The organism is Streptomyces sp. NPDC052107, from assembly GCF_040680215.1.
GTDB lineage: Bacteria > Actinomycetota > Actinomycetes > Streptomycetales > Streptomycetaceae > Streptomyces.
This window is the reverse complement of record NZ_JBFAWG010000002.1, coordinates 335,014-387,665: the sequence shown is the minus strand read 5'-3', so window position 1 is coordinate 387,665 and position 52,652 is coordinate 335,014. Positions and strand designations below refer to the sequence as shown.

Sequence of the window (52,652 nt, the reverse complement as noted above, 5' to 3'; positions counted from 1 at the left end):
GTGGACAGACCACCCTCGGTACCACCGGCCCGCCCGGAGACACGCCTGATACCCCCGGGCGTGCCGACGATCTCGTCGTGCGCCTTCGAACCGGGCACCCGGGCCAGCCCGAAGCCGTCACCGATCTCGACACCCTTGATCGCCTGGATCCCCATCAGCGCACCGGCCAGACGGGCGTCCAGCTTGCGGTCCCAGTGCACATGCGAGCCCAGACCCACCGGCACGCCATAGGCCAGCACCTCGACCACACCACCGAGCGTGTCACCGTCCCTGTGCGCCTGATCCACCTCCGCGACCATCGCCTTCGAGGCATCCGCGTCCAGACAGCGCAACGGGTCGGCATCCAGCCGCTCCACATCGGCCGGCGTCGGGTACACACCCAGCGGAGCCCTCACGGAGCACAGCTCCACGACATGCGAGACGATCTCGACACCGACCGTCTCCTTCAGATACGACCGCGCCACCGCGCCCAGGGCCACCCGGGCGGCCGTCTCCCGCGCCGAGGCACGCTCCAGAATCGGACGGGCCTCGTCGAAACCGTACTTCTGCATCCCCGCCAGGTCGGCGTGACCGGGACGCGGCCGGGTCAGCGGCGCGTTACGGGCCAGACCGGCAAGGATCTCCGGATCGACCGGGTCGGCCGCCATCACCTGCTCCCACTTCGGCCACTCGGTGTTCCCCACCATGATCGCGACCGGGGAACCCAGGGTCAGCCCGTGCCGGACACCGCCCAGGAACGTGACCTCGTCCCGCTCGAACTTCATACGCGCACCACGGCCATAACCGAGCCGCCGCCGCGCCAGATGGTCCGCCACCATCTCCGTGGTGATCGGCACACCGGCGGGAAGCCCCTCCAGCGTCGCGACAAGTGCCGGACCGTGCGACTCCCCCGCGGTCAGCCAACGCAGCCTGCTCAACGGTGCTCCTCAGTGTTCGCGCCCGGTACTGCCCGGCGTACACGCGTCTTCGCGTACGGCGACAGCGCGACCGGGTGCGCGACCCCGGCCCGCCACCTCCGATCCTCCCACGTCCGGGGCCGGAATCCGGTCGCCGGTCCACAAGGCGGACGTGGCGAAGCGATCAGCGGGCGGCGAGGGCCTTCTCGCCGGCGCGGCGCATGGCGTCCAGGGGTGCCGGGGAGCGGCCGGTCATCTGCTCGACCTGCAGCACGGCCTGGTGGACCAGCAGGTCGAGGCCGCTGACCACGGCGCCGCCGAACATGGACCAGCGGGCCGCCAGCTCGGTGGGCCAGGGCTCGTACAGCACGTCGAAGAGGGTGGCGGGGCGCTCGGGTACGGCGGTGGCGAGGGCGTCGGTGGTGCCGGCGGGCGTGGTGGCGATGATCAGTGGGGCGCGCAGCGCCTGCTCGGCGTCCGCCCAGTCCGCCGTACGCACCTCCACGTCGAGCCGCTCGCCCCACTGCCGCATCTCGGCGGCGCGGGCCTCGCTGCGGACGTAGGCGACGACCTCGCCGGTGCAGATCCGGGCGAGGGCGGCGAGCGCGGAGGAGGCCGTGGCGCCGGCGCCGAGGATCGCGGCGGAGTCGACCTGCTCGATGCCGTGCTCGCGCAGGGCGGCCATCATGCCCGGGATGTCCGTGTTGTCGCCGATCCGACGGCCGTCCTCGGCGAAGACGACCGTGTTGACCGCGTCGACGGAGGCGGCCGTCTCGCTGATCTCGTCCACCAACGGGATGACCGCCCGCTTCAGCGGCATGGTCAGCGACAGCCCCGCCCACTCCGGCCCGAGCTTCTCGACGAAGCCGGGCAGTCCGGCCTCGTCCACCTCGAAGCGCTCGTACGACCAGTCGGTGAGCCCGAGTTCGTCGTACGCGGCCCGGTGCAGAACCGGAGAGAGGGAGTGGGCGATGGGCTTACCGAGCACGGCGGCCCGGCGGGCGTCAGTTGCCCGAGCTGGCATCGAACTTGTCCTTGAGTCGCTGGAATTCGGCGAGGGTCTTGGCGAATTCGGTGTTGTTCACTCCGTCGGTCGCCACGAAATACATCCAGCCGTCGTGGGTCGGATTCAGTGCCGCCTTCAGCGCGTCCTCGCCGGGGTTGCCGATCGGACCGGGCGGGAGTCCCTTGTGCCGGTAAGTGTTGTACGGGCTGGTGTTGCTGTTGATCTCCTTGAGGGAGATATGGATGTTGCTGGTGCCCTTGAGGTAGTTGTAGGTCGAGTCGAACTGCAGCAGCTGGTTCGTCTCGGTGTTGGTGGGCTTCAGACGGTTGTAGACCACTTCCGCCATCTTGCGGAAGTCGTCGTGCGTCTTGCCCTCCGCCTGCACCAGGCTCGCTACGGTGACGAGCTCGAACGCGTTCTTCAGGCCCAGGGCCTGGGCCTTCGACGTGAGACCGTAGGCGTCGTACCTGGACTTGGCCTGGGCGACCATCTGCTTCAGGATCGCGTCCGGCTTCATGCCCTTGGCAGCCGGATAGGTGCCCGGGAAGAGGAAGCCTTCCAGCGGGTCCTTGACCTCGCCGCTCTTCTGCGCCCAGGCGGGCATGCCGAGGTTCTTGTATTCCGTCTCGGCGACCTTCTTGGCGGTGCCGTCGGAGAGTTCGAGTTTCTTGTCGATCGCCTCGTAGACGCCCGCGTTGCGCTCGCCCGGCGTCACGATGACATAACTCTGGCTCTTCGGGTCGAGCATCAGTTTCACAGCGCTGGCGGCGGACATCTCCTTTTTCAGGACATATGCGCCGGCCTGGATTCCACCGGCGCCCGGAATGCCGTTCTGCGCATGCACGAAGGCCTCGGCGCTCTTGACGACCCCGGCCTCCTTCAGACGGTTGCCGATGTCCCAGCCGCCCGCGCCCTTGGGAATCTCGACCGTCACGGTCTGGTCGATGCCGTCCCCCGTGTAGTCGGGCGCCGGGGCGAAACGATTTTGGTAGAACTGGTAGCCGTAGTAACCCGCCGTGACGACGCCGCCACCGAGGACCAGGACGACGACCATGCAGGCACAGCCGTTGCGTCGCTTCTGACCCTTCTTGCCGTCTTTCTTCCCTTTGCCGCGCCGGTCGCCGCGGTTCTGGAGCTCGTGCTCCTCGTCGTCATCGTCATCGCCGCTGCCCGTGAAGAAGGGGTGATTCTCCTCCTCGGGCACGTCCTCGGGTTCGGGTTCCGGCTCGGGGCGCCTGCGGCCGGGCGGCACCGGCGGCGGGTAGGCGTCCTCGGTGCCGTAGAAGTCGGGCTGCTGCCCGCCGTAGGCCATGGGCTGCTGGCCGTACGGGTCATTGGGGTCGGCGGCGTACGGCACCTGACCGTGGCCGCCCGCCGCGTCCCAGCCGCCCTGGTGCCGGTACTGCTGCTGGGGGTGGCCGACGTACTGCTGATGGCCCTGTTCGTCGTAGTACGGGTACTGCTCGTGGCCGTACCCGGGGTGCTGCTGCTGGTTCCAGTCGCCGTACTGCGGCTGCTGCGGGTACTGCTGCTGCGGGTACTGCTGCTGCGGCTGGCCGCCGTGGGCAGACTGCTGGCCCATGTTGGCCTGCTGCCCTTCCCATCCGCCGTCCCCGTACAACGGGTCCTGCGGATGCCACGGTTCGGAGCCCGGGCCCCGGCCATACTCAGTCATCGATCCCCTAGAGCCGCGAGGCCGACCGGTCACACGGCCGGTGGGCCCGCTTCCGTTCCGCCTCTTGCTGTGCGCCGACTGTTCGAACACCGACACATCGCGCGGAACGTTACCGTATCGCGATCAGATGACCACTTCGACGCCCTCGCCGGGTGCTTTACCTGACGCTCGTTCGGATTCCAGGGCCTGTTGCAGGATGATGACGGCGGCGGCCTGGTCGATGACCGAGCGGCCCTTCTTCGACTTGACCCCCGAGGCGCGCAGTCCCTGACTGGCCGTCACGGTCGTCATCCGCTCGTCCACCAGGCGCACCGGCACCGGCTTGATGCCCTTGGCCAGCTCCTGGGCGAAGGCGCGGACCTTGACGGCGGCCGGGCCCTCGCCCCCCTTGAGGGAGCGCGGGAGTCCGACGACGACCTCGATCGGCTCGTACTCCTCCACCAGTTGCCTGAGCCGGCGGTGGGCGGCGGGGATGTCCCGGCCGGGGACGGTCTCCACCGGGGTGGCGAGGATCCCGTCGGGGTCGCACGACGCGACCCCGATCCGGGCGTCCCCGACGTCGATCGCGAGTCGACGTCCTCTGCGCATTTCCGACCGTTTCCTTACGTGCCCGTTACTTGGCGGTCTCGGCGACCAGGCGCTCGACGGCGTCCACGGCGTCACCGACAGCGGCGGGGTTCTGACCGCCGCCCTGGGCCACGTCCGGCTTGCCGCCACCGCCGCCGCCGAGGGTCTTGGCGGCCGTGCGGACCAGGTCACCGGCCTTGAGGCCACGCTCGCGGGCGGCCTCGTTGGTGGCGATGACCGTCAGCGGCTTGCCGTTGTTGACGGTGAAGAGGGCGACCACGGCGGCACGTCCGCCCTGGATGCGGCCGCGCACGTCGAGGACCAGCTTGCGCAGGTCGTCGGGGGTCGTACCGTCCGGGACCTGGCCGGTGACGACGGCGACGCCGCGGACGTCCTTGGCGGACTCGGCGAGGCCGGCGGCGGCCTGGAGCACCTTCTCGGCGCGGAACTTCTCGATCTCCTTCTCGGCGTCCTTCAGCTTGCCGAGCATCGAGGAGACCTTCTCCGGCAGCTCCTCCGGGCGACCCTTGAGCAGTTCGGTCAGCTGGTTGACGACCGTGTGCTCACGGGCGAGGAAGTTGTAGGCGTCCACGCCGACCAGGGCCTCGATACGGCGGACACCCGAGCCGATGGAGGACTCGCCGAGCAGCTTCACCAGGCCCAGCTGGGCGGTGTTGTGCACGTGCGTGCCGCCGCACAGCTCCTTGGAGAAGTCGCCGATGGTCACGACGCGGACCCGCTCGCCGTACTTCTCGCCGAACTCGGCGATGGCACCCTGCTTCTTGGCCTCGTCGATGCCCATGATCTCGGCGTGCACGTCGAGGTCGCGGGCGAGCACCTCGTTGATCTTCTGCTCGACGTCGGTCATCACGGCCGTCGGCACGGCGGACGGGGAGCCGAAGTCGAAGCGGAAGCGGCCGGGCTGGTTCTCGGAACCGGCCTGGGCGGCCGTCGGGCCGAGGGCGTCGCGCAGCGCCTGGTGGGTCAGGTGCGTGGCCGAGTGGGCGCGGGCGATGGCCTTGCGACGGCGGTTGTCGATGGAGGCGTGGGCCTTGGCGCCCACGGTGACCTCGCCGACCTGGACGACGCCCTTGTGGACGTACACGCCCGGGACCGGCTTCTGGCAGTCGCGGACCTCGATGACGGCACCGGAGTCGACCTTGATGCGGCCGGTGTCGCCGATCTGGCCGCCGCCCTCGGCGTAGAACGGGGTGCGGTCGAGGACGACCTCGACCTCGTCGCCCTCGGTGGCGGCCGGGGAGGACACGCCGTCCACGAGGATGCCGACGATCGTGGTCTCGCCCTCAGTGTCGGAGTAGCCGATGAAGTCGGTCTCGCCGGCGGCGTCGGCGATCTCGCGGTAGGCGCCCATGTCGGCGTGGCCGGTCTTCTTGGCCTGGGCGTCGGCCTTGGCGCGCTCCCGCTGCTCCTTCATCAGGCGGCGGAAGCCCTCCTCGTCCACGGAGAGGCCCTGCTCGGCGGCCATCTCCAGGGTGAGGTCGATCGGGAAGCCCCAGGTGTCGTGGAGCAGGAAGGCCTTGTCGCCGGCGAGGACCGTGCCACCGGCCTGCTTGGTCTCGGTGACGGCGGTGTCGAGGATGTTGGTGCCGGCCTTCAGCGTCTTGAGGAAGGCGTTCTCCTCGGCGACGGCGACCTTCTCGATGCGCTCGCGGTCGGTGACCAGCTCGGGGTACTGCCGGCCCATCATCCGGATCACGGTGTCCAGGAGGTCCTTGACGACCGGACCGGTGGCGCCCAGCAGCCGCATGTTGCGGATGGCGCGGCGCATGATGCGGCGCAGGACGTAGCCGCGGCCCTCGTTGCCGGGGGTGACGCCGTCGCCGATGAGCATGGTGGCGGTGCGCATGTGGTCGGTGACCACGCGGAGGGACACGTCGGAGTGGTGGGCGTCGCCGTAGCGGACGCCGGTCAGCTCGGTGGCCTTGTTGATGACGGCCATGGAGGTGTCGATCTCGTACATGTTCTGCACGCCCTGCAGAATCATGGCGAGGCGCTCCAGGCCGAGGCCCGTGTCGATGTTCTTGCTCGGCAGCTCACCGAGGATCTCGAAGTTGTCCTTGCCGGTGCCCTCGCCGCGCTCGTACTGCATGAAGACGAGGTTCCAGATCTCCACGTACCGCTCGTCGTTGACGGCGGGGCCGCCCTCGACGCCGAACTCGGGGCCGCGGTCGTAGTTGATCTCGGAGCACGGGCCGCAGGGTCCGGGGACGCCCATGGACCAGTAGTTGTCCTTCATACCCAGGCGCTGGATGCGCTCCTTGGGCACGCCGACGACCTCGTGCCAGATGCGCTCGGCCTCGTCGTCGTCCTTGTAGACGGTGATCCACAGACGCTCGGGGTCGAGGCCGTAACCGCCCTCGTCCTGGGATGAGGTGAGCAGCTCCCAGGCGAGCTTGATGGCGCCTTCCTTGAAGTAGTCGCCGAAGGAGAAGTTGCCGCACATCTGGAAGAACGTGCCGTGCCGCGTGGTCTTGCCGACCTCTTCGATGTCGGGCGTGCGCACGCACTTCTGCACGCTGGTGGCGCGCGGGTACGGCGGCTTGACCTCACCCAGGAAGTAGGGCTTGAAGGGAACCATGCCGGCGGGGACGAGGAGCAGAGTCGGGTCGTCCGCGATGAGCGACGCCGAAGGGACGACGGTGTGCCCGCGCTCCTCGAAGAAGCTCAGCCAGCGGCGGCGAATCTCGGCCGACTCCATCAGTGGTCCTCATTCCGGTTGTACGAGTACATCGGGGCTTCGATGTACTTCGGTGTGCTGCGGTTGCTGCTGCGGTCGTTCTCGATGGCGGTGTGGCGCCGGGGGGCGGGGAGTTCGGGGTTCTCGTGGATCCCGAGGGCCTCCTCCAGCTCGGACTCCCGCTGGGCCATGTTGTCGCGGACGTCGAGCGCGAAGCCCACCGCGCGGTCCTTCAGGCGCTGACCGGTCTCCAGGGCCTTGTTCGCCGCCGTAGCGGCGAGGCTCTCCGGGGTCAGCTGCTTGAGCTTGCGGTTGACCTTGGTGGTCGCCCACACACCGGCGGCGACACCGGTGGTGAACCAGAACGTACGGCGGAACATCGCTCGGTCTCAGTCCTTACTTCCGCTTGCGTCGTGCGGCAGGGACCGTGCGGCCCACGATCACGGTACGCCGGGGCGCCTTAGCGGGCACGTCCTCCTTGCGGCCGCCCAGCGCCCTGCGGACGCCGTAGCCGAACGCCGCGACCTTGACCAGCGGGCCGCCGAAGGTGGAGGCGACCGTGGTGGACAGCGCGGAGGCGTTCGACGTGACCTCCTGGACGTCGGAGGCGATCGCGTCGACGCGGTCGATCTGGGTCTGCGCGGACCGCACCGCCTGGGAGGCGTCGGCGAGCAGCGGGACAGCCTGGTCGGTCACGTCCGCCACCAGCTTGGTGGTCGCCTTGAGCGTCTGGGCCAGCCTCGCGAGAGCCACCGCGAGGAAGGAGACCAGGATCGCCCAGAAGACGGCCACCAGGATCCCGGCCACCTCTCCACCGGACACTGTGCGCACCCGCTCCCTGAAACGTGCCTCACCATCGAAAAAGTCGTGTCCGAGCCTATCGCGCCGTGGCCAGGGCTCCGTACCGGATTACCGGGCGGCGGGGACGGAGTCGCGGGAAGCGATTGTACGCACTGAACACGGTTCAGTACGCTCCGTGTCCCATGCGAGGTCCTCAGCGCCCAGATCCCCTCTCCGCCGGCGATCCGCCCCTGGAACTGACCACGTTCGTCGGGCGCCAGGCGGAACTCGAGGAGTTGGCGGACCTGCTCGGCGTGGCGCGGCTGGTGACCGTGACCGGGGTCGGCGGTGTCGGCAAGTCCCGGCTGGCCGCGCGGCTCGTCGCCGGATGGGCCGACGGGTCCGGGCGCGTCGAGCTGGCGCCGGTGCGCGCTGCGCAGTTCGTGGAGTACGCGGTGGCGGAGGCGCTGGGGTTGACCGACCACACCGCCGACGCGGGCCGGCTGCGCAGGCGGCACCGGGACTGGTACCTGGGCCTGGCGACCTGATGCGAGCTGGACTGGTTCTCGCCCCGTCAGGGCGAGGTCGCCGCGCGGGTCGAGGCGGAGCTGCCCAATCTGCGGGCTGCGCTGGAGTTCTGTCTGACCGAGCCGGAGGAGGCCCATCTCGGCCAGTACCTCGCGGGGTCGCTGTGGTTCTGCTGGGTCGGCTGCGGGCGGCTCGCGGAGGGCCGCCGCTGGCTGGCGCGCAGCGTGGAGCTGGAGTCGGAGTACGACCAGTCGCGGCTGAAGGCGCTGTGGGTCCTCGGTTATGTGGCGATCCTCCAGGGCGACACCGTGCCGGCGCTTGCGGCGCTGCGGGAGTGCCGGGAGCAGGCCGAGCGGGTCGCGGATCCGGCGACGGCGGCGTACGCCGAGCACCGCACCGGCTGTCTGGCGCTGGTCACCGATGACATGGCCCGTGCAGAAACGCTGCTGCGGTCGGCGCTGGACCGCTATCAGGAGATCGGCGAACTCAGCAGCAACGTGCTGATGGGCCAGGTGGAGCTGGCGATGGCACGCGCCTTCCAGGGGGACCTGCCGGACGCGGTACGGCTGTGCGAGGACGTGCGCCGGGTGTGCGAGGACCACGGGGAGCGCTGGGCCCGCTCCTATGCGCTCTATGTGCTGGCGTACGCGGCCTGGCGGGAAGGCGTCCAGGACACGGCGCGCGAGCTGCTCTCGGACTGTCTGCGTAACGCCCACGCCTTCCACGACCTGCTCGGTTCGGTGCTGTCGATGGAGCTGCTGGCACTGGTGACGGCGGCCCAGGGCGATCCGGCCGAGGCGGCGCTGCTGCAGGGGGCGGCGGCCCGGATGTGGCCCTCCGTGGGGCTGCCCCTGTTCGGCTCGGCGTACTACAACGCCCCGCACGAGCAGTGCGAGGCCATCGCGCGGCAGGCACTGGGGGATGCCCGGTACGAGCAGTGTGTGGGGGAAGGGGCCCGGCTGGACCGCGCGACGGCGGTGGACCGAGCGCTGGGGCGAGGCGCGATACAGCCGCTGGACGGGCTGCCGACTCCACGGGGACCGGTGCCCCAGGGCGGCGGGGGCGCGAGCCGCCCCGAAGCCACTGAGCGCGCCGCCGACTCCACGCGGGGCTCACGCGCCCCCTAGGGCGCCCGCACCGTCCGAACCACCGGACCTGCCTGCAACGTGACGGAGCCGGGAAGCACAAACCCGCCGCCTCGCCCGCCCGACAGGACCGGGCGGGGAGACGGCGGGCTGAAGTATTACGCCGTGGCTGGGGTCAGCGGGCGTAGTACTCGACGACGAGCTGCTCGTCGCAGATGACCGGAACTTCCTTGCGGTTCGGCTCGCGGTCCAGGCGGAACGCCAGGGCCTTGAGGTTCACCTGCAGGTAGCGCGGGGTCTCACCCTCGGGGGCGAAGCCACCCTCACGGGCGATCTGGAAGAGCGTCTTGTCCTTGGAGCGGTCGCGGACCTGCACGACGTCGTCCGGACGGACACGGAAGGACGGCTTGTCGACCTTCTGGCCGTTGACCTGGATGTGGCCGTGGACGACCATCTGACGGGCCTGGTAGATGGTGCGGGCGATGCCCGAACGCAGGACCAGGGCGTCGAGACGGCGCTCGAGCTCCACGATCAGGGCCTCGCCGGTCTTGCCCTGAACCTTGGACGCGCGCTCGTAGGCGCGGACCAGCTGGCGCTCGGAGATGTCGTACTGCGCGCGCAGACGCTGCTTCTCCAGCAGACGGACCTTGTAGTCCGAGTTCTGCTTGCGGCCGCGGCCGTGCTCACCCGGCGGGTAGGGGCGGGCCTCGAAGTACTTGACGGCCTTCGGGGTCAGCGCGATGCCGAGGGCACGCGACTTCTTGACCTTGGGGCGGGACTGGTTCGCCACTGTCTCAATCTCTTTCGTAGTTTTCGGCTCGTCAGGGTTAGGGAGGTCGCATCCGCAGCCGGGAAAACCCGCCGGGTCCTTGCGGGACCTGCCGGGCAGCCGCTTCCCTGGTCTGGGCACATACATGCAGCACGCGAGTGGCCCACCGACCGTCCCGGAGCTCCGGGTGGTGGTGGGCTGCCCGCGACACCGTTCGACGGTGCGCGACGCTCCTGGAACATCACGACCTCGCGGCCGTGGGTTCCGGCTGGGTGTCCCGCTCTGACTGCACGGGACTCAGCACTTCGGGCAAGTCTACAGGGCGCTCACGACCGCCTGCGACCGAGGTGCTTCCGGGTCCACTCCACCGCGTCCGCGTACCGCGCCTCGGCGCCGTGCCGGCCCGGGGTGTAGTACTCGCGGTCCTTCAGCGCGTCCGGGGCGTACTGCTGCTGGGCGATGCCCTCGGGCAGGTCGTGCGGGTACACATAGCCCTGCGCGTGGCCCAGCTTGGCGGCGCCCTTGTAGTGCCCGTCGCGCAGGTGCGGCGGGACCGGGCCGGCCAGGCCCTTGCGGACGTCCTCCATGGCTGCGCCGATGGCGGTGGTCGCCGAGTTGGACTTGGGGGCGAGCGCGAGGGCGATGGTGGCGTGGCTGAGGGTGAGGGCGGCCTCCGGGAAGCCGATCATCGCGACGGCCTGGGCCGCGGCGACGGCGATGGGCAGGGCGCCCGGGTCGGCCAGGCCGATGTCCTCGCTGGCGGAGATCATCAGGCGGCGGGCGATGAAGCGGGGGTCCTCGCCGGCCTCGATCATGCGGGCCAGGTAGTGCAGGGCCGCGTCGACGTCGGAGCCGCGGATGGACTTGATAAGGGCGCTGGCGACGTCGTAGTGCTGGTCGCCGTCGCGGTCGTACTTCACCGCCGCCCGGTCGACCGTCTGCTCCAGCGTCTCCAGGCCGATCTCGCTCTCGCCCTTGTCCAGGGCGGCTCCGGCGGCGGCCTCCAGGGCGGTGAGGGCCCGGCGGGCGTCGCCGCCGGCGATGCGCACCAGGTGCTCCTGAGTGTCCTCGGGGAGGCCGACGGAGTCCTTCAGGCCGCGCTCGTCGGTCAGGGCGCGCCCCAGCAGGCCGCGGATGTCGTCGTCGGTGAGCGGTTCGAGCGTCAGCAGCAGCGAACGGGACAGCAGGGGCGAGATCACCGAGAAGTACGGGTTCTCCGTGGTGGCCGCGATCAGGGTCACCCAGCGGTTCTCGACCGCCGGGAGCAGGGAGTCCTGCTGGGCCTTGCTGAAGCGGTGGATCTCGTCCAGGAAGAGGACGGTCTCCTTGCCGAAGCCGCCGGTGGCGCGGCGGGCGCCGTCGATGACCGCGCGGACCTCCTTGACGCCCGCGGTGATCGCGGACAGCTCCACGAACCGCTTGTTCGTCGCCTTGGAGACGACGTACGCCAGGGTGGTCTTGCCGGTGCCGGGCGGGCCCCAGAGGATCACCGAGGACGGTCCGGCCGGGCCCCCGGAGCCCTCGCCGACCAGCCGGCGCAGCGGGGAGCCGGGCCCCAGCAGATGCTGCTGGCCCACGACCTCGTCGAGACTGCGCGGGCGCATCCGCACGGCCAGGGGGCTGGCTGCCGGGTCCTTCTCCTGGCGTTCTTCCGCTGCGGCGGTGAAGAGGTCGGGTTCCACGTCCGAAACCCTAAATCACCGCACCGACAACGCGGCCGGGCCCGGGGTCAGGCCCAGAGCTGGCTGCCCCAGCGGGTCAGGATCAGCATGGCGATGATGCCGCAGTGCGTGACCGGCACCACCCAGGTGAACTCGCCGAAGAAGGACTTCAGCCAGCGCGGGGCCGGCAGGAAGTCGTTGCGGACGTTGAACGAGGTCACGTACCAGAACATGGTGATCGTGGCGACCCAGGCCAGTGAGCACCACAGGCACAGCGCGTTGATCCGGTACAGGGACTGGAACTGCAGCCAGGTGACGAAACAGACACCGAAGAGCGTGCCGAAGTTGAAGGTCAGCCAGTACCAGCGCGGGAAGCGGGCGCGGGCCAGCAGGCTCATGCCGACGCAGATCACGATGCCGTAGCAGACCAGGCCGAGCATGGGGTTCGGGAAGCCGAAGACGGCCGCCTGCTTGCTCTCCATGACGCTGCCGCAGGAGACGACCGGGTTCACGCTGCAGCCGGGCGTGAAGGTCTTGCCCGCGACCTTGGCCTCGAGGATCTTGAACTTGTCGATCGTGATGACCCAGGCGGCCAGCAGTCCGGCCGCCCCGGTGATCACGAGCAGCAGGGCGAAGGCACGGCTGCCGCCCACCGCGCGCGGGGCGTCGGCGGCACGCTCGGGACCCGACTCCGTGGAGACGTTGACTGTCGTCTTGCTCATCACGCCGATTCCGTCACTTGAGAGCTGGACCATCTTCGGGCACGGTTCATTGTGCCGCACGTACGTGTGTGTCCACCGTTCGGTGGACACAAGGAGGTACGCACGGTGGTCACGGATCGTTCGGTTCCGGCCGATGCTCGGGGGCATGACAACACACGCGATCGAACTCGCGGTGGACGTCCGGGGGCTGCGCAAGCGGTACGGGGACGTGACCGCGGTGGACGGGCTCGACCTCGGCATCCGGCGCGGTGAGGTGTTCGGCCTGCTCGGGCCCAACGGCGCCGGCAAGAGCACCACGGTGGAGATCCTCCAGGGCAACCGGGAACGGGACGGGGGCGAGGTGTCCGTCCTCGGCTCCGACCCGGCGAGGGGCACGCGGGCGTGGAGATCACGTGTGGGAATCGTCTGGCAGGACGAACCGGCGCCCGCGGAGTTGACGGTCCGCGAGACCGTACGGCACTTCGCCCGCTACTACCCGCGCCCACGCCACCCCGAGGAGGTCATCCGCCTGGTCGGCCTGGAGGCGAGGGCGAACAGCCGGATCAAGGCCCTCTCCGGCGGCCAGCGGCGCCGCCTCGACGTGGCGCTCGGCGTGATCGGCGATCCCGAGCTGCTGCTCCTGGACGAGCCGACCACCGGCTTCGACCCGGCCGCCCGGCGGCAGTTCTGGGACCTGATCCGGCTGCTCGCCGACGAGGGCACGACGATCCTGCTCACCACGCACTACCTGGAGGAGGCCGAGGCCCTAGCGGACCGGCTCGCCGTGGTCGCGAGGGGCCGGGTGGTCGCCGTGGGCCGGCCCGGTGAGCTGCGCGAACGGTACGGCACCGAGGCCACCGTCAGGTGGGCGGAACGCGACGGCTCCCCGCGCACGGAACTCACCGACACACCGACGAGGACGATCGCGGGTCTGTTGAACCGCTTCGACGGCGAGATACCGGGACTGACCGTTACCCGCCCCACCCTGGAGGACGTCTACCTCCGGCTGACCGGCCAGGAGGCCGCCCGATGACCACGACCGCCGTGCGGGCCACCGCCCGCGAGTCCGCCGGGCCGGTCCCCGGCGGCTGGACGATCGGGCTGCTGCGCGGCGCCCTGGAGATCAAACAGTTCTTCCGGCTGCGCGACCAGGTGGTGTTCACCTTCTCCTTCCCCGTGGTGTTCCTGTTCCTGTTCGCGTCGATCTTCCGCGACCACGTCGGGCACACCGGCGTCACCGCCTCCCAGCTGTATGTTCCCGCGATGATGGCCTCCGGGATCATGTCGACGAGCTTCCAGTCGCTCGGCATCTCCATCGCCGTGGAACGGGACGAGAAGGTGCTGCGGCGGCTGCGGGGCACGCCGATGCCGCCCGCGGCCTATTTCCTGGGCAAGATCTGGCTGGTTCTGTTCACCGGTGTCCTGGAGACCGCGGTCCTGCTGGCCGTCGGCACGGTGTTCTACGGCGTCCACCTGCCGTCCGACCCCGGCCGCTGGTTCGACTTCGCCTGGATCTTCGCGCTGGGCCTGACCGCGTGCGCGCTGCTCGGTATCGCCGTCAGCTCGGTGCCGAAGTCGGCGAAGAGCGCCAGCTCCGTCGTCGTACTCCCCTTCCTGGTCCTGCAGTTCGTCTCCGGGGTCTACATCGCCGTCGGCACCATCCCCGGCTGGATGCTCGACTTCGGCGCCCTCTTCCCGCTGAAGTGGATGTGCCAGGGGCTGCGGGGTGTGTTCCTGCCGGACTCGGCGAAGGTCCTGGAGCAGGCGCACGCCTGGGAGTTCGGGCGGATCGCGCTGGTGCTGGCCGCCTGGTGCGTCGGAGGATTGGTGCTGTGCTTGCTGACCTTCCGGTGGAAGAACCGGCGCGACGGGTGAAGGGTGACAGGGCCCGCGGAGTCCACGCCTGGGACCGTTCGTTCCTGCTCTGGGACGTGTACTTCGCTGTGGCCTGGCTGGCCACGCAGACCATGCTGCTGGGCGCCGAGCATCCGGAGTGGTGGGTCCGGGCCGTCGCGGCCGGGCTTCTCGTGCCGCTGGTGCCCTGGTACGCGGTCGTGGGGCGCCGGCTCCTCGGCGAGGACCCGCCGGACGAGCGCCGCGCCCGGTACTACCTGGCCGGGGCGCTGGCCCTGTTCCTGCCGTCCGCGGTGCTGGCCGGTGAGACCCGGATCCTGGCCTTCACCCTGATCCCCCAGTGCTTCATGACTCTGCGCATGCGCGACGCGCTGATCGCGGTGACCGTGACCAACGTGGTCCCGGTCGCGGGCTGGGCCCTGCTGTGGCGGCCGGGCGGCGAGGATCTGCTGGTCAACACGCTGTCCGCCCTGGTGACCCTGGTGTTCTCGGCGGTCGTCGGTGGCTGGATCATCCGGATCATCGAGCAGAGCCTGGAACGGGCCGAGCTGATCGCCGAGTTGGACGCCAGTCGGCACGAGATCTCCCGGCTGTCGGCCGCGCACGGCGCCCTCGCCGAACGCGAGCGGCTGGCCCGGGAGATCCACGACACCCTCGCGCAGGGCTTCACCAGCCTGCTGATGCTGGTCCAGGCCGTGGACGCCGAGTTGGACGCCGCCCCCGCGCAGGCCCGTCGCCACCTCGCCCTGATGGACGAGACGGCCCGCCGTAACCTCGCCGAGGCCCGTGCCCTGGTCGCCGGGGGCGCGCCCGCCGACCTGGCGGGAGCCTCGCTGCCGGACGCGCTGGACCGCCTGGCCGCGCGGCACGAGGCGACGCTGGAGGTGACCGGCCCGGTGCGCATGCTGCCCGCGGGCGTGGAGGTGGTGGCCCTGCGCGCCTGCCAGGAGGCCCTGACCAACTCCCGGAAGCACGCCGGGAGTTCGACACGGGCCGAGGTACGGCTCGGCTACGCCGGCGAGACGCTGACCGTCTCCGTCCGCGACGACGGCTGCGGTTTCCACCCGGCCGCCGTGTCGAGCGGATACGGTCTGGCGGGGCTGCGCGCCCGCGCCGCCGAGGTGGGCGGCACGGCGTCGGTGCGCAGCGCACCCGGCGACGGTACGACGGTGACCGTACGCCTGCCCGTCCCCGCCGCCGTGGCTTCCGCCGTGAGGAGTCGGACCCCGTGATCCGGATCGTCCTGGCCGACGACCACCCCGTCGTACGGGAGGGACTGCGCGCCATGCTGAGCGCCGAGCCGGACCTCGAGGTGGTCGGCGACGCGGCGAGCGGGCCGCAGGCGGAGGCGCTGGCGGCCGAGCTGCGGCCCGACATCGTGCTGATGGACCTGCGGATGCCGGGCGGCGGAGGTGTGGACTCGATCGTGCGGATGACCGCGGCCGGGCTGCCGTCCCGGGTGATCGTGCTGACGACCTACGAGACGGACCGGGACATCCTGCGCGCCGTGGAGGCGGGCGCCGCGGGCTATCTGCTCAAGGACCTGCCCCGGCGGGAACTGGCGGACGCGGTACGGGCCGCTGCGCGGGGCGAGACCGTGCTGGCCCCGTCGGTCGCGGCGCGCCTGGTGGACCAGCTCCGCACCAAGCCGGAGCGGCCCCGGCTGTCCGACCGCGAGACGGCGGTCCTCCGCCTGGTGGCCGACGGCTGCACCAACGCCGAGATCGGGCGCCGGTTGTTCATCGGCGAGTCGACCGTGAAGACCCATCTGCTGCGGATCTTCGGCAAGTTGGGAGTCGCCGACCGCACCGCGGCGGTCACCAGCGCGATGCGGTACGGCTTGCTGGAACAGTGAGAGGGCGCCGGGAGTGCCCGGCGCCCTCGTGTCGTCGCGCGACTCAGCCGAGCCGGGACTCCAGTTCCGCCACGATCTCGTTGACACCGATCGCCGTCTGCTCGCCGGAGTCCATGTCCTTGAGCTGGACGACGCCCTCGGCGAGGTCGCGTTCGCCGGCCACGAGCGTGTAGCGGGCGCCGCTGCGGTTGGCGTTCTTCATGGCGCCCTTCAGGCCCTTGCCGCCGTACGCGAAGTCCGCCGAGATGCCGACCTTGCGCAGTTCGGTGACCTTCGCGAACAGCACCCGGCGGGCCTCCTCGCCGAGCGGGACGGCGTACACCGACGTCGTGGACGGCAGGTCCAGCTCCACGCCCTCCGCCTCCAGGGCGAGGACCGTGCGGTCGACACCGAGGGCCCAGCCGACCGACGGCAGCGCGGGGCCGCCGATCATCTCGGACAGTCCGTCGTAGCGGCCGCCGCCGCCCACCGCGGACTGCGAGCCCAGGCCGTCGTGCACGAACTCGAAGGTGGTACGGGTGTAGTAGTCCAGGCCGCGCACCAGCTTCGGGTCGTCCTCGAAGGAGACGCCCGCCGCGGTGATCAGCTCACGGACCTCCTCGTGGTACGCCTTGCAGGCGTCGCACAGGTAGTCGCGGAGGAGCGGCGCGCCGGTCAGCTGCTTCTGGACCGACTCGCGCTTGTCGTCGAGGACCCGGAGCGGGTTGATGTCGACACGGCTGCGGGTGTCCTCGTCCAGGTCCAGGCCGCGCAGGAAGTCCTGCAGCGCGGCCCGGTACACCGGGCGGCACTCCTTGTCGCCCAGGCTGTTCAGCAGGATCCGGAAGTCGCGCAGGCCCAGCGAGCGGTACGCCTGGTCCGCGAGGATGATCAGCTCCGCGTCCAGCGCCGGATCCTCCGCGCCGATCGCCTCGGCGCCGACCTGGGAGAAGTGCCGGTAGCGGCCCTTCTGCGGGCGCTCGTAGCGGTACTGCGAGCCCGAGTACCAGACCTTCACCGGGAGATTGCCCGTCTTGTACAGGTTGGCCTCGAGGACCGCGCGCAGCACGGGTGCGGTCGTCTCCGGGCGCAGGGCCAGCCTGTCACCGCCCTTCGTCTCGAAGACGTACATCTCCTTCGTCACGATGTCGGTGGACTCACCGACGCCACGCGCGAACAGCTCCACGTTCTCGAAACCGGGCGTCTCGATGTAGCCGTAGCCGGAGCTCCTGAGCGGCGCGGCGATCGCCTCGCGCACGGCGAGGAACTTCGCGCTGTCCGGCGGGATCAGGTCGTACGTGCCCTTGGGGGCCTTGAAAGTGCTCACGGAATTCTCTCGTCACATTCCTCGTCGGGGAGCCGCGGAGGCTCCCTGGCCGGCCGCCAACTGCCGCAGATAGGGGTTGGTGGCGCGCTCCTGGCCGATGGTCGTCTGGGGGCCGTGACCGGACAGCACCACGGTGGAGTCGTCGAGCGGCAGGCACACACGGGCCAGCGACTCGAGCATGTCCGCCATGGATCCGCCCGGCAGGTCGGTGCGTCCGATGGAGCCGGCGAACAGCAGATCCCCGGAGAAGAACACCGACGGGATGTCGGCGGTCTCGGGCATCCGGAAGGTCACCGACCCCTTGGTATGGCCCGGCGCGTGCGCGACGGAGAACTCCAGACCGGCCAGTTCGAGGGTGGTGCCGTTCGCGAGCTCGCGGACGTCGTCCGGCTCCCCCACGGTCAGCTCGCCCATCAGGGGCATTCCGATGGACCGGCCGAGCGACTTCTCGGGGTCGGTCATCATGTACCGGTCCTCGGGGTGGATCCAGGCCGGCACGTCGTGCGCGCCGCAGACCGGGACGACCGAGGCCACGTGATCGATGTGCCCGTGGGTGAGGACGACGGCGACGGGCTTGAGCCGATGCTTCTTCAGTGCTTCCTCGACGCCTTCGGCGGCCTGGTGGCCAGGGTCGATGATCACGCACTCCTCACCGGCGGCGGGGGCGACGAGATAACAGTTCGTCCCCCAGGCCCCGGCGGGGAACCCGGCAATGAGCACGATCGTCCTTCGTTGTGTCGATACGGGTGACCACAAGCTGTGGTCCAGAGCCTACCGGCGCTGCCGTTTCCTCAGCGAACCCATATACGGTACGGGGCTACACACAGCGGTCGGCTCACGAGCACGCACGCGTACCGGTCGGCACACGACACTCATCGACACCCATGAGGAGAGAACCCGGTGGTCAGCCAGGAGCAGCGGCGGCGTCAGCTCGCCCGGGAGAAGTTCTTGCGGCAGCAGCAGCGGCGTACCCAGGCACGCCGCAAGGCCAATGTGCGCAACTCCGTCATCGCGTCCGTACTGGGCGTCATCGTGATCGGCAGTGTCACGCTCTACACGACCGGAGTGCTGAAGGGCGACGACAAGAAGGCCAACGCCGCCGCGGACGTCACGCCCAGCGCCACACCGACCAGCAAGGCCCCGGACCCCTGCGCGAAGCCGGCGGCCGGCTCGGTCGAGAAGATGAGCTGGAAGAAGGAGCCGGCGATGACGATCGACACGTCGGCGAAGTACTCGATGAAGCTCGCCACGACGTGCGGTGACATCGACGTCGCGCTGAAGACGGCGGCGGCCCCGCACACCGTGAACTCGTTCAACTTCCTGGCGGGCAAGGGCTACTTCGACCACACCAAGTGCCACCGCCTGACCACGACCGGCATCTACGTGCTCCAGTGCGGCGACCCGCAGGGCACCGGCATGGGCGGACCGGGCTACACGCTTCCGGACGAGAACCTGAAGGACAAGAGCCTGAAGGCCAACACGTACCCGGCGGGCACGGTGGCGATGGCCAACACCGGTCAGAAGCACACCGGCGGCAGCCAGTTCTTCCTGGTCTACAAGGACAGCCCGTTGCCGCCCAGCTACACACCGTTCGGCACGGTGTCGGACGCGGGCATGAAGGTGCTGCAGAAGATCGCCGCCGCGGGTGCCCAGGCGGCCGATCCGACCTCCGGCAACACCGCTCCCAACGCGACCGTGGTGATCAACAAGGCGACGGTGACGAAGTCCTGACGCCGACCTGGAGACCAAGACGGCCAACAGCGGAATTTCGGTCGCGCTGGATGCGGACAGGCAACCCGCTGGTCGCCTATGTTGGCCGTGACGAAACTGTGGACGATGCCCGGGGGTGCTGAGGCCCCCCGCAGGCATCATGTGGAGGAGGCGCTGTGAGCAGCGACCCGTGGGGCCGCGTCGACGAGACGGGGACCGTGTACGTGCGTACGGCCGACGGCGAGCAGGTCGTCGGCTCCTGGGCGGCCGGCTCCCCCGAGGAGGCGCTGTCCTACTTCGAGCGCAAGTACGAGGGCCTGGTTGTCGAGATCGGCCTCCTCGAGAAGCGAGTACAGACCACCGACCTGTCGGCGAAGGACGCCCAGGCCGCGATCGCGCACCTGCGCGAGCAGGTGGACGCCCACCACGCGGTCGGTGACCTGGACACGCTGCGGAAGCGGCTGGACAAGCTGGTGGCGACCGTCGAGGCCCGCCGCGAGGAGCGCAAGCAGCAGCGGGCCAAGCAGTCCGACGAGGCCCGCAAGGCCAAGGAGGACCTGGTCACCGAGGCGGAGCAGCTGGCGCAGTCCGACCAGTGGCGGGCCGCCGGCGAGCGGCTGCGGGCGCTGGTGGACACCTGGAAGGGTCTGCCGCGTCTGGACCGCAAGTCCGACGACGAGCTGTGGCATCGCTTCTCGCACGCCCGGTCGGCGTTCTCCAAGCGGCGCAAGGCGCACTTCGCGCAGCTGGACGCCCAGCGCGAGGAGGCCCGCCGGACCAAGGAACGGCTGGTCGCCGAGGCCGAGGCGCTGTCGGGTTCGACGGACTGGGGTCCGACGGCGGCCCGTTACCGCGAGCTGATGGCGGAGTGGAAGGCCGCGGGCCGCGCCCAGCGCGAGCACGAGGACGACCTGTGGAACCGCTTCCGGGGCGCCCAGGACGTGTTCTTCGCCGCCCGCAGCTCGGTGTTCGCCGAGCGGGACGCGGAACAGGCGGAGAACCTGAAGCTGAAGGAGGAGCTGGCCGAGGAGGCCGAGAAGCTCCTGCCGATCGGCGACCTGAAGTCCGCGCGGGCCGCCTTCCGCTCGATCAACGAGCGCTGGGAGGCCATCGGCCATGTCCCGCGGGACGCGCGTCCGAAGATCGAGGGCCGGATGCACGCGGTCGAGCGGGCGATCCAGGACGCCGAGGAGGCCGAGTGGCGCCGGACGAACCCGGAGGCACGCGCGCGTGCCGAGGGTCTGACCGGTCAGCTGCAGGCCGCCGTCGACAAGCTGAGGGCGCAGATCGACCAGGCGCGTGCCCAGGGCAACAACTCCAAGGCCGACAAGCTGGAGCGCGAGCTGGAGGGCCGCCAGGCGCTCCTGGACCAGGCTCTGAAGGGCCTGCAGGAGTTCGGCGGCTGATCCCCTGGCTCACGTGATGAAAGGCCCCGTACGGCGCGTACGGGGCCTTTCACATGGCTGCTTACGACCGGGAGCGTCCCGAGGTCACGCGGTACACGTCGTACACGCCCTCCACGCCCCGTACGGCCTTCAGGACGTGACCGAGGTGCTTGGGGTCGCCCATCTCGAAGGTGAACCGGGAGGTGGCCACGCGGTCGCGGGAGGTCTGGACGGCCGCCGAGAGGATGTTGACGTGCTGGTCGGACAGGACGCGGGTGACGTCCGACAGCAGGCGGGAGCGGTCCAGCGCCTCGACCTGGATGGCGACCAGGAAGACCGAGGACTGGGTGGGCGCCCACTCGACGTCGAGGATGCGCTCGGGCTCGCGGGAGAGCGACTCGACGTTGACGCAGTCGCTGCGGTGAACCGATACGCCGCTGCCCCGCGTGACGAAGCCGATGATCGGGTCGCCGGGGACGGGCGTGCAGCAGCGGGCCAGCTTGACCCACACGTCGTCGACGCCCTTCACCACGACGCCGGGGTCGGCGCTGGAGCGGCGCTTGCGGCCACGGCTGCGGGACGGCGGGACCGCCTCGTCGATCTCCTCGGTGGCGGCCTCCTCGCCGCCGAGGGCCTGCACGAGCTTCTGCACGATGTGCTGTGCGGAGACATGGCCCTCGCCGATCGCGGCGTACAGCGCGGAGATGTCCGAATAGCGCATCTCGTGCGCGAGCGTGACGAGGGAGTCGCCGGTGAGGATGCGCTGGATGGGCAGGTTCTGCTTGCGCATCGCCCGTACGATCGCGTCCTTGCCCTGCTCGATCGCCTCGTCCCGGCGCTCCTTGGAGAACCAGGCCCGGATCTTGTTGCGCGCCCGGGGCGACTTGACGAAGCCGAGCCAGTCGCGGGACGGTCCGGCGCCGGGCGCCTTGGAGGTGAAGACCTCCACCAAGTCGCCGTTGTCCAGGGTCGATTCGAGCGGTACGAGCCTGCCGTTTACCCGCGCCCCTATGGTGCGGTGGCCGACCTCGGTGTGGACGGCGTAGGCGAAGTCGACGGGTGTGGCGCCCGCGGGCAGGGCGATGACATCGCCCTTGGGGGTGAAGACGAAGACCTCGTTGCGGGACAGATCGAAGCGCAGGGACTCCAGGAACTCGCCCGGGTCCTCGGTCTCCTTCTGCCAGTCCAGCAGCTGCCGCAGCCACGCCATGTCGTTGATGGCGTCCTTGTCCTTCGCGGACGTCCGGGGCGCGTCCGTACGAACCTTGGAGGCGCCGGCGACGGCCTCCTGCTTGTACTTCCAGTGCGCGGCGATGCCGTACTCGGCGCGGCGGTGCATGTCGAAGGTGCGGATCTGCAGCTCGACCGGCTTGCCGTTGGGCCCGATGACCGTCGTGTGCAGCGACTGGTACATGTTGAACTTGGGCATCGCGATGTAGTCCTTGAACCGGCCGGGGACCGGGTTCCATCGCGCGTGCACGGTGCCGAGGGCGGCGTAGCAGTCGCGGACCGTGTCGACAAGTACACGAATGCCGACCAGGTCGTAGATCTCGGCGAAGTCGCGACCCCGCACGATCATCTTCTGGTAGACGCTGTAGTAGTGCTTCGGGCGGCCGGTGACGGTCGCCTTGATGCGAGCGGCGCGCAGGTCGGCCTGGACCTCGTCGGTCACTATGGCCAGGTATTCGTCACGCTTCGGTGCCCTTTCGGCCACCAGCCGGACGATCTCGTCGTACATCTTGGGGTAGAGGATCGCGAACGCGAGGTCCTCCAGCTCCCACTTGATGGTGTTCATGCCCAGCCGGTGGGCGAGCGGCGCGTAGATCTCCAGCGTCTCCCGCGCCTTCTTCTCCTGCTTCTCACGCTTCAAGTAGCGCATGGTGCGCATGTTGTGCAGGCGGTCGGCGAGCTTGATGACCAGGACGCGCGGGTCCTTGGCCATCGCCACGACCATCTTGCGCACCGTCTCGGCCTGGGCGGCCTCGCCGAACTTGACCTTGTCCAGCTTGGTGACGCCGTCGACGAGCAGGGCGACGGTGTCGCCGAAGTCGCGGCGCAGCTGGTCCAGGCCGTACTCGGTGTCCTCGACGGTGTCGTGCAGCAGCCCCGCCATGAGCGTGGCGGGGTCCATGCCCAGCTCGGCGAGGATGGTGGTCACGGCGAGCGGATGCGTGATGTACGGGTCGCCGCTCTTGCGCTTCTGCCCGCGGTGCCAGCGCTCGGCGACCTGATAGGCGCGCTCGATCTGCCGCAGAGTCGAGTTCTCGATCTTCGGATCATTGCTGCGCACTATCCGCAGCAGCGGTTCGAGAACCGGGTTGTAGGGGTTCGCGCGCTGCACCCCGAGGCGGGCCAGGCGGGCGCGGACGCGGTTGGAGGAGCCGGTGCGGCCGGGCTGGACGACGGGCGGGCGCACCACGGGCGGCTGGGCCGGACGCTCGGGCGGGGCGGGCTTGGGACGCGAGGCCTCGGCAGCCTTCTCGACGGGCGCGGACTGGGCGTGCTCGATCGGCCCGCGGGTGTCGTTCTTCGCGTGGGACACGTGCGGCGCGGGCTTCGCCGCGGCGGCCGAGGCGGACTCGGGCTTTGCGGCGGTCAGGTGCTGGGCCTCGTCTGGCAAGAGGACTCCTCGTGCGCGATCCGGGTCCCCCGGTCAGGCTCCGGAGACCCCATGGTAGCGATCCTGCGGCTGGTCATCGCCTTCAGGCGGAAGTGAGGACCGTCCACCTGTGCAACGCGGGGGACTTCCGCCGGATTCCGTGAGGTGGATTCCGGGTGATTCGGGGGCGTGCGGGAGCTGTCATGGGGGTGGCCTCGGGCCGCAGGTGGCTCCGGCCGGTGGCCGACCATGTACCTGCGGCCGCCGACGGCGAGCACCACCCACCGGGGCCACCCGCACCCGACGACGAGAGCCGCACCGGTGGTGCGCGTGGGAAACACGAAGCGGCCTACGGCGAAGCCGAGGCCGCTTGTGCAACAACCCGCTCAGACCTGAAGCAGCGCCTCCAGCGGCGCCCCGTCCAGCGCCGGCTCCAGCCGGGCACGGCCGCCCAGGAAGCCCAGCTCCATCAGCACCGCGAGGCCGGAGACGTCCGCACCGGCGCGCTGGATCAGCTGGATCGCCGCCTCGGCCGTACCGCCCGTGGCGAGGACGTCGTCCACGATCAGCACCCGGTCACCGGAGGCCAGGTCCTCCGCGTGCACCTCGATCTCGGCCGAGCCGTACTCCAGGTCGTACGCCTGGCGCAGCGTCGCTCCGGGCAGCTTGCCCGCCTTGCGGACCGGAATGAAGCCGAGGCCCGCGCGGACGGCGACCGGGGCGCCCAGGATGAAGCCCCGGGCCTCCAGACCGACGATCTTGGTCGCGCCGGTGTTCGTGGCGATCTCGGCCAGCGTGTCGGTCAGCGCCGTGAACGCGGCCGGGTCCGCCAGGAGCGGGGTGATGTCCTTGAACATCACGCCCGGCTCGGGGTAGTCGGCGACGTCACGGATGCGGCTGAGGAGCAACTCCTGGATGTCGGTCATCGGCGCTTCCCGGAGGGTCGGCCGCGGCCCCGGCCGCGGGACGCGGGCTGGTTGCGGGGGCCCACGACGGCGGGGGCCGCATCGGCGGAGTCGTCGTCGGCGCGGTCCGCGGCGAGGTCCTCCTCGGCGGCGGCCTGGGCACGTTTGGCCAGGACCCGCTTGGTGAGGGCCTTCATCGCCGGCTCGCGCTCCTTGAGGTCGGCGACGAGCGGCGTGGCGATGAAGATCGACGAGTAGGCACCGGCCGCGAGGCCGACGAACAGCGACAGCGAGATGTCGTTCAGCGTGCCGGCGCCGAGGAAGCCACCGCCGATGAACAGCAGGCCCGCGACCGGCAGCAGGGCGACGACCGTGGTGTTGATGGAACGGACCAGGGTGCCGTTGATCGACCGGTTGGCGATATCGCTGTACGTCCAGCGGCTCTGCTTGGTGATGTCCTTCGTCTGCTCCTTGAGGCTGTCGAAGACGACGACCGTGTCGTAGAGCGAGTAACCGAGGATCGTCAGCAGACCGATGACCGTACCGGGCGTGACCTCGAAACCGACGAGGGCGTAGATACCGGTCGTGATCGTGATGTCGTGGATCAGCGCGACCAGGGCCGCGACGGCCATGCGCCACTCGAAGGCGATGGCCAGGTAGATCACGACGAGCACCATGAAGATGCCCAGGCCCTCCCAGGCCTTGTTGGCGATCTGCTGGCCCCAGCTCGGGCCGACCAGGTCGGCGGCGAGCTTCTCGGGGTTGAGGTTCAGGTCCTTGGCCAGCTCCTGCTTGATCTTGTCGGACTGGCCGGTGTCGATACCGGCGATCTGGATGCGCAGGCTGCCGTTGCCGAGCTTCTGCACGATCGCCTCGTGGCCGGAGGCGTCCTTGGCGTAGTTCTCCGCCTGGGTCACCGAGGTGCTCATGTGGGTCGGCGTGGTGAAGACCGCGCCGCCCTTGAACTCGATGCCCATGTTCAGCCCGCGCACCGCCAGGCCGACGATGGCCGTGATGGTGATCAGGATGGAGACGCCGTACCAGATCTTGCGCTTGCCGACGAAGTCGTACGAGATCTCGCCGCGGTGCAGTCGAGCGCCGAGGTTGCCCAGTTTCGACATCGCTCAGGCCTCCTTCGGGTCGACAGAGCCGGCGGCGGGGCCGGCGGGACGGCGGGTGCGGCGCAGCGGCGGCTTGGCACCCAGGCTCTTCGGGTCGAGGCCGGACCACTTGTGGCCGCTCGCGAAGAACTTGCGGCGGGCGAGGAGCGTCATCAGCGGCTTGGTGAACAGGAAGACGACGACCACGTCGAGCACGGTGGTCAGGCCGAGCGTGAACGCGAAGCCCTGGACCTTGCCGACGGTCACGATGAACAGGACGGCGGCGGCGAGGAACGACACGAAGTCGGAGACCAGGATGGTGCGCCGGGCGCGCGGCCAGGCCCGCTCGACGGCGGGGCGCAGCGAGCGGCCCTCGCGGATCTCGTCCCGGATGCGTTCGAAGTAGACGATGAACGAGTCCGCGGTGATACCGATGGCGACGATGGCACCGCAGACGGCCGGCAGGTTCAGCGCGAAGCCGATGGCCGGGCCGAGCAGCGACATGATCACGTAGGTGAGGATCGCGGACACCAGCAGCGAGGCCATGGCGACGACCGACAGGCCCCGGTAGTAGACGACCAGGTAGATCACGACCAGGGCCAGGCCGATCGCGCCGGCGAGCAGGCCGGCGTGCAGCTGCTCACCGCCGAGCGCGGCGGTGACGGTGGTGACGGACTGCTCCTGGAAGGACAGCGGCAGGGCGCCGTACGACAGCATGTTGGCGAGGCTCTGGGCGTCCTGCTGCGTGAAGCTGCCGGAGATCTCCGCCTGGCCGCCGGTGATGGCCCCCTGCACGAACGGGCTGGAGACGACCTCGCCGTCCAGGACGATGCCGAACTCGTTCTGCGGGGACTGGTTCTTCGCCAGCTGGCCCGTGATGTCGGCGAACTTCTTGGCGCCGCTGCTGCTGAAGGTCATCTGGACCTGCCAGCCGGAGGCGCCCTGGGTGTCGAAGACGGCCTGCGCCTTCTTCACCTCGGTGCCGTCGACGGCGGCCGGGCCGAGCACGTACTTGTACCAGACCTTGTGGATCTGGCCGCAGGCCACCGTGGGCTCACCGGGCTTCGAGGCGCCTCCCACCTTGGCCCGCTCGGCGGGCTTGGAGCAGTCCAGGGCGGCGTACTGGGCCTGGAGCTTGGCAGCGGTGGTACCGGCGCTGGAGGAGGCCGAGGGGGTCGCCGACGGGGTGGACGACGGCTTGGTGCTGCCGGAGGCGGACGCGCTCGGCGTGGGGGTGGAGCCGGCCTTCAGCGCGTCGGTGACGGCGCGGCCCTGGGATGTCGCCGAGGCCGTGGGGGACGCGGTGGAGGTGGAGGACGAGGACGCCTTCTCCTTGGAGGAGGAAGAGGCGGAGGGACTCGTGCTCGGCTTCGTCGAGGAGCTGCCGCTGGGGGACGCGCTCGGCGACGGGCTCTGCGCGGCGCCACCGCTGGGCTCGGTGGCCAGGACCGGGCGGAAGTACAGCTTGGCGGTGGTGCCGACCTGCTGCTGGGCCTCCTTGGAATTGGTGCCCTTGGGGATGTTGACGATGATGTTGTCGGTCCCCTGGGTCTGCACCTCCGCCTCGGAGACGCCGAGGCCGTTGACACGGCGGTTCATGATGTCGACCGCGGTGTCCATGTTGGCCTTGTTGACCACAGACCCCTGGTCGGCCTTCGCCTTGAGCGTGATGCTCGTGCCACCGGCGAGGTCGATGCCGAGACGCGGAGTTTTGTTCCCGGACAGGAACATGCCTCCGGTGAGCGCCACGATGGCGATCAGGATGAGGGCCAGCGAGCGCCCTGGCTTGCTCTGGGCGCTCGCGCTCCGGCCCCTCTTAGGTGCTGCCACCTTCTCGTACTCCCTCTCGGGCCGCCCCACGCGGTCGGCGCGGTCGGCCATGACATGGTGTCGGGCTGTTCCGTGCGGGAAACAGACGCCCGGTGGTGCGCGGGGCGCGATCATTCCGCGCAGCGCACCACCGGGGCGTGACTACTTCGCGTCGGTGTCGCCGTCGGTCTTCTTCGGCTCGTCCTCCGCCTTGGCCTCGGCGGCCACGGCCGGGTCGGTGCCGTCCTCGTCGGCGTCCTTCTTACCGAGATCGACGGCCTTGTCGTCGGAGGCGGCGGCAGCGGGCGAGTCGGACTCGTCGGTCTCGGTGAGGGAGGAGGCGTCGTCCGGGACGATGTCGGCGTCGGACTTCAGGTCGTGCTCGATGCCGTGAACGATGCGGTTGTACTCGTCGTCGGTGAGGACGGCGCCGATCGCGTTCTTGGCGAAGAGGAGCTCGACGCCCGGGCCGGCGTCGAGGAGGACGGTGTCCTCGTTGACCTCCTTGACCGTCGCGTACATTCCCCCGATCGTGCGGACACCGGAGCCGGGCTGCATCTCGTTCCGCATAGTGGCGGCCTGCTGCTGCTTCTTCTTGGCCGAGCGCGTCATCAGGAACATGGCCGCGATGAGCACGATGAAGGGGAGAAGGGTAAAGGCATTCACGGGACGGGGTTTCCTTCGCGCGACCGCGACGGAGAGCGGCCTGTTGATGGGGGTGTGGGTCGGCGCCGCCCACAAAGGCGGCATCGGCGGAGTCTAAGCGAGTCCGCGTGCATGGAACAACGCTCAGCATGGCACCTGAGTTCCTGACCGGGCCAATGTCCTCGCCGCCACCAGGACATCATCGCGCCGTCAGGTCCCGAACAAGTCCTGTTGTCCGTTTCCGCGGGTCGCTCCCCCGCTCGCCGAGCGGGGCGGGGTCAGACCGAGGTGCTCCCAGGCGGCCGGGGTGGCGACCCGGCCGCGCGGGGTGCGGGCGAGCAGGCCCTCCCGGACGAGGAACGGTTCGGCGACCTCCTCGACGGTCTCCCGCTCCTCCCCCACCGCGACGGCGAGCGTGGACAGGCCGACCGGGCCGCCGCCGAAGAGTTTCAGCAGGGCCTCCAGGACGGCGCGGTCGAGTCGGTCGAGGCCGCGCGGGTCGACCTCGTAGACGGCGAGGGCGGCCGCGGCGATCTCGCGGGTGATCAGGCCGTCCGCCTTGACCTGCGCATAGTCGCGGACGCGGCGCAGCAGGCGGTTGGCGATGCGGGGGGTGCCGCGGGAGCGGCCGGCGATCTCGGCGGCGCCGTCCGGCTCGATCTCGACGTCCAGCAGGTTCGCCGAGCGGTGCACGACCCGCTCGAGTTCGTGGGGCTCGTAGAACTCCATGTGCGCGGTGAAGCCGAAGCGGTCGCGCAGCGGGGGCGGCAGCAGGCCAGCGCGGGTGGTGGCGCCGACCAGGGTGAACGGGGGCAGTTCGAGCGGGATCGCGGTGGCGCCGGGGCCCTTGCCGACGATGACGTCGACGCGGAAGTCCTCCATCGCCATGTACAGCATCTCCTCGGCGGGCCGGGACATGCGGTGGATCTCGTCCAGGAAGAGGACCTCGCCCTCCTGGAGGGAGGAGAGGATCGCGGCGAGGTCGCCGGCGTGCTGGATGGCGGGGCCGGAGGTGATACGGATGGGGGCGCCCATCTCGGCGGCGATGATCATCGACAGCGTGGTCTTGCCGAGGCCGGGCGCGCCGGAGAGCAGCACATGGTCGGCGGTGGCGCCACGCGCGCGTGCGGCCCGCAGGACGAGGTCGAGCTGTTCGCGGACCTTCTCCTGGCCGATGAACTCGCCGAGGTCCTTGGGGCGCAGCGCGGCCTCGACGGCCTGGTCGTCCCGGTCGGCGGACGCACCGACGAGCCGCTCGGGGGCGGAGGTGTCGGTGGTGTCGTCCCAGTTCATGGAATGTGCCTCGATCGTCGTGGGGTCAGCGGGCGCGGTTCAGGGTCTGCAGGGCGGCCCTCAGCAGCTGTCCGACCTGCGGTGTGCCGTCGGCGGCCTCGGCCTGGGGCGCCACCGCGGCGACGGCCTCGTCGGCCTCGCGGGTGGCGTAGCCGAGGCCGATGAGGGCCGCGTGCAGCTGGTCGCGCCAGCCCTGGGTGACCGGGGCGCCGATCGCGGGGGCGCCGACGGGCTCGCCGAGCCGGTCCTTCAGCTCCAGCAGCAGCTTCTGCGCGCCCTTCTTGCCGATGCCGGGGACGGCGGTGAGGGCCTTCTCGTCACCGGTGGCGACGGCGCGGCGCAGCGCGTCCGGGGTGTGCACGGCGAGCATGGCCTGGGCCAGGCGCGGGCCGACACCGCTCGCGGTCTGCAGCAGCTCGAAGACCTGTCGTTCGTCGTCGTCGGCGAAGCCGTACAGGGTCAGCGAGTCCTCGCGGACGACGAGCGAGGTGTGCAGCTTGGCGGGCTGGCCCATGCGGAGCGTGGACAGCGTGTTGGGCGTGCACTGGACGGCCATGCCCACGCCGCCGACCTCGACGACCGCGGCGTCGGGGGCGAGCGCGGCGACCGTGCCGCTGACGAAGGCGATCATGCCGTACGGCCTTTCGTTGCGTTGACTGTGTGGCGGGCGACCGCCTGCTGGAGCCGGGTCTGGGCGGGGGCGCGCCAGATGTGGCAGATGGCGAGCGCGAGGGCGTCGGCGGCGTCGGCCGGCTTCGGTGGCGCGGAGAGCCGGAGCAGACGGGTGATCATGGCGCCGACCTGTGCCTTGTCGGCGCGTCCGGAGCCGGTGACGGCCGCCTTGACCTCGCTCGGGGTGTGCAGGGCGACGGGGATGCCGCGCCGGGCGGCGCACAGCATGGCCACGGCGCTGGCCTGGGCGGTGCCCATCACCGTGCGCACGTTGTGCTGGCTGAAGACGCGTTCGACGGCGACGAACTCGGGCCGGTGCTCGTCCAGCCAGTGCTCGATGCCCTGCTCGACGGCGAGGAGGCGGTGGCTGAGATCGGCGTCCACGGGCGTGCGCACGACACCGACGCCGAGCATGGTGAGCGGGCGGCCCGCGACCCCCTCGACGACGCCGACACCGCAGCGCGTCAGCCCCGGGTCCACCCCCAGTACCCGCACCGGGCCCCTCCCTTCGCCGGCTCGATCACCTGTTTGTGCAGGCTATCGGGTGCCGGTGACAATGACGGCGGGCCGGTGGGACGTGTCCCACCGGCCCGCCGGAAATCCGCTGAACCCGCGCGGCGTTACGCGTCGACCTTCTCCATGATCTCGTCGCTGACGTCGAAGTTGGCGAAGACGTTCTGCACGTCGTCACTGTCCTCGAGCGCGTCGATCAGCTTGAAGATCTTCTTGGCGCCCTCCTCGTCCAGCTCGACCTGCATGGTCGGGACGAAGTTGGCCTCGGCGGACTCGTAGTCGATGCCCGCCTCCTGGAGGGCGGTGCGGACCGCGACCAGGTCGGTGGCCTCGCTGATGACCTCGAAGTTCTCGCCGAGGTCGTTGACTTCCTCGGCACCCGCGTCCAGGACGGCGCCGAGCACGTCGTCCTCGGTCAGCTCGCCCTTGGGAACGATGACCACGCCCTTGCGGTTGAACAGGTACGACACCGAGCCCGGGTCGGCCATGGAGCCGCCGTTGCGGGTCATGGCCACGCGGACGTCCGAGGCGGCGCGGTTGCGGTTGTCGGTGAGGCACTCGATGAGCACCGCGACGCCGCTGGGGCCGTAACCCTCGTACATGATCGTCTCGTAGTCGGCGCCGCCGGCCTCGAGACCGCCACCGCGCTTGATCGCGGAGTCGATGTTCTTGTTCGGCACCGACTGCTTCTTCGCCTTCTGGACGGCGTCGTAGAGCGTCGGGTTGCCGTCGAGATCGACGCCGCCCATGCGGGCCGCGACCTCGATGTTCTTGATCAGCTTCGCGAAGAGCTTGCCGCGCTTGGCATCGATCACGGCCTTCTTGTGCTTCGTCGTGGCCCATTTAGAGTGGCCGGACATCTGCCTGTCTCCTTCGCGTAACCAATCTCTGTACGAACGTCAGAGATCCTACAAGGACTCCGGCGCTCGGTTGGCGCGCACCATGTCGACGAACAGGGAGTGCACGCGGTGGTCGCCGGTGAGTTCCGGGTGGAACGACGTGGCGAGCGCGTTGCCCTGGCGGACGGCGACGATGTGGCCGTCGTGCTCGGCGAGCACCTCGGCCTTGGCGCCCACGGATTCCACCCAGGGGGCGCGGATGAAGACGCCCTCCACAGGATCGCCTGTGACGCCCTTCACGTCGACCGCGGCCTCGAACGACTCGTTCTGCCGGCCGAAGGCGTTGCGGCGCACGATCATGTCGATGCCGCCGATGGTCTCCTGGCCCGAGCGCGGGTCGAGGATCTTGTCGGCGAGCATGATCATGCCGGCGCACGTGCCGTAGACGGGCATGCCCTCGGCCACGCGCGCGCGGAGGGGCTCCATCACGCCGAAGAGGACGGCCAGCTTGGAGATGGTGGTGGACTCGCCGCCGGGCAGGACGAGGCCGTCGACCTCGGCGAGTTCCTCGGGGCGCCGCACCGGCCTGGCCACGGCGTCGGCCGCGGCCAGGGCGATGAGGTGCTCCCGTACGTCGCCCTGGAGGGCCAGGACGCCTATGACGGGTGCGTCAGTCATGTAGGTGCAGTTCCTCGGTTCTTACCAGCCGCGGTTCGCGTAGCGCTCGGTCTCGGGGAGGGTGTCGCAGTTGATGCCGACCATGGCCTCGCCGAGGTTGCGGGACGCGTCCGCGATGATCTTCGGGTCGTCGTAGAAGGTGGTGGCCTTCACGATGGCGGCGGCGCGCTTGGCCGGGTCGCCGGACTTGAAGATGCCGGAGCCGACGAAGACGCCCTCGGCGCCGAGCTGACGCATCAGGGCCGCGTCGGCCGGGGTGGCGACGCCACCGGCCGAGAAGAGGACCACCGGGAGCTTGCCCAGCTCGGCGACCTCCTTGACCAGCTCGTACGGGGCGCGCAGCTCCTTGGCGGCGGCGTACAGCTCGTGGTTGTCGAAGCCGCGCAGCTTGGCGATCTCGTTCTTGATCTGGCGCAGGTGGCGGACGGCCTCGACGACGTTGCCGGTGCCGGCCTCGCCCTTGGAGCGGATCATCGCGGCGCCCTCGGCGATGCGGCGCAGGGCCTCGCCCAGGTTGGTGGCGCCACACACGAACGGGGTGGTGAAGGCCCACTTGTCGGAGTGGTTGACCTCGTCGGCCGGGGTCAGGACCTCGGACTCGTCGATGTAGTCGACGCCGAGGGACTGCAGCACCTGGGCCTCGACGAAGTGGCCGATGCGGGACTTGGCCATGACCGGGATCGAGACGGCGTCGATGATGCCCTCGATCATGTCCGGGTCGGACATACGGGCCACGCCGCCGTCCTTGCGGATGTCGGCCGGGACCCGCTCCAGGGCCATGACGGCGACGGCGCCCGCGTCCTCGGCGATCTTCGCCTGCTCCGGCGTGACGACGTCCATGATCACGCCGCCCTTGAGCTGCTCGGCCATACCGCGCTTCACGCGGGCGGTGCCGGTCTCGGGAGCCTGGTTCTCGATGGTGGACACGGGTGACCTCACTGATGTGAAAGGTGGTTGATGCTTCACCGAGGAAACGCGAGTGGACCAGGCCACAGCAAGGGCCAATGGCAAGCCGGTGGATCCTTTTCGTCCAGGGAGGGTTCCCCCGGGGTTCAGGAGACCCGCTCCACCAGGGCCGCGGGAGGCTCGTCGTCCATCTCGAAGGCCAGCGGGAACGGGGCGTGGCCGGCCAGCCGGAACCAGCGGACCTTGCGGTGCTCGCGGAGCCTGCGTGCGGCTCCCACGGCGTCGTTGTGGAAGCGGCGGGCCATCGGGACCCGGCGTACCGCCTCGGCCAGCTCACGCGCCGCCTCCTCCCCTCCTGGGGCGTCCCTGACAGCCTCCACCTGCGCCGGAGCCTCGAAGACCGCGCGCAGCGCCTGGCTCAGCTCGCTCTCGGCGACCTCCCTCTGCTCCTCCTCGGCCTGCCGGGCGGCGTGCGCTGCCTCGTACAGCACGATCGAGGCTGCCGGGTCCAGCACGCCGGAGGTGGCCAGTTCCTGCGCGACGGAGGCCCGGCGCAGCAACTGCGCGTCGAGCGCGGCCCGCGCGGCGTCCATCCGCACATGCAGCCGGTCCAGCCGCCCGGCCGTCCAGCTCAGGTACACGCCGATCGCGACGAGCGCGACAAGGATCCAGATGAGGGTTGCGGTCACGCCGGAAGGCTATCGGGCCGCCGTCCCCGGGCTCGAAGCCGTCGGCACCCCACGGGGCCCTCCAGCGGCCCGTCGCTGACGCGGGACCGGCCCCGGGGCCGTCGCTGCCGCTGAGGGCGGTCCGGCGCCGGCCCGACGTCGTACCGGGCCTCAGTCCCGCGCGAGCCCGAAGCGTGCCCGGAGCCCTGTGGTGCGTTCGTCCGCCGCGACCGCTGCCGCGCCTGCCGTCACGGTCTCGTAGACGGACAGGATGTCCGCGCCGACCGTCGACCAGTCGAAGCGCCGTACATGGGCGCTGCCGCGTTCACGCAGTTCCGTGCGGCGGGCGGGGTTCTCCAGGAGGCGTACGGCGGCGTCGGCGAGCGCGTCGGCGTTCTCGTTGGCGAACAGCTCGCCCGCCTCGCCCTGGTCGAGGACCTGTACGAAGGCGTCCAGGTTGGAGGCGAGCACGGGGGCGCCCGCCGACATCGCCTCGACGAGGATGATGCCGAAGCTCTCGCCGCCGGTGTTGGGCGCCACGTACACGTCGACGCTGCGCAGAAAGCGCGCCTTGTCCTCGTCACTGATCATGCCGAGGAACTCCACACGCGCGCGTAGCTCCTTCGGGAGCTCCTCCACGGCCGCCTCCTCGTCTCCCCGGCCGGCGACCAGGAGGCGGGTCTGCGGGCGGGCGGCCAGGATCTTCGGCAGGGCCTTCATGAGGACCGGCAGGCCCTTGCGGGGCTCGTCGATACGGCCGATGAAACCGATGGTGTCGCCCTGCCAAGCGGGGTTCGGGTCGGCCTTGGCGAAGAAGTCCACGTCGACGCCGTTGGGGATGACCACCGCGTCCCCGCCCAGGTGCTCGACCAGCGTCCGGCGGGCGTACTCGCTGACCGCGATCCGCGCGCTGATCTTCTCCAGGGCCGCCTGGAGGATGGCGTACGCGGCGATCATCGCGCGCGAGCGGGGGTTGGAGGTGTGGAAGGTGGCCACGATCGGGCCGGAGGCCGCCCAGCAGGTCAGCAGGCCCAGCGAGGGCGAGGTCGGCTCGTGGATGTGGACCACGTCGAAGGCGCCCTCGTGCAGCCAGCGCCGCACCCGCGCGGCCGAAAGGAAGCCGAAGTTGAGGCGGGCCACCGAGCCGTTGTACGGCACCGGGACGGCGCGGCCGGCCGAGACGACGTACGGCGGCAGCGGGGTGTCGTCGTCGGCCGGGGCGAGCACGGACACCTCGTGGCCGAGGCGGAGGAAGTACTCGGCGAGGTCGCGGATGTGGAACTGGACGCCACCGGGCACGTCCCAGGAGTACGGGCAGACGATCCCGATTCTCACGAGGGTCCCTTCGCGGGGTCGAGGTCGGCGAGCCACAGCCGCTGCAGCATGTGCCAGTCCTCCGGATGGTCGGCGATCCCGGTGGCGAAGGCGTCGGCCAGCGCCTGTGTCATGACAGACGTCTTCTCGGCCCGGCCACCTGACTCGGGTACCTCGATCGGGGGATGAACCTGCCCCTGCATGACGGGCGAGTCGTCGTACCAGAGCGTGACCGGGAGCAGCAGCGCGCCGGTCTGCTGGGCGAGCAGGGCCGGGCCCGCGGGCATCCGGGTCTTCTCGCCGAAGAAGTCGACCTCGACGCCGGAGGCGGACAGGTCCCGGTCGGCGACCAGGCAGACCAGGCCGCCCTCGCGCAGCCTGCGGGCCAGGGTGCCGAAGGCGGAGCCGCCACTGTGCGGCAGGACCTCCATGCCGAGGCCCTCGCGGTAGGCGACGAAACGGTCGTACAGCGTCTCGGGCTTGAGCCGCTCGGCGACCGTCGTGAACGGAGTCTCCAGCTTGGTGGTGACCCAGGCGCCGGCCAGGTCGTAGTTGGCCATGTGCGGCAGGGCCAGGATCACGCCGCCGGCGGCCAGCCCGTCGGTCAGGAAATGTATGTCCTTGGGGTCGAAGCCCGACTTCACCCGCTCGCGGCTCCAGGCCGGCAGCCGGAAGGACTCCATCCAGTAGCGCAGGTACGAGCGCATCCCCGCGCGCGACAGCTCGCGCAGGCGCTCCGGGCCGGCGTCGGGCACCACGCGGGCGTAGTTGCCCTCCAGCCGCAGCACGCCCTTGCCGCGCTGCTTCCAGACGAGGTCGGCGATGGTCTGCCCGAGCCGGACCGCGACCGGTTCGGGGAGCTTCTTCACGGTGCCCCAGCCGAGCCCGTACAGGCCGTCGGTGAACCGTTCCGCGGCGCTCATTTCGCGGCCTCACTGGGGCTCTGCCGGGCCGCTTCGGCCTCGGCCTCGGCGGACTCGCGGCGGACGGTGACGACCCGCTGGATCAGCGTGACGAGGCTGCCGACGGCGACGATCCACAGGGCGATCGGCAGCAGCCACTGGATGCCCGGCACACCGAACGTGTGCAGGCCCGCGAAACCGGCCGCGACCAGCGAGATGACCAGGCGCTCGGCGCGTTCGACCAGACCGTTGACGGCGACCGGCAGCCCGATCGACTCGCCGCGCGCCTTGGTGTACGACACCACCTGGCCGCTGGCCAGGCAGAAGATCGACACGGCGCACAGGACGTTGTTGTTTCCGTTGCCCGCGTACCAGAGCGCGAAGCCGCCGAAGATCGCGCCGTCGGCGACCCGGTCGAGGGTGGAGTCCAGGAAGGCGCCCCAGCGGCTGGAGCGGCCCAGCTGGCGGGCCATGTTGCCGTCGACCAGGTCGGAGAAGACGAACAGGGTGATCACGACCGTGCCCCAGAAGAACTCGCCCCGGGGGTAGAAGACCAGCGCGCCCGCGACCACTCCGGCCGTCCCGATGAGCGTGACCGTGTCGGGGCTCACGCCCCGGCGGATGAGAAACGCGGCGAACGGCGTGAGGACACGCGTGAAGAATGCACGCGCGTACTTGTTCAGCATGGCCTTCCCGACGGTCGGTGTCGCCGCGGCCCCTGGTGGCCGCCGGCTGGCCCATCGTAGCCACGCGCGCGTGCGCGTGGCGGGCGGGCCACCCGCGGCCCGTCGCGCGACCCGGTGCGCGCCGCCGTGCGCGGGGCGCGCGTGGCGCGATCGGCATGCGCGGTTGTCGTTCGTATGGACGCAGCGTGACGGGAGTGGAAAGCTCGAATAACCGCGGGCGACGCCGGAGCCGCCAGTGCACGCGGGTCCCGCGTGTCCGCGCCCACAGTGACCTCACCGTGCACGGGAGGCAGGATCATGGGCGACAAGACTCAGACGCACCACCCCGGGGCCGCCGGCAGGGCTCTGGAGGCCGACCAGCCCGCATCCGTACGGAACGTGGTGCTGGTCGGCCACTCCGGTTCGGGCAAGACGACCCTCGTGGAGGCCCTCGCGCTGGCCGCGGGGGCGGTGAACCGGGCGGGCCGCAAGGAAGACGGCGGCACCGTCTCGGACTACGACGAGATCGAGCACCGGCAGCAGCGCTCCGTGCAGCTCTCCCTGGTGCCGGTCGAATGGGACGGCATCAAGATCAACGTGCTCGACACCCCCGGATACGCCGACTTCGTCGGGGAGCTCAGGGCCGGTCTGCGCGCCGCGGACGCGGCCCTTTTCGTCGTCTCGGCCTCGGACGGCGTGGACGGCTCCACCCGGATGGTCTGGGAGGAGTGCGCGGCCGTCGGCATGCCGCGCGCGATCGTGGTCACCCACCTGGAGGCGGCCCGCGCCGACTTCGAGGAGATGACCCGGATCTGCGCGGAGGCCTTCGGCGGCGACGACCCCGATGCCGTGCTGCCGCTGTATCTGCCGCTGCGCGGCCCCGAGGGTCCCGACGGGCACGCGCCCGTGACCGGGCTCGTCGGGCTGCTGTCGCAGAAGCTGTTCGACTACTCGACCGGGGAGCGCAAGGAGTCCGAGCCCGGCGAGGACCAGTTGCCGAACCTCGAGGAGGCCCGCAACCGGCTCATCGAGGGGATCATCGCCGAGAGCGAGGACGAGACCCTCATGGACCGCTATCTCGGCGGCGAGCAGGTCGACGTCAAGACGCTGATCCAGGACCTGGAGCGGGCCGTCGCCCGCGGCTCGTTCTTCCCCGTCCTGGCGGCCGCCCCCGCCGCCGACGGCGCCAAACAGGGCCTCGGCACGGTCGAGGTACTGGAGCTGGTCACCGGCGGGTTCCCGACCCCGTTCGAGCACCCGATGCCCGAGGTCACCACCATCGACGGCAAGGCGCGCGAGCTGAAGCCGTGCGACACCGGCGGCCCGCTGGTCGCCGAGGTGGTCAAGACCTCCTCCGACCCCTACGTCGGCCGGGTCTCCCTGGTGCGCGTCTTCTCCGGCACCCTGCGCCCCGACCAGACGGTGCACGTCTCCGGGCACGGGCTGGCCGACCGCGGCCACGAGGACCACGACGTCGACGAGAAGGTCGGCGCGCTGTCCATGCCCTTCGGCAAGCAGCAGCGCCCGGTGACGCACGCCGTCGCCGGCGATCTGGTGTGCGTGGCCAAGCTCGGCCGGGCCGAGACCGGGGACACCCTCTCCGGGAAGGACGACCCGCTCCTGATGGAGCCCTGGCGGATGCCCGACCCGCTGCTGCCGCTCGCCATCCAGGCGCACAGCAAGGCGGACGAGGACAAGCTCTCACAGGGCCTGTCCCGGCTGGTGGCCGAGGACCCGACGATGCGTCTGGAGCAGAACCAGGACACCCACCAGGTGGTCCTGTGGTGCCTGGGCGAGGCCCACGCGGACGTCGCCCTGGAACGGCTGCGCAGTCGCTACGGCGTCCAGGTCGACGTCGTCCCGCACAAGGTCTCCCTGCGGGAGACGTTCGCGAACAAGGCCTCCGGGCGCGGGCGGCATGTGAAGCAGTCCGGCGGGCACGGGCAGTACGCCATCTGCGAGATCGAGGTGGAGCCGCTGCCGGGCGGCTCGGGCATCGAGTTCGTGGACAAGGTGGTCGGCGGCGCCGTACCGCGCCAGTTCATCCCGTCCGTGGAGAAGGGCGTGCGGGCGCAGGCCGCCAAGGGCGTCGCCGCCGGTTATCCGCTGGTGGACGTGCGGGTCACGCTGCTGGACGGCAAGGCGCACTCGGTGGACTCCTCCGACGCCGCCTTCCAGACCGCGGGCGCGCTGGCGCTGCGCGAGGCCGCGGCCGACACGCGGATCCATCTGCTGGAGCCGGTGGCCGAGGTGTCCGTGCTGGTCGGCGACGACTACGTGGGCGCCGTGATGAGCGATCTGTCCAGCCGGCGCGGCCGGGTGCTCGGCACCGAGCAGGTGGGTTCCGGGCGGACCGTGATCAAGGCCGAGGTGCCCGAGTTCGAGATCGGACGGTACGCCGTCGATCTGCGCTCGCTGTCGCACGGCACGGCACGGTTCGACCGCTCCTACGCCCGGCACGAGCCGATGCCGCCGCAGATCGCCGAACGGATCCGCGAACAGGCAGGTGACAACGGCTAGTTCAGTGCCGTCGCTGGGTTTGTGGGCGGGCGGCTTCGGCCGTCCGCCCGCCGGTTGTCGGTGGCGGCGGATACGCTGATCACGTGATCGGGTCGTGCGGCAGTCGTCCGGTTGTGACGGGTAATCGACGCGACGGCCTGTTCAACAGGTGTGCGGGGCAGGGAAGTCGGGAAGGCCGCAGAAGCGACACCGGCGGCGATGGGGGCGGGAATGTCGTTGGGAACGGAGTGGGACGGACCCCAGGTGCCCGTCTCGGGCGACGAGGGGCAGGCGGCGACCTCCGCGCTGGCCTCCGCGGCGTACCGGGACAGCCCGATGGAGGAGATCAAGAAGGCCGACAACGAGTGGCACGAGTCGACACTCAAGCCCGGCAGGATCGCACTGCTGAGGCCCAATCTCGGTGAGGCGTTCTCGCGGGCCGTGGTCGCCCGGATGCTCGCTCCCGGCCGCAAGCCGCTCATCCAGTCCTTCGGCTCCGAGCCCCAGTTCGTCGTGGAGCACTGCCTCGCGGCCAACAACATCCGCCGGGAGCGTGACAACCGCCTGACCGCCGTGACGGTCCTGTGCGGAGTGCTCTTCCTGCCCGGGCTGCTCGTCTGGCTGCTCGTCTTCCAACTGCGCACGTTCGTCGCCAAGCGGGAGGACAAACGGGTGGGTGCGCTCGCCACCGCCCTGCTCCTCGGTGTCGGCGTGCTCGCCGCGCTGTTCCTGATCAGGATGCCGTTCAGCGGCTTCTGGGCGTGGTACGCGCGGGCGTGCGTCGTGCTCCCCGTGCTCGGCTGGTTCTGGGCCAAACGGATCTGCGAGCGCACGGCCAAGGATCTGCGGGCCCGCTGGGACGGGCTGCTGTCGGGCACCAGCGTCGGCGCGAAGGTTCCCGAGGCCGTGCCGCGGAGCCCGGGCCAGACCGCGGCCGAGGAGCTGCGCCAGTCACTGGCCCGGCTCAGCGCCGAGCAGCAGTCGAACTCGGTCTTCTACGCCGGCCCCAAGGGCATACTCGGCATGGGCACCCGCTGGGGCGCCTGGCAGCTCGCCGAGGACCTGGTGCCCGCCGACCCGGCCCGGGAGATCCACCCCTTCCGCAGCTGGGACGTCATCCGCGCGATCCACGACCAGCTCGCCCTGCTGGAGCGCGGCCCGCTGAACACCGGCGGGTTCCCCAAGCCGTCCGTCAAGCACTGGATCGTCACGCCGATCGGCGAGAAGGCCACGGCGGTGTCCCGGCCCGAGGGCAGCGACGTCGAGGCCTTCCAGGTCAAGCCGCACGCGATACAGGAGATCTGCAACAAGCAGCAGTTCGGCAGCGGCGACCGGCACTATCTGGGTGTGCAGTGGACGCTGTGGGACGGGCAGCTGGTGCTCACCATGCTGATCACGGTGACGGTGCTGCACGAGACGCTGCGCATCGAGGTGACCGGTCATGCGCTGGGACCGGTGAACCCGCTGTTCACCTCCAAACCGGAGCCGCCGAGCAAGGAGGTCTCCAAGTCCCTCAAGCCCTGGGAGACCAGGAAGATCATGCTGCCGCTGGTCACCACCGACGAGGTGGTACGGCTGGCCGCGCGCGCCCCGCTGACCTGGTACCCGCCGGTGCTCAACTGGCTCGGCGGCTCGCTCGTCCTGCCCGAGCCGTTCGGTCTGCGGCACGCCTGGGCCGACCAGCCCTGGCGGCACCGCTTCATGGCCGACGACGCCCTGCGCGCGGCCACGCCGGTGCTCCGGGTCGTGCACTCGGCGGCGATCAGGGTGCTGGAGGAGAACGGCGTGGACACGGACAAGTTCGGCACGCGCTCGTCCTTCCTCAGCGGCCAGGTCCAGGACCCGACACCGAAGAAGGCCGACCTGTACGACGCGTGAGCGGTGTCCTCTGCCGAGGGCACCCGGGGCCTATGCCGGCCAGGCCTCCGCCAGCATCTTCCTGGTGTCGGCCAGCAGCTGCGGCAGCACCTTCGTGTGGCCGACCACCGGCATGAAGTTCGTGTCGCCGCCCCAGCGCGGGACGATGTGCTGGTGCAGGTGGGCGGCGATGCCGGCGCCCGCGACCGTGCCCTGGTTCATGCCGATGTTGAACCCGTGCGCGCCGGACGCGGTGCGCAGGGCGGTCATCGCCTGCTTGGTCAGCTCGGCGAGCTCCGCGGTCTCCGGACCGGACAGGTCCGTGTAGTCGGCGACATGGCGGTAGGGGACCGTCATCAGATGGCCACCGTTGTACGGGTAGAGGTTGAGTACGGCGTAGACGTGCTCACCGCGCCGGACGATCAGTCCGTCCTCGTCGGACTTGGCCGGGATCGTGCAGAAGGGGCAGCCGTCGTCGGCCCCCGGACCGGTCGGCTTGTTCTCGCCCTGGATGTAGGCCATCCGGTGGGGCGTCCACAGGCGCTGGAACGCGTCCTGCGTCCCCACTCCGATCTGCTGCTCCGGCTCACTCGTCATGCTAGGCAGCATATGGCTTCGCCCATTCGCGGCGTGTCGCCGGGGCGACAGGAAGAAGGGCACCGGCCAAGCTTGGCCGGTGGACGAAAGCCGTTCGGTGCGCTGGGCGCAGCGCACCGAGATCCCCCTCTTCGTGGCGTCGCTGGTCTTCCTGGCCGCCTATGCCACGCATGTTCTGGCCACGCGTATGCCCGCCTTCTGGCATGTCGTGTGCTTGTTCGTGATCCTGAGCCTCTGGTTGCTGTTCGCCGCGGACTACGTGGTGCGCTGGCGGCTCAGCGGACAGGGCCTGCGGTTCATCCCCACGCACATGCTGCACACCGTGGTGGTCATCCTGCCGCTGCTGCGCCCGCTGCGGATCGTTCCCCTGTACGACGCCGTTCAGCGGAAGGCCGGACAACCCCGGCTGTCGCTGCACGCACGCGTGATCTCCTACGCCGGCCTGTCCACCCTGCTGCTCGGCTTCTCCGGTGCCCTCGCGGTCTACCAGGCGGAACGCGGGGCGCCCGGCGCCACCATGCGTACGTTCGGGGACGCCGTGTGGTGGGCCGCGTCCACCCTGACCACGGTCGGCTACGGGGACATCACCCCGGTCACCCCGATGGGCCGGACGATCGCCACCGGGATGATGATCGGCGGCCTCGCCCTGCTCGGAGCGGTGACAGGCTCGTTCTCGTCCTGGCTGATGCAGACCTTCACCCGCGATGGAGACGAAAGGCCCCCGGGGCGCTGAACCTCCCCGGGGGCCTTCGTAACGGAGCGGGTGCCCGATCAGACCTGGGCCCGCTCCTGAACGACCTGCGCGATCTTCGCGATGGCCGCGTCGAACGGGATGCCGTTCTCCTGCGAGCCGTCGCGGTAGCGGAACGACACCGAGCCGTTCGACATGTCCTCGTCGCCCGCGATGACCATGAAGGGCACCTTCTGCTTCTGGGCGTTGCGGATCTTCTTCTGCATGCGGTCCGAGGAGGAGTCCACCTCGACCCGCAGGCCCTGCTTCCGGGCCGCGACGGCGAACTTCTCCAGGTACTCCACGTGCGCGTCGCCGATCGGGATGCCGAGCGCCTGGACCGGGGCGAGCCAGGCCGGGAAGGCGCCCGCGTAGTGCTCCAGGAGGACGGCGAAGAACCGCTCGATGGAGCCGAACAGCGCGCGGTGGATCATGACCGGGCGCTGCTTGGAGCCGTCGGGGCCGGTGTACTCCAGGTTGAAGCGCTCGGGCAGGTTGAAGTCGAGCTGGATGGTCGACATCTGCCAGGTCCGGCCGATCGCGTCCTTGGCCTGGACGGAGATCTTCGGGCCGTAGAAGGCGGCGCCGCCCGGGTCCGGGACGAGGGGCAGGCCCTGCTTCTCGGCGACCTGGCGCAGGGTCTCGGTCGCCTCCTCCCAGACCTCGTCGGAGCCGACGAACTTCTCCGGGTCCTTGGTGGACAGCTCCAGGTAGAAGTCGGTCAGGCCGTAGTCGCGCAGCAGGCCGAGGACGAAGGTGAGCGTCTTGTCCAGCTCCTCGGACATCTGCTCACGGGTGCAGTAGATGTGCGCGTCGTCCTGGGTGAAGCCACGGGCACGGGTCAGGCCGTGCACGACGCCCGACTTCTCGTACCGGTACACGGTCCCGAACTCGAAGAGGCGCAGCGGCAGTTCGCGGTAGGAGCGGCCGCGCGCGTCGAAGATCAGGTTGTGCATCGGGCAGTTCATGGGCTTGAGGTAGTAGTCCACACCCTCGTCGAGCTGCATGGGCGGGTACATGCCCTCGGCGTACCAGTCCAGGTGCCCGGACGTCTCGAAGAGCTTCCCCTTCGTCGCGTGCGGGGTGTAGACGAACTCGTAGCCCTCTTCCTCGTGGCGGCGGCGCGAGTAGTCCTCCATGACCCGGCGGACGATGCCGCCCTTGGGGTGGAAGACCGCGAGGCCGGAGCCGATCTGCTCCGGGATGGAGAAGAGGTCCAGCTCGGTGCCGAGCTTGCGGTGGTCGCGCTTCTCGGCCTCGGCGAGGAAGTCCAGGTAGCCCTTCAGCTCGTCCTTGGACGGCCATGCGGTGCCGTAGATGCGCTGGAGCATCGGGTTCTTCTCGCTGCCGCGCCAGTAGGCGGCCGCGTTGCGCATCAGCTTGAACGCCGGGATGTGCCGGGTCGAGGGCAGGTGCGGACCGCGGCAGAGGTCCTTCCAGCACAGCTCGCCGGTCTTGGCGTCCAGGTTGTCGTAGATCGTCAGCTCGCCGGCGCCGACCTCGACGTCCGCGCCGTCGTCGGAGGAGGCCGAGCCCTTGAGGCCGATCAGCTCCAGCTTGTACGGCTCGGCGGCCAGCTCCTCGCGGGCGGCCTCGTCGGTGACGACACGGCGGGAGAAGCGCTGCCCGCGCTTCTGGATCTCCTGCATCTTCTTCTCGACGGCCTTGAGATCCTCGGGCGTGAAGGGCTTCTCGACGTCGAAGTCGTAGTAGAAGCCGTCCTTGACGGGCGGGCCGATGCCCAGCTTGGCCTCGGGGAACAGCTCCTGCACGGCCTGCGCCATGACGTGCGCGGTGGAGTGGCGCAGGATGTTCAGGCCGTCCTCGGACGAGATCTCGACGCCCTCGACGGTCTCGCCGTCCTTGACCTCGTAGGCGAGGTCCTTCAGCTCGCCCCCGACACGCGCGGCGATGATCGAGCGCTCGCCCGCGAAGAGGTCGGCGGCCGTAGTGCCCGTCGTCACCACGCGTTCTTCCCGCTCGGAATCGCGTTGGATGATCACACGGACGTCTGACACCGGTCTCTCCTGACTGAAGGTGGGGTGCGGCGCCATACCAGGAGCGCGCGCACAGGCGATCGTACCGACCCCACGGCGCCGACCGCGAAACGGTCACCCACAGTCCCCTGTCCGATACTCCTCAGTCCTCGTCCCGGTACGCCTCCCCACAGGCCTCCTCGAAGAAGTCGAGGTTCTCCTGCAGGGACTTCATCAGCCGGTCCCGCTCGCCTTCGTCCACCTGCACGGGTACGACCCCGGAGGCGCCGGTGAGCCGGCGGAAGCCGCCCCGGCGCTCCAGCCGGCCGTGCACGCGCACCGGGAGTCCGACGAGGTGGGCGTGGCCGGCGATGCGGTAGTCCTCCTCGTCCAGGGTGACGCGGACGTGCGGGACGTCGGCTCCGTCGAGGACGCGCAGCCGGACGGTGCCCTCGCCGCCGGGTCCGGAGCGGCGCATGCGGACGACGGCGCCGGTGATCCGGACCGGTACGGAGGGTTCCTCGCGCAGATAGCGGGCGGCGGCCTCGCGCAGCACGGGCAGGTCGCCGGGTGAGAACTCGACGGGTTCGGCGGAGGGGGCGCAGCCCTCGGGGACCCCGGCGCCGGGCGCCCAGGCAACGGCGATCCGGGCGCCCTCGGTGCCCCGCACGAGCGCGGCCAGCGCCTCGGTGAGTTCGCGGCTGACGCCGGCCTCGACCGCGCCGTCGAAGGCGTCCATGCCGCCGGTGGCCCGCTGGTAGTCGACGGCCTCGCGGGCGGCGTACAGGGCCTGGTGCAGGCGGACGGCGAGCGTGCGGCCGGTGGGCACGGGCACGAAGGCGGTGAGGTGCCGGCCCTCGGCGGAGGGGCCGACGAGGACGTCCTGCAGCAGTGCGGCTGCGGCGCGGCGGTGGCGGGCGCCGTAGTACCCGGCACGCGCGCGTGTGGCGAGTGCGGCGGCGAGCAGCATCTGCCGGGCGGCGCCGCGCAGTTGCTCGTCGGCCGACCAGGGCGCGGCGCCGACGGGTCCGTTCGGGGTGTCCCGCCACCAGCGGATCTCGTCGCTGGGCACGGCGAGGGAGATCAGCACCTCGCGGGCGGCGGGGGTGTGGCTGCGGGCGAGGGCGTCGAGGGCCTCGCCGAGCAGGTCGTCGCTGTCGGGAAAGGCGCGGCTCTCCGGCACCAGCAGGCTGGTCCCGCCGGCGCCCGGCCCCGGCGGGGTCCAGCGGCCGTAGCGCCCGGGGGCCCCGCCGCGCCGCTGCCAGCCGTGCCGGTGCAGCAGGGCACCGAGCACGGCGGGGTCGACCTCGGCGGGCTGCGGGGGCCGGTTCCAGGCGAGGTCGTCGGGATGCTGCCGGACCTGGCGCGGCAGCTCCTCGTACGGACGGCTCCTCATGGCCTGCCTCCCGTCCCGACCCGCGTCATGATCTCGCAGAGCGCCCGGTCGTCGAAGATGCGTGTGGTCGGTATCCGCACGGTGGTCCGGTGCCGGCCCGTGATCGGGTGGCCGGCGAGGTTGACCCAGTAGCAGCAGTGCCTGAGGTCGAGCCGGTCGTGGCTGGCGCGCAGCCAGTCGTCCTGCGAGCGCGGGACGAGCATGACGACCAGGATCTTGTGCACCGAGACGGGTGTGCGGGCGAGCTTGCGCAGATGGTCGTTGTCGAGGGTGAAGGAGAAGGTGCGCCCCGGAGGGTTCGGCGCGACCTGGTACGTGGCCTTCAGCTGCACCTTGATGGTGACCTCGTCGTCGACGGTGTGTCCGGGCGCGCTGTGGCTGACGTGCCAGTCGATGCCGTTGTCCGGGAAGGGCTGGGACAGCGAGCAGCCGGCCGCGGCGGCGACCGCGTGCAGATAGCCGACCTGCAGTGTCTCCATGCAGGCGGTGGTGGCGAGCGTGCCGCGAAGGGGGCCCGTGCGATCGGGCAGCAGCCCGCCCCGCTCGGGCTGCGCTATGGCCATGACCAACAGCCTTCCAGGCAATGAGTTTCCCCGCTGCGGGCCGCTGAACAGCAAAGACCCGTACTCCTGTTGTCTCCTCCCGGCGTACGGCGCAAACGGCCCGGGTATCACCAAACGGGCAGAAGACGGAACGTCACCTGCCCTGGGTGAACGAGGAGTTGGGTTGGGATGACGTACTGGTACGAGGGGCCGCTGGCCGGCTTCGACACGGAGACGACGGGCGTGGACGTCGAGACCGACCGGATCGTGTCGGCCGCCGTCGTCGTCCAGGACGCGCCGGGGACCCGGCCCCGGGTCACCCGCTGGCTGGTGAACCCGGGAGTGCCGGTGCCCGAGGAGGCCACGGCGGTGCACGGGCTTACGGAGGAGCACCTGCAGCTCAACGGCCGCTGGCCGGCGCCGGTGATGTACGAGATAGCCGAGCAGCTGGCGGAGCACGCGGCGATGGGCCGCCCGCTGGTGGTGATGAACGCGCCCTTCGATCTCACGTTGCTGGACCGGGAGTTGCGCCGGCACCGGGCGTCGTCCCTGGACCGCTGGTTCGAGTCGACGCCGCTCAGGGTGCTGGACCCGAGGGTGCTGGACAAGCACCTGGACCGCTACCGCAAGGGCCGCCGCACGCTGACCGACCTGTGCGCGCACTACGGCGTGACACTGCAGGGCGCGCACGACGCGGCGGCGGACGCACTGGCCGCGCTGGACGTCGTACGGGCCCTGGGCCGCCGTTTCGCGACCCGTCTCGAGCGTCTGACCCCCGACGAGCTGCACACGCTCCAGGCCAACTGGCACGCGGCACAGGCCCGCGGGCTGCAGGCGTGGTTCGCGCGCAGCGGCTCGGAGGAGATCGTCAGCACGGACTGGCCGCTCAGGCCGGAGCTGCCGGCCGCGGCTTAGGCTCTTGGGTCACCGCGCGGGCACCGCCCCCTGTTCGGCGGTCACCAGGAGCCGCCTCCGCCGCCGCCCGCTCCGCCGCCGACGTCTCCGGAGGAGCCTCCCCTGCCGGAGCCGCCACCGGAGCCACCGCCGCTGGACGACGGCGTCCAAGAGGAGAGCGCGGCGGTGACGACGAGTCCCAGGGCCAGCGCCGGCCCCAGCCGCACGGCGGGCGAGGAGGGCTGCCGGGTGGGTACGGCGGACGTCTCGACGGCGTGCCGCCAGGTGTCGCCCAGGCCGAGGGCGACCGCCCAGGCCGTGTAGTGGCGGACCTGGTCGTCGTCGAGGGGCTGCTCGGCGGGAATCGCCGACGGGTCGGCGAGGTAGCGCCGGAACGCCTCCACCCGCAGCAATTGGGCGCTGCCCTCGGGCGTGCGGCGGTGCAGCTCCCAGGCGCGCCGCGCCAGCGCGAGGCCGGCACCGAAGACGATCGCGCCCGCGATGAGCACCGGTCCCCCCGCCGCAAGGCGACCGCCCCGCTCGTCGGCCAGGATGCCGGCCTGGGCGGGACTCAGGCCCTGCGGGGGTGTGGCGCTCGGCGTGCCCGGGCTCGCGTCGGCGCCCCGCGGTGCGGGCCGGTCGCGGCCGAGGAGGCGCAGCAGCCCGATCGTGGCCAGGGCGGCGGCGAGGGCGAGGGCGGCGGCGAGCAGGGCGTTCAGCAGCGGATGGGTCACGGTGGTGCCGACGGCCTTCCCGCCGGGCGGTGCCGGCAGTGCCGCCGGTCCGCCGGAGACGGCCTGGCCCCGGGTGGCGTAGAGGGTGAGCCCTTCCTTGCCCTTGAGCCGGTCGAGGCGCACGGTGAGCCGGCCGGGGCCGGTCTGCTCGGCCGTGCAGCGCTTCCCGGATCCGTCCGTGCCCTGGACGCAGCGCAGCCCGGTCAGGCCGTACGGCGCCACGGCGTGGATCTCGACGCGGGACCGGTCGACCTGCCAGCCGTGCCGACCGCGTCCCAGGCCAGCCTGCCCTTCTTCACGACGTCCTGCAGCGTGTACTGGACGCGGTAGCGGTGCACGCCGGTGACGGCACGACCGGGGTCGCCGATCTTGATGCGGGTGGCGATCTCCCGGTGGCCGTCGGGTTCGGTGTAGTAATCACCCACCGTGAGTTCCCAGGGGACGCGGTGGCCGTCCATGCTGACGGCGATGTGGGCCTCGTCCTCGTCGAAGGGCAGGTCCGGCAGGTCGCGGTAGATGCCGTGCCGTTCCGTGTGCGGGTATCCGAAGTCGTAGTCGATGACCTCGGTGATCCGGGCGCTGCCGTCGGCGGCGATCCGCGCTCCGACCCACATCGTGGTGACCCGTTCGGTGTTGAAGGTGATCCTGGCCAGCGCCACGACGCCGCCCAGCACCAGTGCGAGCAGGAGGATCCTGATCAGACTGCGGACCCGGAGCCGGCGCACCTGCGCGCCAAGTCTCGGTCTTTACCCGCCCTGTTCCTTGCCCATGACGCCCCCCATGGCATCAAAAGAGCCGGTCCGCTGGGCGGACCGGCTCTTTCCCGGTGGGCGATACTGGGTTCGAACCAGTGACCTCTTCGGTGTGAACGAAGCGCTCTCCCACTGAGCTAATCGCCCGGGAACGCACTGAACAATACAGGTCCCGGCGCCGATCCTTCAAACCGCTTGCAGGTGACGCAGCAGCCCGCGCCGTCCGGACCGCATCATCAGACGGTGGTTGGCGCGGAAGACCGGGCGGCCGGGTACGGCGAGCCGACGCAGCAGCGGCTTGTGCACGTCCACTTCCTGTTCGTAGCGGGCCAGGGTTCCTGAGGCTTCGGCGGTGACCGTCCAGCGCGCCCAGCCCTCGATGTCGCCGGACAGGGTGACCTCCAGCACACCGGCGTCGGGGTCGCGGCGGATCCGCCGTGCGGTGAAGGTCATGTCGTACGGCAGGACGGACCGGACGGTGATCACCCCCGTGTCGCCGTCGAGCCTCGTCACCGAGCGGACCTGCGGCCACCAGCTCGGATAGTCCTCGGGCCGCTCCAGCAGCGCGTACACGACGGCGGGCGGGGCGGGCAGGGACCACAGGCTGCGGAAGCGGTAGTGGTTCCAGTCCATGGGGTCCATGGGTGGAGTCTGCCCGTGCGGGACCGCCGATCTGAGTACGCGTACTCATGCGCCGCGCCGTGCGCCGGACCACACTCGGTGGGCGAGCGCCGCCGCCCGTGCGACGGCGCTCCCCCAGCTCCGGGCTAGGCCGAGCGTGCGTGCCAGGCGTCGCCGGGCAGGCGGGAATGTGGCGACAGGGCCTCTAGGGCATCCTGTCGCCGAGCAACGCCAGGTTCTCGATGGCCGCGAGGCCGTAGAGCGCGGTGTCGTTGCTGGACACCCAGCTCGCCTCGCTGCCCTCGACCAGGGTGACGGGGCCGGTCAGCCTCCCGGTCTTCCACGGCGAGGACTCGGTGTAGCCGTCGGAGCCGTAGAACTTGGTCCAGGCACGCTTGGCGAGGGTGGCGTCACCGGTCTGTACGGCGGCGTAGGCGTCGAGGCGCGAGTGCCCCTGGAAGAGCAGCAGGCTGCCGAAGTCGGAGCCGTAACGGGCCTTCTGCTCGGCCTTGGTGGCGTTGAAGTAGCGGCAGTAGTCCAGGTAGACCTCCTTGAACTTCGGCATGTCGACGAGGTGGATCAGCTCGGCGCACAGCTCGCCCAGGCCGAAGACGGCCGAGAGGTGGGACACGGACACCACCGGCTGGTCGGCGACGGCGAACTTGCCGGTGTCGAGGTCGTACAGCCCGCTGCCCTGGACGAAGCCGTTGGGCTGGGCGGCGATGCCCTCCATCGTGGACAGCACGCGCGCCTTGGCCTTCTCCCACTTGGGCCCCTTGCGTTCCCACTCCGTGAGCCAGGCCGAGACCAGGCCGCTCCAGTCCGTGCCGAAGCCGATCGACACGGCGTGCCGGTCGGGGGTGTAGGGGTCGGTGCGGACCTTGCGCTGGGGGTCGAGGACGAGGAAGGTCTCGTCGGAGTCGACGTTGGCGTGCATGAGGTCGCCCACGCGTTCGTCGGCGGTGAGGAAGTAGTAGAAGCGCCGGTAGGTGGTGTTGGCTATGCGCTGCTGTTTGGCGCTGTCGCCGAAGTGCTGGACGCCGTGCCGGGTGCCGAGGCCGGCCCACTTGCCGAGGTGGTAGACGTCGACCTCCCCGGTGTGCCGGGTGAGCGCCTCGGCGAAGCGGAAGAGGTCGGAGCGGCCGCTCCTGAGGTACGCGTACCAGAGCCACAGGTCGGGCGAGAGTTCGGAGTTGTCCCAGGCGTAGCCGCCGACGTCGTACCGCCACTGGTGGCGCACGGTGTCGTAGGTGTGCATGAAGTCGCCGTAGTCCCAGAAGCCGTACCAACGGCGTTGCTCCACCTGGTCCTTGTAGTAGGTGAAGAGGAAGTCGAGGTGGTCCTCGATCTTCGCCTTGGCCGGGGTGGAGCGGTCCGGCTCGGAGAACAGGCCGGGGCCGAAGACCTTGGCCTTGATCAGCTGCTTGGGCGGGGCCGCGAGCTGCGGCAGCACGCGTACCGCCTGGACCTGTCGGGCCAGGGTGTCGGCGTCGGGGGTGGAGTCGTTGGCCCAGAAGAGGAGTTCGGAGGTGCGGGCGATGCCGTACGGGGTGCCGAACTCGGGCTCGTAGTCCTCGTAGGTGATGTTGAGGCCTTCGAGCTGCTTGGCGTAGGTGTCCTGGCCCATGCCGTCGTGGTAGAAGCGCAGGTCCATCGGCTGGGCCTCGGGCGACCAGAGCCAGAGGGTGACGGTGGCCTCGTCGGTGTGGGCGTCGCGGATGTCGAGCTGGGCGGGGAACTTCTCCCAGAAGTCGCGCAGCCCGAAGGAGAGTCCGCCGCTCGCGCCGCCGACGTACCCGAAACCGGAGGCGCGCTTGCCGCCGCCGGCGGCGATCCAGCCGTACCCCTTCTTGGTCCGCTTCTTGACGGTGAAGCCGTCGGCGGAGAGCTGGGAGAGGGTGTAGTCGCCCCAGCGCGGGATGTACTGCAGGCGGCTGGTGACCCGCTGGTCCCAGGTGGACGGGTCGGGCAGCTTCCTGCCCTCGAACTGGGCCGCCTGCACGGCGGCGCCCGGGTCGCGGCGCAGCCCGGTGATGCCCTGCACCGCCTCGCGCAGCAGACCGGTGCCCTCGCCGCCGATGCGGATGTGCCGGTCGTACGCCGCGTCGCGCATCGGCACGGTGAAGCGGACGCCGAGCCCACGGACGAAATCGCCGCTGTTTTCGCCGGGCTCTTGCCTCCCGTCGTAGGTGATGGTGTGCACCATCCGGAAGGAGTCGGCGCCGGCGTAGAAGTACAGGCGGATGGAGAAGGGCAGCCAAGTGCGGTCGCCCTTGCGGTGCTTGCCGTCGACGCGGACGACCGCGCGGACCGGGCCGTCCTGTTCGACGGTCACCTCGTCGATGGCGCCGTCGAACCGCTCGGTCTTCACCGTGCCCTGGTCCTCGTCCTCGATCTCGGGCTGCCGGACGAGGACGAGCCTGCCGTTCCTCGCGATCTCGGTCGAACCACGGGTGACGGACTTGATCAGCGTGGCGCCGTCCTTGCCGATCCTCGCGGTGATGACCCCGGTGGAGACGTCGACGGTGCCGCCGCCCTGGTCGACGGTGACCTTCTTGTCGGGTGCGGCGGGCGTCCCAACGGTCAACGTCAGCTTTCCGCTGCCCGAACTCACCGCGTGGGCGGTCCACTTGAGGGAGCCGTCGGGCCAGTAGGCGAGCGGCCAGGTCTGTACGGGGACGCCCTTGCCGTCGGCGTCCGTGAACGCGAAGGTCTGGTCGTCCTGGTGGGCGCCCATGGGCCAGGGCACGCCGACCGTGGAGCCGGGCGCGGCGCCGAGGCCGCCGTCCTCCAGCCAGTCCAGGGTGACGGGGTCGGCGTCGCCGGCCGCGGCGGCGGGCACGGCCTGCGCGTCCTGTGCCCCGAGCGCCCAGCTGAACTGGGTGGCGGCGCCGACCGCGGCGGCCGCCTTGAGGAGGGATCTGCGGGGGATGGGAGACATGGCCTTCCTTCCAGGGTGATCCAGAGGATGGTTGGTCAGGGGCATGACAGAGAGAGCGGGGCGCTCGGGGCGCCGATCTCGACCGCGGGCACTCCTGGCTCAGCGGCGCCGGTACCGCTCCTCCACGGCGAGGGCAGCCGCCGCGACGGCCCCGAGCACCGGGACCGCCAGTGGGGCGATGAGCAGGGCGGAACAGACGACGAGGACCGCTCCGCCGACCAGCAGGAATGATCCGGCGGGGTCGCGTACGGTACGGCGCCCGGCCGCGGCGAGCAGCACTCGCCAGCGCTCCCCCGGTGTCCAGACGGCCGCCGCGCGCAGTCCGGCCACGGCGAGCCCGATCAGCGCGAACAGCCCCGCGGCCCCCGCCGCCGGCCCGCCGGGCAGCCCGGCGTGTACGGCCTGTACGTCCACCCAGCCCAGCGCCGCGAGGATCCAGCCGGCGAGCCCCACCGCCCAGCCTCCGCGCAGGGCGGCCCGGAAGTCGGCGGCGAACTCCCGCCAACCGCCGCCCTGGTGGCCGGTGCGGCGGCACAGATGCCGGGCGCCGGCGGCGAAGGCGGCCGGGTAGGTGACGACTCCGAGGGAGGCCACCGCGATCCACACGCCGGTGAGCAGGCACTCGGCGAAGACGGCGAACCTCTCGGCGAACACGGACTCCTTGCGTGCCTTCACACGTGCTTCGGCCATGCCGGTCGCCTCAGCCCTTCAGTCCGGAGGTCGCCATCCCGTCGATGAGGTATCGCTGGAAGGCGAGGAAGAACAGCAGCACGGGCAGCAGCGCGACCAGGGACATGGCGATCATGCCTCCGTAGTTGGCGGCCACGCCGTCGGAGTCGCGGAACATCATCAGGCCCAGGGAGACCGTGTATTTGCCGGGCTCGTTGAGGTAGATCAGCGGGCCCATGAAGTCGTTCCAGGCGTTGATGAAGGTGAAGATCGCGCTGGTGATCAGCGCGGGCCGGCACAGCGGCAGCACGATCGACCAGTAGATCCGCAGATGCCCGCAGCCGTCGAGCCGGGCGGCCTCGTCCAGCTCGCGGGGCAGGTTCCGCATGAACTGCACCATGAGGAAGACGAAGAACGCCTCGGTGGCGAGGTACTTGCCGATCAGCAGCGGGGCGTAGGT

The 52,652-nt window shown here is 70.5% G+C and carries 46 protein-coding genes, 1 tRNA gene and 2 pseudogenes (1 of these 49 running past the window's edge); 11 read left to right on the top strand and 38 right to left on the bottom strand.

Translation table 11 applies throughout. The annotated features are described in order from the left end of the window. The 7 genes from aroC to AB0M27_RS03705 form a co-directional block, all read right to left on the bottom strand. Positions 1-917: chorismate synthase (aroC, locus tag AB0M27_RS03735; RefSeq protein ID WP_365717504.1), on the bottom strand; the 917-nt coding region annotated here is incomplete at its 3' end. 163 nt (positions 918-1,080) lie between these two features. Continuing rightward, positions 1,081-1,920 carry a shikimate dehydrogenase gene (locus AB0M27_RS03730; protein WP_365717502.1) on the bottom strand — a complete coding sequence of 280 codons (840 nt, stop codon included), beginning with the start codon at positions 1,918-1,920 and terminating at the stop codon, positions 1,081-1,083. Next, positions 1,901-3,577 (bottom strand): endolytic transglycosylase MltG, encoded by a 1,677-nt coding sequence (gene mltG / locus AB0M27_RS03725; protein ID WP_365717500.1) that lies wholly within the window; start codon positions 3,575-3,577, stop codon positions 1,901-1,903. The genes AB0M27_RS03730 and mltG overlap by 20 nt, the downstream gene beginning before the upstream one ends. A gap of 123 nt (positions 3,578-3,700) precedes the next feature. Further along, the gene (gene ruvX / locus AB0M27_RS03720) at positions 3,701-4,165 is read right to left on the bottom strand and encodes a Holliday junction resolvase RuvX (RefSeq protein WP_365717498.1); all 465 of its coding nucleotides are present in this window, start codon (positions 4,163-4,165) and stop codon (positions 3,701-3,703) included. 25 nt (positions 4,166-4,190) lie between these two features. Continuing rightward, on the bottom strand, positions 4,191-6,863 hold the full coding sequence (gene alaS / locus AB0M27_RS03715) for an alanine--tRNA ligase (protein ID WP_365717496.1): 2,673 nt from the start codon (positions 6,861-6,863) through the stop codon (positions 4,191-4,193). After that, positions 6,863-7,222 carry a hypothetical protein gene (locus AB0M27_RS03710; protein ID WP_365717494.1) on the bottom strand — a complete coding sequence of 120 codons (360 nt, stop codon included), beginning with the start codon at positions 7,220-7,222 and terminating at the stop codon, positions 6,863-6,865. Before AB0M27_RS03710 ends, alaS begins: the two co-directional genes overlap by 1 nt. Positions 7,223-7,238: 16 nt before the next feature. Further along, on the bottom strand, positions 7,239-7,673 hold the full coding sequence (locus AB0M27_RS03705) for a DUF948 domain-containing protein (RefSeq protein ID WP_209438828.1): 435 nt from the start codon (positions 7,671-7,673) through the stop codon (positions 7,239-7,241). A 152-nt stretch (positions 7,674-7,825) separates the two neighbouring features. Here AB0M27_RS03705 and AB0M27_RS03700 point away from each other — a divergent pair. After that, positions 7,826-9,277, top strand: a pseudogene (locus AB0M27_RS03700) (hypothetical protein). A 133-nt stretch (positions 9,278-9,410) separates the two neighbouring features. Here AB0M27_RS03700 and rpsD read toward each other — a convergent pair. From rpsD to AB0M27_RS03685, 3 genes are all read right to left on the bottom strand, one after another. Then, entirely contained in the window at positions 9,411-10,025 is a 615-nt protein-coding gene (rpsD, locus tag AB0M27_RS03695; protein ID WP_228618885.1) for a 30S ribosomal protein S4, read from the bottom strand. Between the two features lie 305 nt (positions 10,026-10,330). Next, the gene (locus tag AB0M27_RS03690; RefSeq protein ID WP_365717491.1) at positions 10,331-11,686 is read right to left on the bottom strand and encodes a replication-associated recombination protein A; all 1,356 of its coding nucleotides are present in this window, start codon (positions 11,684-11,686) and stop codon (positions 10,331-10,333) included. A gap of 47 nt (positions 11,687-11,733) precedes the next feature. Continuing rightward, on the bottom strand, positions 11,734-12,387 hold the full coding sequence (locus tag AB0M27_RS03685; RefSeq protein WP_365717489.1) for a vitamin K epoxide reductase family protein: 654 nt from the start codon (positions 12,385-12,387) through the stop codon (positions 11,734-11,736). Between the two features lie 145 nt (positions 12,388-12,532). Here AB0M27_RS03685 and AB0M27_RS03680 point away from each other — a divergent pair, with 145 nt between their 5' ends. Genes AB0M27_RS03680 through AB0M27_RS03665 form a run of 4 tightly spaced genes read left to right on the top strand, consistent with a single transcriptional unit; the run spans position 12,533 to position 16,075 of the window. Beyond that, positions 12,533-13,399 (top strand): ABC transporter ATP-binding protein, encoded by an 867-nt coding sequence (locus tag AB0M27_RS03680; RefSeq protein WP_365717487.1) that lies wholly within the window; start codon positions 12,533-12,535, stop codon positions 13,397-13,399. After that, a complete protein-coding gene (locus tag AB0M27_RS03675) occupies positions 13,396-14,241 on the top strand; it encodes an ABC transporter permease (protein ID WP_365717485.1) in 846 nt (281 codons plus the stop codon). The genes AB0M27_RS03680 and AB0M27_RS03675 overlap by 4 nt, the downstream gene beginning before the upstream one ends. Further along, positions 14,238-15,452, top strand: a complete 1,215-nt coding sequence (locus tag AB0M27_RS03670) for a sensor histidine kinase (protein WP_365717483.1) — start codon at positions 14,238-14,240, stop codon at positions 15,450-15,452. Before AB0M27_RS03675 ends, AB0M27_RS03670 begins: the two co-directional genes overlap by 4 nt. Beyond that, positions 15,449-16,075, top strand: a complete 627-nt coding sequence (locus tag AB0M27_RS03665) for a response regulator transcription factor (RefSeq protein ID WP_365717481.1) — start codon at positions 15,449-15,451, stop codon at positions 16,073-16,075. The genes AB0M27_RS03670 and AB0M27_RS03665 overlap by 4 nt, the downstream gene beginning before the upstream one ends. Positions 16,076-16,118: 43 nt before the next feature. Here AB0M27_RS03665 and hisS read toward each other — a convergent pair whose 3' ends face one another. Next, the gene (gene hisS, locus AB0M27_RS03660) at positions 16,119-17,381 is read right to left on the bottom strand and encodes a histidine--tRNA ligase (RefSeq protein ID WP_365717479.1); all 1,263 of its coding nucleotides are present in this window, start codon (positions 17,379-17,381) and stop codon (positions 16,119-16,121) included. Between the two features lie 12 nt (positions 17,382-17,393). Further along, positions 17,394-18,101, bottom strand: a complete 708-nt coding sequence (locus AB0M27_RS03655) for an MBL fold metallo-hydrolase (protein ID WP_365717477.1) — start codon at positions 18,099-18,101, stop codon at positions 17,394-17,396. 180 nt (positions 18,102-18,281) lie between these two features. Between AB0M27_RS03655 and AB0M27_RS03650 the strand changes: the two genes are divergently transcribed. Together AB0M27_RS03650 and AB0M27_RS03645 are read left to right on the top strand one after the other, a co-directional pair. Further along, positions 18,282-19,112 carry a peptidylprolyl isomerase gene (locus AB0M27_RS03650; protein WP_365717475.1) on the top strand — a complete coding sequence of 277 codons (831 nt, stop codon included), beginning with the start codon at positions 18,282-18,284 and terminating at the stop codon, positions 19,110-19,112. 155 nt (positions 19,113-19,267) lie between these two features. After that, positions 19,268-20,497 carry a DUF349 domain-containing protein gene (locus tag AB0M27_RS03645; protein ID WP_365717473.1) on the top strand — a complete coding sequence of 410 codons (1,230 nt, stop codon included), beginning with the start codon at positions 19,268-19,270 and terminating at the stop codon, positions 20,495-20,497. A gap of 61 nt (positions 20,498-20,558) precedes the next feature. On the opposite strand, the gene AB0M27_RS03640 is transcribed toward AB0M27_RS03645, so the two are convergent. From AB0M27_RS03640 to pgsA, 15 genes and pseudogenes are all read right to left on the bottom strand, one after another. Then, positions 20,559-23,096: a bifunctional (p)ppGpp synthetase/guanosine-3',5'-bis(diphosphate) 3'-pyrophosphohydrolase gene (locus AB0M27_RS03640; RefSeq protein WP_365717471.1), complete on the bottom strand. Its 2,538-nt coding sequence runs from the start codon at positions 23,094-23,096 to the stop codon at positions 20,559-20,561. A 365-nt stretch (positions 23,097-23,461) separates the two neighbouring features. Beyond that, on the bottom strand, positions 23,462-24,001 hold the full coding sequence (locus tag AB0M27_RS03635; protein ID WP_365717469.1) for an adenine phosphoribosyltransferase: 540 nt from the start codon (positions 23,999-24,001) through the stop codon (positions 23,462-23,464). Further along, positions 23,998-25,101, bottom strand: coding sequence for a protein translocase subunit SecF (secF, locus tag AB0M27_RS03630; protein ID WP_365717467.1), 1,104 nt, complete (start codon positions 25,099-25,101; stop codon positions 23,998-24,000). Before secF ends, AB0M27_RS03635 begins: the two co-directional genes overlap by 4 nt. A 3-nt stretch (positions 25,102-25,104) precedes the next feature. Next, a complete protein-coding gene (secD, locus tag AB0M27_RS03625; protein WP_365717539.1) occupies positions 25,105-26,910 on the bottom strand; it encodes a protein translocase subunit SecD in 1,806 nt (601 codons plus the stop codon). Between the two features lie 141 nt (positions 26,911-27,051). Beyond that, a complete protein-coding gene (yajC, locus tag AB0M27_RS03620; RefSeq protein WP_365717465.1) occupies positions 27,052-27,555 on the bottom strand; it encodes a preprotein translocase subunit YajC in 504 nt (167 codons plus the stop codon). A 189-nt stretch (positions 27,556-27,744) separates the two neighbouring features. Then, on the bottom strand, positions 27,745-28,827 hold the full coding sequence (gene ruvB, locus AB0M27_RS03615; protein ID WP_365717463.1) for a Holliday junction branch migration DNA helicase RuvB: 1,083 nt from the start codon (positions 28,825-28,827) through the stop codon (positions 27,745-27,747). A 25-nt stretch (positions 28,828-28,852) separates the two neighbouring features. Then, positions 28,853-29,458: a Holliday junction branch migration protein RuvA gene (gene ruvA / locus AB0M27_RS03610; RefSeq protein ID WP_365717461.1), complete on the bottom strand. Its 606-nt coding sequence runs from the start codon at positions 29,456-29,458 to the stop codon at positions 28,853-28,855. After that, positions 29,455-29,994 carry a crossover junction endodeoxyribonuclease RuvC gene (ruvC, locus tag AB0M27_RS03605; protein ID WP_365717459.1) on the bottom strand — a complete coding sequence of 180 codons (540 nt, stop codon included), beginning with the start codon at positions 29,992-29,994 and terminating at the stop codon, positions 29,455-29,457. Before ruvC ends, ruvA begins: the two co-directional genes overlap by 4 nt. Before the next feature lie 125 nt (positions 29,995-30,119). Continuing rightward, positions 30,120-30,872, bottom strand: coding sequence for a YebC/PmpR family DNA-binding transcriptional regulator (locus tag AB0M27_RS03600; protein ID WP_365717457.1), 753 nt, complete (start codon positions 30,870-30,872; stop codon positions 30,120-30,122). A 48-nt stretch (positions 30,873-30,920) separates the two neighbouring features. After that, a complete protein-coding gene (gene pdxT / locus AB0M27_RS03595) occupies positions 30,921-31,529 on the bottom strand; it encodes a pyridoxal 5'-phosphate synthase glutaminase subunit PdxT (RefSeq protein WP_365717455.1) in 609 nt (202 codons plus the stop codon). A gap of 21 nt (positions 31,530-31,550) precedes the next feature. Then, a complete protein-coding gene (gene pdxS, locus AB0M27_RS03590) occupies positions 31,551-32,456 on the bottom strand; it encodes a pyridoxal 5'-phosphate synthase lyase subunit PdxS (protein ID WP_069781943.1) in 906 nt (301 codons plus the stop codon). 125 nt (positions 32,457-32,581) lie between these two features. Further along, entirely contained in the window at positions 32,582-33,124 is a 543-nt protein-coding gene (locus tag AB0M27_RS03585) for a hypothetical protein (RefSeq protein WP_365717453.1), read from the bottom strand. 150 nt (positions 33,125-33,274) lie between these two features. Then, positions 33,275-34,438: a glycosyltransferase family 4 protein gene (locus AB0M27_RS03580; protein WP_365717451.1), complete on the bottom strand. Its 1,164-nt coding sequence runs from the start codon at positions 34,436-34,438 to the stop codon at positions 33,275-33,277. Further along, entirely contained in the window at positions 34,435-35,340 is a 906-nt protein-coding gene (locus tag AB0M27_RS03575; RefSeq protein WP_365717449.1) for a phosphatidylinositol mannoside acyltransferase, read from the bottom strand. Before AB0M27_RS03575 ends, AB0M27_RS03580 begins: the two co-directional genes overlap by 4 nt. Next, positions 35,337-36,060, bottom strand: a pseudogene (gene pgsA / locus AB0M27_RS03570) (phosphatidylinositol phosphate synthase). Before pgsA ends, AB0M27_RS03575 begins: the two are co-directional and overlap by 4 nt. A gap of 242 nt (positions 36,061-36,302) precedes the next feature. On the opposite strand from pgsA, the gene AB0M27_RS03565 reads away from it, so the two are divergent. After that, positions 36,303-38,504 carry an elongation factor G-like protein EF-G2 gene (locus tag AB0M27_RS03565; protein ID WP_365717448.1) on the top strand — a complete coding sequence of 734 codons (2,202 nt, stop codon included), beginning with the start codon at positions 36,303-36,305 and terminating at the stop codon, positions 38,502-38,504. Positions 38,505-38,714: 210 nt separating this feature from the next. Then, on the top strand, positions 38,715-40,361 hold the full coding sequence (locus AB0M27_RS03560; protein ID WP_365717446.1) for a hypothetical protein: 1,647 nt from the start codon (positions 38,715-38,717) through the stop codon (positions 40,359-40,361). A gap of 30 nt (positions 40,362-40,391) precedes the next feature. Here the strand turns inward: AB0M27_RS03560 and AB0M27_RS03555 are convergent, their stop codons facing one another. Further along, on the bottom strand, positions 40,392-40,949 hold the full coding sequence (locus AB0M27_RS03555) for an HIT domain-containing protein (RefSeq protein ID WP_365717444.1): 558 nt from the start codon (positions 40,947-40,949) through the stop codon (positions 40,392-40,394). Positions 40,950-41,016: 67 nt separating this feature from the next. Between AB0M27_RS03555 and AB0M27_RS03550 the strand changes: the two genes are divergently transcribed. Next, on the top strand, positions 41,017-41,670 hold the full coding sequence (locus AB0M27_RS03550) for an ion channel (RefSeq protein WP_365717442.1): 654 nt from the start codon (positions 41,017-41,019) through the stop codon (positions 41,668-41,670). A gap of 38 nt (positions 41,671-41,708) precedes the next feature. On the opposite strand, the gene thrS is transcribed toward AB0M27_RS03550, so the two are convergent. From thrS to AB0M27_RS03535, 3 genes are all read right to left on the bottom strand, one after another. Beyond that, positions 41,709-43,685, bottom strand: coding sequence for a threonine--tRNA ligase (thrS, locus tag AB0M27_RS03545; protein ID WP_365717440.1), 1,977 nt, complete (start codon positions 43,683-43,685; stop codon positions 41,709-41,711). A gap of 121 nt (positions 43,686-43,806) precedes the next feature. Continuing rightward, entirely contained in the window at positions 43,807-45,039 is a 1,233-nt protein-coding gene (locus AB0M27_RS03540) for a hypothetical protein (protein WP_365717438.1), read from the bottom strand. Continuing rightward, positions 45,036-45,602 (bottom strand): DUF4365 domain-containing protein, encoded by a 567-nt coding sequence (locus AB0M27_RS03535; protein WP_055708375.1) that lies wholly within the window; start codon positions 45,600-45,602, stop codon positions 45,036-45,038. The genes AB0M27_RS03540 and AB0M27_RS03535 overlap by 4 nt, the downstream gene beginning before the upstream one ends. Before the next feature lie 168 nt (positions 45,603-45,770). On the opposite strand from AB0M27_RS03535, the gene AB0M27_RS03530 reads away from it, so the two are divergent. Beyond that, the gene (locus AB0M27_RS03530) at positions 45,771-46,496 is read left to right on the top strand and encodes a 3'-5' exonuclease (protein ID WP_365717435.1); all 726 of its coding nucleotides are present in this window, start codon (positions 45,771-45,773) and stop codon (positions 46,494-46,496) included. 41 nt (positions 46,497-46,537) lie between these two features. Here AB0M27_RS03530 and AB0M27_RS03525 read toward each other — a convergent pair whose 3' ends face one another. The 7 genes from AB0M27_RS03525 to AB0M27_RS03495 all read right to left on the bottom strand — a co-directional run. After that, the gene (locus AB0M27_RS03525) at positions 46,538-47,431 is read right to left on the bottom strand and encodes a hypothetical protein (protein ID WP_365717433.1); all 894 of its coding nucleotides are present in this window, start codon (positions 47,429-47,431) and stop codon (positions 46,538-46,540) included. After that, a complete protein-coding gene (locus tag AB0M27_RS03520) occupies positions 47,413-47,934 on the bottom strand; it encodes a DUF2207 domain-containing protein (RefSeq protein WP_365717431.1) in 522 nt (173 codons plus the stop codon). Before AB0M27_RS03520 ends, AB0M27_RS03525 begins: the two co-directional genes overlap by 19 nt. Before the next feature lie 102 nt (positions 47,935-48,036). Beyond that, positions 48,037-48,108: transfer RNA gene (locus tag AB0M27_RS03515), tRNA-Val, on the bottom strand. Between the two features lie 39 nt (positions 48,109-48,147). After that, positions 48,148-48,594, bottom strand: coding sequence for an SRPBCC family protein (locus AB0M27_RS03510; protein WP_365717537.1), 447 nt, complete (start codon positions 48,592-48,594; stop codon positions 48,148-48,150). Positions 48,595-48,787: 193 nt separating this feature from the next. Further along, entirely contained in the window at positions 48,788-51,523 is a 2,736-nt protein-coding gene (locus tag AB0M27_RS03505; protein ID WP_365717429.1) for a Tat pathway signal sequence domain protein, read from the bottom strand. A 99-nt stretch (positions 51,524-51,622) separates the two neighbouring features. Continuing rightward, on the bottom strand, positions 51,623-52,213 hold the full coding sequence (locus AB0M27_RS03500; RefSeq protein ID WP_365717427.1) for a hypothetical protein: 591 nt from the start codon (positions 52,211-52,213) through the stop codon (positions 51,623-51,625). 10 nt (positions 52,214-52,223) lie between these two features. Continuing rightward, on the bottom strand, positions 52,224-52,652 hold the final stretch of the coding sequence (locus tag AB0M27_RS03495) for a carbohydrate ABC transporter permease (RefSeq protein ID WP_365717425.1). Its footprint extends 450 nt past the window's final position; the window shows 429 of its 879 coding nt (coding positions 451-879); its start codon lies beyond the right edge, outside the window; it ends in the stop codon at positions 52,224-52,226.

Coding starts and splice junctions, on each gene's coding strand:
- AB0M27_RS03510 (WP_365717537.1), bottom strand. CDS start 48,594: ATGGACTGGAACCACTACCGCTTCCGCAGCCTGTGGTCCCTGCCCGCC.
- AB0M27_RS03575 (WP_365717449.1), bottom strand. CDS start 35,340: ATGAGCGCCGCGGAACGGTTCACCGACGGCCTGTACGGGCTCGGCTGG.
- AB0M27_RS03535 (WP_055708375.1), bottom strand. CDS start 45,602: ATGGCCATAGCGCAGCCCGAGCGGGGCGGGCTGCTGCCCGATCGCACG.
- AB0M27_RS03530 (WP_365717435.1), top strand. CDS start 45,771: ATGACGTACTGGTACGAGGGGCCGCTGGCCGGCTTCGACACGGAGACG.
- AB0M27_RS03560 (WP_365717446.1), top strand. CDS start 38,715: ATGTCGTTGGGAACGGAGTGGGACGGACCCCAGGTGCCCGTCTCGGGC.
- AB0M27_RS03635 (WP_365717469.1), bottom strand. CDS start 24,001: ATGACCGACATCCAGGAGTTGCTCCTCAGCCGCATCCGTGACGTCGCC.
- AB0M27_RS03540 (WP_365717438.1), bottom strand. CDS start 45,039: ATGAGGAGCCGTCCGTACGAGGAGCTGCCGCGCCAGGTCCGGCAGCAT.
- ruvA (WP_365717461.1), bottom strand. CDS start 29,458: ATGATCGCCTTCGTCAGCGGCACGGTCGCCGCGCTCGCCCCCGACGCC.
- AB0M27_RS03600 (WP_365717457.1), bottom strand. CDS start 30,872: ATGTCCGGCCACTCTAAATGGGCCACGACGAAGCACAAGAAGGCCGTG.
- secF (WP_365717467.1), bottom strand. CDS start 25,101: ATGTCGAAACTGGGCAACCTCGGCGCTCGACTGCACCGCGGCGAGATC.
- AB0M27_RS03565 (WP_365717448.1), top strand. CDS start 36,303: ATGGGCGACAAGACTCAGACGCACCACCCCGGGGCCGCCGGCAGGGCT.
- AB0M27_RS03680 (WP_365717487.1), top strand. CDS start 12,533: ATGACAACACACGCGATCGAACTCGCGGTGGACGTCCGGGGGCTGCGC.
- ruvB (WP_365717463.1), bottom strand. CDS start 28,827: ATGAACTGGGACGACACCACCGACACCTCCGCCCCCGAGCGGCTCGTC.
- AB0M27_RS03505 (WP_365717429.1), bottom strand. CDS start 51,523: ATGTCTCCCATCCCCCGCAGATCCCTCCTCAAGGCGGCCGCCGCGGTC.
- mltG (WP_365717500.1), bottom strand. CDS start 3,577: ATGACTGAGTATGGCCGGGGCCCGGGCTCCGAACCGTGGCATCCGCAG.
- AB0M27_RS03730 (WP_365717502.1), bottom strand. CDS start 1,920: ATGCCAGCTCGGGCAACTGACGCCCGCCGGGCCGCCGTGCTCGGTAAG.
- alaS (WP_365717496.1), bottom strand. CDS start 6,863: ATGGAGTCGGCCGAGATTCGCCGCCGCTGGCTGAGCTTCTTCGAGGAG.
- AB0M27_RS03555 (WP_365717444.1), bottom strand. CDS start 40,949: ATGCTGCCTAGCATGACGAGTGAGCCGGAGCAGCAGATCGGAGTGGGG.
- pdxT (WP_365717455.1), bottom strand. CDS start 31,529: ATGACTGACGCACCCGTCATAGGCGTCCTGGCCCTCCAGGGCGACGTA.
- AB0M27_RS03685 (WP_365717489.1), bottom strand. CDS start 12,387: ATGAGCAAGACGACAGTCAACGTCTCCACGGAGTCGGGTCCCGAGCGT.
- ruvX (WP_365717498.1), bottom strand. CDS start 4,165: ATGCGCAGAGGACGTCGACTCGCGATCGACGTCGGGGACGCCCGGATC.
- AB0M27_RS03675 (WP_365717485.1), top strand. CDS start 13,396: ATGACCACGACCGCCGTGCGGGCCACCGCCCGCGAGTCCGCCGGGCCG.
- AB0M27_RS03500 (WP_365717427.1), bottom strand. CDS start 52,213: ATGGCCGAAGCACGTGTGAAGGCACGCAAGGAGTCCGTGTTCGCCGAG.
- AB0M27_RS03710 (WP_365717494.1), bottom strand. CDS start 7,222: ATGTTCCGCCGTACGTTCTGGTTCACCACCGGTGTCGCCGCCGGTGTG.